General features: G+C 40.4%; 62 protein-coding genes and 1 other RNA gene (2 of these 63 only partly in view). 26 read left to right on the top strand and 37 right to left on the bottom strand.

Translation table 11 applies throughout. From position 1 onward, the window contains the following. From murD to rsmI, 11 genes are all read right to left on the bottom strand, one after another. On the bottom strand, positions 1-1,042 hold the 5' portion of the coding sequence (gene murD / locus HT99x_RS05150; protein ID WP_075067323.1) for a UDP-N-acetylmuramoyl-L-alanine--D-glutamate ligase. It extends 329 nt beyond the left edge of the window; 1,042 of the gene's 1,371 nt are visible here — the first part of the coding sequence; the start codon lies at positions 1,040-1,042; its stop codon lies off the left edge, out of view. Continuing rightward, a complete protein-coding gene (gene mraY, locus HT99x_RS05145; protein WP_075067322.1) occupies positions 1,042-2,124 on the bottom strand; it encodes a phospho-N-acetylmuramoyl-pentapeptide-transferase in 1,083 nt (360 codons plus the stop codon). Before mraY ends, murD begins: the two co-directional genes overlap by 1 nt. 2 nt (positions 2,125-2,126) lie before the next feature. After that, complete coding sequence (locus HT99x_RS05140) at positions 2,127-3,479, bottom strand: UDP-N-acetylmuramoyl-tripeptide--D-alanyl-D-alanine ligase (RefSeq protein ID WP_075067321.1); 1,353 nt, start codon at positions 3,477-3,479, stop codon at positions 2,127-2,129. Beyond that, positions 3,476-4,978: a UDP-N-acetylmuramoyl-L-alanyl-D-glutamate--2,6-diaminopimelate ligase gene (locus tag HT99x_RS05135; RefSeq protein ID WP_075067356.1), complete on the bottom strand. Its 1,503-nt coding sequence runs from the start codon at positions 4,976-4,978 to the stop codon at positions 3,476-3,478. Before HT99x_RS05135 ends, HT99x_RS05140 begins: the two co-directional genes overlap by 4 nt. Before the next feature lie 14 nt (positions 4,979-4,992). Continuing rightward, complete coding sequence (locus HT99x_RS05130; protein ID WP_075067320.1) at positions 4,993-6,669, bottom strand: penicillin-binding transpeptidase domain-containing protein; 1,677 nt, start codon at positions 6,667-6,669, stop codon at positions 4,993-4,995. Further along, entirely contained in the window at positions 6,666-6,953 is a 288-nt protein-coding gene (ftsL, locus tag HT99x_RS05125) for a cell division protein FtsL (RefSeq protein ID WP_083482971.1), read from the bottom strand. The genes HT99x_RS05130 and ftsL overlap by 4 nt, the downstream gene beginning before the upstream one ends. A gap of 17 nt (positions 6,954-6,970) precedes the next feature. Further along, positions 6,971-7,903, bottom strand: a complete 933-nt coding sequence (rsmH, locus tag HT99x_RS05120) for a 16S rRNA (cytosine(1402)-N(4))-methyltransferase RsmH (RefSeq protein WP_075067319.1) — start codon at positions 7,901-7,903, stop codon at positions 6,971-6,973. After that, positions 7,900-8,355: a division/cell wall cluster transcriptional repressor MraZ gene (gene mraZ, locus HT99x_RS05115; RefSeq protein ID WP_075067318.1), complete on the bottom strand. Its 456-nt coding sequence runs from the start codon at positions 8,353-8,355 to the stop codon at positions 7,900-7,902. Before mraZ ends, rsmH begins: the two co-directional genes overlap by 4 nt. Positions 8,356-8,558: 203 nt before the next feature. After that, positions 8,559-8,911, bottom strand: an RNA gene (gene rnpB, locus HT99x_RS05110) — RNase P RNA component class A. 64 nt (positions 8,912-8,975) lie between these two features. Continuing rightward, positions 8,976-9,782: a glycosyltransferase family 88 protein gene (locus HT99x_RS05105; RefSeq protein ID WP_075067317.1), complete on the bottom strand. Its 807-nt coding sequence runs from the start codon at positions 9,780-9,782 to the stop codon at positions 8,976-8,978. 115 nt (positions 9,783-9,897) lie between these two features. Beyond that, a complete protein-coding gene (gene rsmI / locus HT99x_RS05100; RefSeq protein ID WP_235528465.1) occupies positions 9,898-10,746 on the bottom strand; it encodes a 16S rRNA (cytidine(1402)-2'-O)-methyltransferase in 849 nt (282 codons plus the stop codon). A gap of 32 nt (positions 10,747-10,778) precedes the next feature. Here rsmI and HT99x_RS05095 point away from each other — a divergent pair, with 32 nt between their 5' ends. From HT99x_RS05095 to HT99x_RS05085, 3 genes are all read left to right on the top strand, one after another. Continuing rightward, positions 10,779-12,005 carry a penicillin-binding protein activator gene (locus HT99x_RS05095; RefSeq protein ID WP_158003414.1) on the top strand — a complete coding sequence of 409 codons (1,227 nt, stop codon included), beginning with the start codon at positions 10,779-10,781 and terminating at the stop codon, positions 12,003-12,005. Positions 12,006-12,513: 508 nt separating this feature from the next. After that, a complete protein-coding gene (locus HT99x_RS05090) occupies positions 12,514-12,807 on the top strand; it encodes a hypothetical protein (protein WP_075067315.1) in 294 nt (97 codons plus the stop codon). A 114-nt stretch (positions 12,808-12,921) separates the two neighbouring features. Beyond that, positions 12,922-13,122 carry a hypothetical protein gene (locus HT99x_RS05085; RefSeq protein ID WP_075067314.1) on the top strand — a complete coding sequence of 67 codons (201 nt, stop codon included), beginning with the start codon at positions 12,922-12,924 and terminating at the stop codon, positions 13,120-13,122. 11 nt (positions 13,123-13,133) lie between these two features. Here HT99x_RS05085 and HT99x_RS05080 read toward each other — a convergent pair whose 3' ends face one another. The 3 genes from HT99x_RS05080 to HT99x_RS05070 form a co-directional block, all read right to left on the bottom strand. Beyond that, on the bottom strand, positions 13,134-13,580 hold the full coding sequence (locus HT99x_RS05080; RefSeq protein WP_075067313.1) for a hypothetical protein: 447 nt from the start codon (positions 13,578-13,580) through the stop codon (positions 13,134-13,136). A 98-nt stretch (positions 13,581-13,678) separates the two neighbouring features. After that, the gene (locus HT99x_RS05075) at positions 13,679-14,389 is read right to left on the bottom strand and encodes an alpha/beta fold hydrolase (protein ID WP_158003413.1); all 711 of its coding nucleotides are present in this window, start codon (positions 14,387-14,389) and stop codon (positions 13,679-13,681) included. Then, positions 14,386-15,408 carry a GDSL-type esterase/lipase family protein gene (locus HT99x_RS05070; RefSeq protein ID WP_075067311.1) on the bottom strand — a complete coding sequence of 341 codons (1,023 nt, stop codon included), beginning with the start codon at positions 15,406-15,408 and terminating at the stop codon, positions 14,386-14,388. The genes HT99x_RS05075 and HT99x_RS05070 overlap by 4 nt, the downstream gene beginning before the upstream one ends. Between HT99x_RS05070 and HT99x_RS05065 the strand changes: the two genes are divergently transcribed. The 5 genes from HT99x_RS05065 to HT99x_RS05045 all read left to right on the top strand — a co-directional run bounded on the left by HT99x_RS05065 (position 15,409) and on the right by HT99x_RS05045 (position 20,169). Further along, entirely contained in the window at positions 15,409-15,780 is a 372-nt protein-coding gene (locus tag HT99x_RS05065; protein ID WP_075067310.1) for a YraN family protein, read from the top strand. It begins immediately after the preceding gene. Positions 15,781-15,829: 49 nt separating this feature from the next. Then, a complete protein-coding gene (locus tag HT99x_RS05060) occupies positions 15,830-16,429 on the top strand; it encodes a phosphoheptose isomerase (RefSeq protein ID WP_075067309.1) in 600 nt (199 codons plus the stop codon). Continuing rightward, positions 16,417-16,992, top strand: coding sequence for a BON domain-containing protein (locus tag HT99x_RS05055; RefSeq protein WP_075067308.1), 576 nt, complete (start codon positions 16,417-16,419; stop codon positions 16,990-16,992). Before HT99x_RS05060 ends, HT99x_RS05055 begins: the two co-directional genes overlap by 13 nt. Then, positions 16,993-18,378: an FAD-linked oxidase C-terminal domain-containing protein gene (locus HT99x_RS05050; RefSeq protein WP_075067307.1), complete on the top strand. Its 1,386-nt coding sequence runs from the start codon at positions 16,993-16,995 to the stop codon at positions 18,376-18,378. 81 nt (positions 18,379-18,459) lie between these two features. Further along, positions 18,460-20,169, top strand: a complete 1,710-nt coding sequence (locus tag HT99x_RS05045) for a hypothetical protein (protein WP_075067306.1) — start codon at positions 18,460-18,462, stop codon at positions 20,167-20,169. Here the strand turns inward: HT99x_RS05045 and HT99x_RS05040 are convergent. Both HT99x_RS05040 and HT99x_RS05035 read right to left on the bottom strand, forming a co-directional pair. Then, complete coding sequence (locus HT99x_RS05040) at positions 20,166-21,473, bottom strand: phosphodiester glycosidase family protein (RefSeq protein ID WP_075067305.1); 1,308 nt, start codon at positions 21,471-21,473, stop codon at positions 20,166-20,168. The two genes, HT99x_RS05045 and HT99x_RS05040, sit on opposite strands and share 4 nt — an antisense overlap. A gap of 70 nt (positions 21,474-21,543) precedes the next feature. After that, on the bottom strand, positions 21,544-22,818 hold the full coding sequence (locus tag HT99x_RS05035) for an acetyl-CoA C-acetyltransferase (RefSeq protein ID WP_075067304.1): 1,275 nt from the start codon (positions 22,816-22,818) through the stop codon (positions 21,544-21,546). A 186-nt stretch (positions 22,819-23,004) separates the two neighbouring features. Here HT99x_RS05035 and HT99x_RS05030 point away from each other — a divergent pair, with 186 nt between their 5' ends. Together HT99x_RS05030 and HT99x_RS05025 are read left to right on the top strand one after the other, a co-directional pair. Then, on the top strand, positions 23,005-23,280 hold the full coding sequence (locus HT99x_RS05030; RefSeq protein WP_075067303.1) for a hypothetical protein: 276 nt from the start codon (positions 23,005-23,007) through the stop codon (positions 23,278-23,280). 124 nt (positions 23,281-23,404) lie between these two features. Continuing rightward, on the top strand, positions 23,405-23,995 hold the full coding sequence (locus HT99x_RS05025) for a hypothetical protein (RefSeq protein WP_075067302.1): 591 nt from the start codon (positions 23,405-23,407) through the stop codon (positions 23,993-23,995). Positions 23,996-24,063: 68 nt separating this feature from the next. On the opposite strand, the gene HT99x_RS05020 is transcribed toward HT99x_RS05025, so the two are convergent. The 5 genes from HT99x_RS05020 to HT99x_RS05000 form a co-directional block, all read right to left on the bottom strand. Then, a complete protein-coding gene (locus tag HT99x_RS05020; protein WP_075067301.1) occupies positions 24,064-25,059 on the bottom strand; it encodes a hypothetical protein in 996 nt (331 codons plus the stop codon). 40 nt (positions 25,060-25,099) lie between these two features. After that, entirely contained in the window at positions 25,100-25,669 is a 570-nt protein-coding gene (locus tag HT99x_RS05015) for an AAA family ATPase (protein WP_075067300.1), read from the bottom strand. Between the two features lie 70 nt (positions 25,670-25,739). After that, positions 25,740-26,099 (bottom strand): hypothetical protein, encoded by a 360-nt coding sequence (locus HT99x_RS05010; protein ID WP_075067299.1) that lies wholly within the window; start codon positions 26,097-26,099, stop codon positions 25,740-25,742. 94 nt (positions 26,100-26,193) lie between these two features. After that, a complete protein-coding gene (locus HT99x_RS05005) occupies positions 26,194-27,528 on the bottom strand; it encodes an amino acid permease (RefSeq protein ID WP_075067298.1) in 1,335 nt (444 codons plus the stop codon). 234 nt (positions 27,529-27,762) lie between these two features. Further along, on the bottom strand, positions 27,763-28,035 hold the full coding sequence (locus HT99x_RS05000) for a hypothetical protein (RefSeq protein WP_075067297.1): 273 nt from the start codon (positions 28,033-28,035) through the stop codon (positions 27,763-27,765). Positions 28,036-28,138: 103 nt separating this feature from the next. Here HT99x_RS05000 and HT99x_RS04995 point away from each other — a divergent pair, with 103 nt between their 5' ends. The 6 genes from HT99x_RS04995 (at position 28,139) to HT99x_RS04970 (ending at position 34,912) form a co-directional block, all read left to right on the top strand. Continuing rightward, the gene (locus tag HT99x_RS04995) at positions 28,139-29,449 is read left to right on the top strand and encodes an FAD binding domain-containing protein (RefSeq protein ID WP_075067296.1); all 1,311 of its coding nucleotides are present in this window, start codon (positions 28,139-28,141) and stop codon (positions 29,447-29,449) included. Positions 29,450-29,652: 203 nt separating this feature from the next. Further along, entirely contained in the window at positions 29,653-30,246 is a 594-nt protein-coding gene (locus HT99x_RS04990) for a hypothetical protein (protein ID WP_075067295.1), read from the top strand. Positions 30,247-30,342: 96 nt separating this feature from the next. Continuing rightward, positions 30,343-30,891: a hypothetical protein gene (locus HT99x_RS04985; protein ID WP_075067294.1), complete on the top strand. Its 549-nt coding sequence runs from the start codon at positions 30,343-30,345 to the stop codon at positions 30,889-30,891. 112 nt (positions 30,892-31,003) lie between these two features. Next, positions 31,004-32,032, top strand: a complete 1,029-nt coding sequence (locus tag HT99x_RS04980; protein WP_259565573.1) for a hypothetical protein — start codon at positions 31,004-31,006, stop codon at positions 32,030-32,032. A gap of 233 nt (positions 32,033-32,265) precedes the next feature. Further along, a complete protein-coding gene (locus HT99x_RS04975; protein WP_075066755.1) occupies positions 32,266-33,021 on the top strand; it encodes a hypothetical protein in 756 nt (251 codons plus the stop codon). Positions 33,022-33,133: 112 nt separating this feature from the next. Next, positions 33,134-34,912, top strand: a complete 1,779-nt coding sequence (locus tag HT99x_RS04970; protein ID WP_075066756.1) for an ATP-binding cassette domain-containing protein — start codon at positions 33,134-33,136, stop codon at positions 34,910-34,912. A gap of 14 nt (positions 34,913-34,926) precedes the next feature. On the opposite strand, the gene HT99x_RS04965 is transcribed toward HT99x_RS04970, so the two are convergent. Together HT99x_RS04965 and HT99x_RS04960 are read right to left on the bottom strand one after the other, a co-directional pair. Next, positions 34,927-36,021, bottom strand: coding sequence for a patatin-like phospholipase family protein (locus HT99x_RS04965; RefSeq protein WP_075066757.1), 1,095 nt, complete (start codon positions 36,019-36,021; stop codon positions 34,927-34,929). Positions 36,022-36,034: 13 nt separating this feature from the next. Beyond that, positions 36,035-36,817, bottom strand: a complete 783-nt coding sequence (locus HT99x_RS04960; protein ID WP_075066758.1) for a 3-hydroxybutyrate dehydrogenase — start codon at positions 36,815-36,817, stop codon at positions 36,035-36,037. Between the two features lie 173 nt (positions 36,818-36,990). Between HT99x_RS04960 and HT99x_RS04955 the strand changes: the two genes are divergently transcribed. Continuing rightward, positions 36,991-37,836 carry an HDOD domain-containing protein gene (locus HT99x_RS04955; protein WP_075066759.1) on the top strand — a complete coding sequence of 282 codons (846 nt, stop codon included), beginning with the start codon at positions 36,991-36,993 and terminating at the stop codon, positions 37,834-37,836. 100 nt (positions 37,837-37,936) lie between these two features. Continuing rightward, the gene (locus tag HT99x_RS04950) at positions 37,937-38,248 is read left to right on the top strand and encodes a hypothetical protein (RefSeq protein ID WP_075066760.1); all 312 of its coding nucleotides are present in this window, start codon (positions 37,937-37,939) and stop codon (positions 38,246-38,248) included. A gap of 75 nt (positions 38,249-38,323) precedes the next feature. Here the strand turns inward: HT99x_RS04950 and phaC are convergent, their stop codons facing one another. Continuing rightward, complete coding sequence (phaC, locus tag HT99x_RS04945; RefSeq protein ID WP_075066761.1) at positions 38,324-40,102, bottom strand: class I poly(R)-hydroxyalkanoic acid synthase; 1,779 nt, start codon at positions 40,100-40,102, stop codon at positions 38,324-38,326. Between the two features lie 168 nt (positions 40,103-40,270). Between phaC and HT99x_RS04940 the strand changes: the two genes are divergently transcribed. Next, the gene (locus HT99x_RS04940; protein ID WP_075066762.1) at positions 40,271-40,519 is read left to right on the top strand and encodes a hypothetical protein; all 249 of its coding nucleotides are present in this window, start codon (positions 40,271-40,273) and stop codon (positions 40,517-40,519) included. Between the two features lie 16 nt (positions 40,520-40,535). Here the strand turns inward: HT99x_RS04940 and HT99x_RS04935 are convergent, their stop codons facing one another. The 5 genes from HT99x_RS04935 to petA are packed head-to-tail and all read right to left on the bottom strand — an operon-like array spanning position 40,536 to position 44,227. Beyond that, positions 40,536-40,949, bottom strand: coding sequence for a ClpXP protease specificity-enhancing factor (locus HT99x_RS04935; RefSeq protein ID WP_075066763.1), 414 nt, complete (start codon positions 40,947-40,949; stop codon positions 40,536-40,538). Positions 40,950-40,953: 4 nt separating this feature from the next. Beyond that, the gene (locus HT99x_RS04930; protein WP_075066764.1) at positions 40,954-41,586 is read right to left on the bottom strand and encodes a glutathione S-transferase N-terminal domain-containing protein; all 633 of its coding nucleotides are present in this window, start codon (positions 41,584-41,586) and stop codon (positions 40,954-40,956) included. Between the two features lie 26 nt (positions 41,587-41,612). Further along, positions 41,613-42,404, bottom strand: a complete 792-nt coding sequence (locus tag HT99x_RS04925) for a cytochrome c1 (RefSeq protein ID WP_075066765.1) — start codon at positions 42,402-42,404, stop codon at positions 41,613-41,615. Then, entirely contained in the window at positions 42,401-43,636 is a 1,236-nt protein-coding gene (locus HT99x_RS04920; RefSeq protein WP_075066766.1) for a cytochrome b, read from the bottom strand. Before HT99x_RS04920 ends, HT99x_RS04925 begins: the two co-directional genes overlap by 4 nt. Then, on the bottom strand, positions 43,637-44,227 hold the full coding sequence (gene petA / locus HT99x_RS04915) for a ubiquinol-cytochrome c reductase iron-sulfur subunit (RefSeq protein WP_075066767.1): 591 nt from the start codon (positions 44,225-44,227) through the stop codon (positions 43,637-43,639). A 223-nt stretch (positions 44,228-44,450) separates the two neighbouring features. On the opposite strand from petA, the gene HT99x_RS04910 reads away from it, so the two are divergent. The 4 genes from HT99x_RS04910 (at position 44,451) to HT99x_RS04895 (ending at position 48,378) form a co-directional block, all read left to right on the top strand. Next, positions 44,451-45,719, top strand: a complete 1,269-nt coding sequence (locus HT99x_RS04910) for a spore maturation protein (RefSeq protein WP_075066768.1) — start codon at positions 44,451-44,453, stop codon at positions 45,717-45,719. Between the two features lie 84 nt (positions 45,720-45,803). Next, positions 45,804-46,292: a hypothetical protein gene (locus tag HT99x_RS04905; RefSeq protein WP_075066769.1), complete on the top strand. Its 489-nt coding sequence runs from the start codon at positions 45,804-45,806 to the stop codon at positions 46,290-46,292. Positions 46,293-46,353: 61 nt separating this feature from the next. Beyond that, positions 46,354-46,998, top strand: coding sequence for a hypothetical protein (locus HT99x_RS04900; RefSeq protein WP_083482916.1), 645 nt, complete (start codon positions 46,354-46,356; stop codon positions 46,996-46,998). Between the two features lie 429 nt (positions 46,999-47,427). Further along, positions 47,428-48,378, top strand: coding sequence for a leucine-rich repeat domain-containing protein (locus HT99x_RS04895; RefSeq protein WP_075066770.1), 951 nt, complete (start codon positions 47,428-47,430; stop codon positions 48,376-48,378). Here the strand turns inward: HT99x_RS04895 and HT99x_RS04890 are convergent. Both HT99x_RS04890 and HT99x_RS04885 read right to left on the bottom strand, forming a co-directional pair. After that, a complete protein-coding gene (locus HT99x_RS04890) occupies positions 48,372-49,559 on the bottom strand; it encodes a HipA domain-containing protein (protein ID WP_075066771.1) in 1,188 nt (395 codons plus the stop codon). The genes HT99x_RS04895 and HT99x_RS04890 overlap by 7 nt on opposite strands. After that, the gene (locus HT99x_RS04885; RefSeq protein WP_200957135.1) at positions 49,546-49,797 is read right to left on the bottom strand and encodes a helix-turn-helix domain-containing protein; all 252 of its coding nucleotides are present in this window, start codon (positions 49,795-49,797) and stop codon (positions 49,546-49,548) included. The genes HT99x_RS04890 and HT99x_RS04885 overlap by 14 nt, the downstream gene beginning before the upstream one ends. A 261-nt stretch (positions 49,798-50,058) precedes the next feature. Between HT99x_RS04885 and HT99x_RS04880 the strand changes: the two genes are divergently transcribed. Then, positions 50,059-50,679: a riboflavin synthase subunit alpha gene (locus tag HT99x_RS04880; RefSeq protein WP_075066772.1), complete on the top strand. Its 621-nt coding sequence runs from the start codon at positions 50,059-50,061 to the stop codon at positions 50,677-50,679. A 195-nt stretch (positions 50,680-50,874) separates the two neighbouring features. Here the strand turns inward: HT99x_RS04880 and rpsI are convergent, their stop codons facing one another. The 3 genes from rpsI to HT99x_RS04865 all read right to left on the bottom strand — a co-directional run bounded on the left by rpsI (position 50,875) and on the right by HT99x_RS04865 (position 52,184). Then, positions 50,875-51,315, bottom strand: a complete 441-nt coding sequence (rpsI, locus tag HT99x_RS04875) for a 30S ribosomal protein S9 (RefSeq protein ID WP_075066773.1) — start codon at positions 51,313-51,315, stop codon at positions 50,875-50,877. Between the two features lie 17 nt (positions 51,316-51,332). Further along, positions 51,333-51,767 carry a 50S ribosomal protein L13 gene (gene rplM / locus HT99x_RS04870; protein WP_075066774.1) on the bottom strand — a complete coding sequence of 145 codons (435 nt, stop codon included), beginning with the start codon at positions 51,765-51,767 and terminating at the stop codon, positions 51,333-51,335. A gap of 81 nt (positions 51,768-51,848) precedes the next feature. After that, positions 51,849-52,184 carry an NAD(P)H-dependent oxidoreductase subunit E gene (locus tag HT99x_RS04865; RefSeq protein ID WP_235528447.1) on the bottom strand — a complete coding sequence of 112 codons (336 nt, stop codon included), beginning with the start codon at positions 52,182-52,184 and terminating at the stop codon, positions 51,849-51,851. Positions 52,185-52,259: 75 nt separating this feature from the next. Here HT99x_RS04865 and HT99x_RS04860 point away from each other — a divergent pair, with 75 nt between their 5' ends. Together HT99x_RS04860 and HT99x_RS04855 are read left to right on the top strand one after the other, a co-directional pair. Next, on the top strand, positions 52,260-53,528 hold the full coding sequence (locus HT99x_RS04860) for a heterodisulfide reductase-related iron-sulfur binding cluster (protein WP_075066776.1): 1,269 nt from the start codon (positions 52,260-52,262) through the stop codon (positions 53,526-53,528). Positions 53,529-53,606: 78 nt separating this feature from the next. Next, on the top strand, positions 53,607-54,083 hold the full coding sequence (locus tag HT99x_RS04855; protein WP_075066777.1) for an HU family DNA-binding protein: 477 nt from the start codon (positions 53,607-53,609) through the stop codon (positions 54,081-54,083). A gap of 43 nt (positions 54,084-54,126) precedes the next feature. Here HT99x_RS04855 and feoB read toward each other — a convergent pair whose 3' ends face one another. The 3 genes from feoB to HT99x_RS04840 all read right to left on the bottom strand — a co-directional run. Then, on the bottom strand, positions 54,127-56,439 hold the full coding sequence (gene feoB / locus HT99x_RS04850; protein WP_075066778.1) for a Fe(2+) transporter permease subunit FeoB: 2,313 nt from the start codon (positions 56,437-56,439) through the stop codon (positions 54,127-54,129). Further along, positions 56,369-56,668 carry a FeoA domain-containing protein gene (locus HT99x_RS04845; protein ID WP_083482918.1) on the bottom strand — a complete coding sequence of 100 codons (300 nt, stop codon included), beginning with the start codon at positions 56,666-56,668 and terminating at the stop codon, positions 56,369-56,371. The genes feoB and HT99x_RS04845 overlap by 71 nt, the downstream gene beginning before the upstream one ends. A 119-nt stretch (positions 56,669-56,787) precedes the next feature. Beyond that, positions 56,788-56,977: the 3' portion of a hypothetical protein gene (locus HT99x_RS04840; protein WP_075066780.1), read on the bottom strand. Its footprint extends 125 nt past the window's final position; only the last 190 of its 315 coding nucleotides appear in the window; its start codon lies beyond the right edge, outside the window; its stop codon occupies positions 56,788-56,790.

Genomic DNA, 56,977 nt, shown 5'->3' with positions numbered 1-56,977 from the left:
TACCTGTTAACTGCTTTCCAATCCCTTCTAACGCAGCTTGGCAAGCACCAATATTCGTTCCTTTGGAATCATTGACCCATTGTATCTCATTGACACAGGCAACGGATTGACAACGATGTGCCAAACCTGAAAAAGTTTGTAATGTTTGCAACATGCTATCCATTGGCAAACCCGCAGCACTGCCCAAAGCCAAAGCGCTTAATGCATTGGCAAAATTATGTTGTCCAAACATTTTCATTTTGGAAGTAGGCAACAATAAGGTTTCACCTTGCGCTAACCAACACGTTCCTTCTTGCCAGCATAGCCCCCATTCCTCTTTAGAAGGCACACTTAACGTAAAATAATGACGTTTTACGTCAGCTCCTAAAGTAGGACTCATTGATAAAAGATCTTGCTGATTGATAATGGCGTGTTGTGCTTCATGATAGATTCGATGTTTTGCTGCCGCATAATCTGCAAAGCTTGCATATCGGTCTAAATGATCTGGCGTAATATTCAATACGGTTGCCGCAATGGGTCGTAAGGAATACGTTGTTTCTAATTGAAAACTAGAAAGTTCCATGACAACAAGATCATAATCATTTTCCTGCGATAACACATCTAATACGGGTGTACCAATATTACCCACCACAGCGACTTTCCTGCCTGCTGCTTTGGCCATTTCACCGACTAATGTCGTTACCGTACTTTTGCCATTTGCACCGGTAATCGCAATAATCGGTGCTTGGTTATGGCGTGCAAAGAGTTCAATATCGCCAATGATATCAACCCCATGTGCTTTTGCGGTTGCAATAGCAGGCGTTGTCACAGCAACCCCTGGGCTAACCACTAAGCATTTGGCTTCATTCAATAATGTTTGCGGCCATGATTTGCCGGTATAAACGGCAACATCAGGATAAGTTTGACGAAACATTTCCAAATTCGGCGGATTCTCTCTTGAATCCATCACCACAAAAGGAAGCTGATGGCGGCTTAAAAAGCGCGCGCAGGAAAGTCCTGTGATACCAAGACCAATGACAATATGTTGTTCTGTCTTTTTCATTAACGTAATTTCAAGGTTGATAAGCCAATTAATACTAAAACAACGGTCATGATCCAAAAACGAACGATAACCTTCGGTTCAGGCCATCCTTTTAACTCAAAGTGATGGTGAATGGGCGCCATGCGGAAAATACGTTGGCCTGTTAATTTAAAAGAAGCGACTTGTAAAATAACAGATACCGTTTCCATAACAAAAACGCCTCCCATAATAAACAAGGCAACTTCTTGACGCACCACGACCGCAATAATTCCTAAAGCAGCGCCAAGTGCTAAAGAACCCACATCGCCCATAAAGACTTGTGCCGGATAGGCATTAAACCATAAAAAGCCTAAACCAGCTCCCATTAAAGCCGCACAAAAAACGCATAGCTCACCAACGCCATTCACATGAGGGATAGCAAGATAATTAGCAAATTCTGCATGTCCTGCTAAGTAGGCAAATATACCTAAGGCACCGCCAACCAAAACAGTGGGTAAAATAGCCAAACCATCTAAACCATCGGTCAAATTGACCGCATTACTTGCACCAACAATGACAAAATAAGAAAACACGACATAAAACAACCCTAACGGAATTAATGCATTTTTAAAAAAGGGTAATGCCAGCTGTGTTTCTGCCGGTGTGACGGCTGTGGCATAAAGATAGCCAACCGCAACTAACCCCACCAGGGATTGATAAAAGTACTTCCAGCGACCTGGCAAACCTTTGGTATTTTTACGAATGACTTTGCGATAATCATCAACCCACCCGATTAAACCAAAACTGAGCGTTACCAGAAGAACGACCCAGAAATAGCGATTGGTTAAATCACCCCATAAAAGGCAAGCGACACTGATAGCAATTAAAATCATAGCCCCACCCATTGTTGGGGTGCCTGCTTTACTATAGTGGGATTGCGGACCTTCCGTGCGAACCTGTTGCCCCATTTGATGCTGGCGTAACCAGTTAATCATGTGAGGACCAAACCATAAAGAAAACCCTAACGCAGTTAAGGCTGATAATATGGTGCGCAATGTCAAGTAATCAAAAACATGAAATATGCGATAATATTGTGATAAATAGTGTGTCAACCAAAGTAACATCGTTAATCCTCATGGTAGGCCAAAGCATGGGTGACGACTTCCATTCCCGAACTGCGTGATCCCTTTACTAAAACAATTGTTTGATCTGTTAATTGTCTTTTTAACTCATCGACTAATACATTTTTGTCAGAATAGCTTTTTGCACCTTTGCCAAAAGCCTTAACAGCATGCTGACTTAATTTACCAACCGCAAATAATGACTCAATGCCTTTTTGCTTAGCACTCTCGCCAATTTGTTCATGATAACGCTGCGCATCATCTCCTAATTCCGCCATATCTCCCATGACGAATAATTTTTTCCCTTGGCAACCTGCTAACACGTCTAAAGCAGCATGCATCGAACCGGGATTCGCATTGTAGCTGTCGTCGATAATCCAAGCGCCATTCATGCCTTTGAGACGTCTTAAACGACCAGGAACGCCTTGAAAGGTTTCAAGGCCTTTTACGATATTGGATAAGGAAATCCCCAGTGCCAATCCTGCTGCTGCACACGCTAGGGCATTCATTACCGTATGTTGGCCTGGAATACCAATCGTTACGGTTTGGTGCGCATTGCCAAGATATAAATCAAATCTCACTTCAAAAGGAAGCAATTCAATATTTTTAGCAAAAACATCTGCAGGGTTCTTTAATCCAAACGTAATCACTTTTCGGTCGCGAATAAGCTTGCGCCATTGATCACTAAATTTCTCATCAACATTTAAAACGGCAACACCCTCTTCAGGTAAAATTTCATAGATTTCACCTTTGGCTTTGGCAACGCCTTCTAAGGAACCAAAACCTAACAAATGGGCCGGCATAACATTGGTGATCAATGTCACATTTGGTTTTGCTATTTTCCCAAGATATTGAATTTCACCGGCCCCGCTTGCTCCCATTTCAATCACGGCATATTGATAGGTTTCATCTAAACGCAATAATGTTAAGGGTAAGCCAATGTGGTTATTAAAATTGCCTTTGGTTGCTAAGGTTTTTCCCTGCTGTTGGCAGATTGACTCCATCATGCCCTTAACGGTTGTTTTACCGCAGCTGCCTGTTATTCCAACCGTTGCAAGCGCAAAACGATCTCGCCAAAACGCACCTAAGGCACCCAAAGCTTGCGTGGTATCTTTTACAACCAAAAAGGTAACGCTTTTTTCTAACGCTGTTTGCGGTTCTTTGGCAGCAATAACTGCTTTTGCGCCTTGTTTTAACGCACTCTCAATAAAATCATGTCCATCAAAATTTTCGCCGTGAAGTGCTATAAACAATTCACCGCCAGTTATTTTACGGCTATCAATAGCGATGTTCGGCATATCCATGTCCGGCCCATAGTGCTTCGCAGATAATGCCTTAGCTATGACGGATAACTTCATGTATTTTCTTCTCCTAAAATTTCGCTGGCACATTTTGCATCACTAAAGGGGATCGTTTCATGACCAATAATCTGATAATTTTCATGCCCTTTGCCAGCAATTAAAATCGTATCGATCGCTAACGCGTGTTTAATCGCATACTCGATGGCACTCTTACGATCGATTTCTTGAACTGCATTTTCACGCTGCTGTGTCGTTAACCCTTGCCAAATATCATCGATAATCGCAAACGGTTCTTCCGTTCGGGGATTATCACTGGTCACCACCACACGATCAGCATATTGAGCCGCAATATGGCCCATTTTTGCTCGTTTATCTTTATCTCTATCGCCACCACAACCAAAAACACACCACAAGCGACGTTCACAATGATCTCTTGCCGCTTTGAGTGCTTTTTCTAACGCATCAGGCGTATGAGCATAATCAATAATGATTTGCGGTGTACGAATACCACCAATGCGTTGCATGCGCCCTGGTGGACACATGGCAAAGCTAAGCGCATGTAAAGATTCTTCTAATGTGAATCCTTGCAAGCAAAGCTCAGCCAAGACACCTAATAAATTACTCAGATTGAATTCTCCAAGCAACGAGGAACGCAATACGCCCTCGCCCCAAGGCGTATCTAGTTTTGCAATAATGCCTTTATGATTTTGTGTTAATGACTTCACACAAATGGTTAATGTATTTTTAAAAGCAATAGCATTCATTGTGTTTTGCAAGGTATAGCTTGCAACGGGAATTTGACGCGAAATCGCCCGTAGCATTTTATCCGCATAAGGCGAATCGGCATTGATAACTGCTCGAGTCAAACTGGGAAATTGAAATAGTTTTTGTTTGGCTTTCCCATAAGCTTCCATGGTGCCATGATAATCTAGGTGATCTTGCGTTAAGTTGGTAAATAAAGCACTTTTAATTTCTAAAGAATTGACGCGGTTTTGCATCAGCCCATGCGAGGAAACCTCCATCGCCACTGCTTTAGCACTTTTGTTTTTCAGTTCGTATAAATATTTTTGTAAAGAAATAGCATCCGGTGTCGTCAAGGCACAATCGGTGAGTTCAGGAATAAAACCATATCCCAATGTCCCCATCACAGCACAGGGTTTGCGCAAACGCGTTAAAGCCTGCGCTAACACATAAGTCGAGGTGGTTTTACCATTGGTACCTGTGACACCAATCACATCAAGTTCTTGACTTGGGTCAGCATAAAAACGTTTTGCTAATTTCCCAAGAAAACTTTCTAAATTTGTCACGGGGATAATAGGAATAGAATATGCTGTTTTAGGTAAGAAGGTCTCCAGCCCTTGCGCTTCGCATAAAATCGCACTAGCGCCTTGAGATATTGCTTCTGATAAATAAGCACGACCATCAAAATGCAGACCTTTGATAGCAATAAATAAATCACCGGGTTTTAAATGTCGAGTATTGAGTGTTAATCCACCAATCAATATGTTATCGTCATCGCACTTAACCCAGCCTTGTAACAATTCTGTTAATTTCATCTTGTTTGCCATCATTAACTTTGCACATAACTGTGTGGTGGAATTTGCAACATACGCAGTGCACCAAACATCACATTGGCGAATACCGGCGCTGCCACTTCACCACCATAATACCGCCCAGACTTTGGATCATCGACCATCACGACAATCGCTACTTTAGGATCCTCAACCGGCGCAAACCCTGCAAAAACAGCGACATGACTATCATCAGAGTAACCATGCTGACTTACCTTCCTTACTGTGCCGGTCTTACCAGCAACATGGTAGCCTGGCACCCGTGCGCGGTAACCTGTCCCCTCGGTAATGGAAGATTGTAACATTTTATTCACAGCTTGAGCGATATGTGGCTCAAATACCTGCTCTTCGCTGACTCGGCTTGGATCTATTTTGACAAACGAAACGGGGTGTTTACGTCCCCCATCAGCTAAGACCGCATACGCTTGAGCCAGCTGTAAAGGGGTGACTGAAATACCATAGCCAAAAGAAACGGTGGCTAAGACAAAAGGATTATGGGTTACTTTGGCAGAAAGATACCCTGAGCTTTCCCCCGGAAATCCACTGGTAGTACGCTGGCCAAAACCGACCTTGCGCAGCGTTTCATAAAGGGTTTGTGGTGGTAATTCTAAAGTCAGTTTAGCAATACCCACATTGCTTGATTTTTGAATCACATGACTTAAATCTAATACCCCATAATTTTTACCATCACGTACGACTTTACCGGATACTCTCATCCATCCCGGATTCGTGTCGACTTCGGTATAAGAATCATATTTGCCACTTGCTAAAATATTAGCAACACTAAAACTTTTCAAAACAGAGCCAGGTTCAAATTGATCGGTCACCGCACGATTACGAAAACGATGATCGACAGTTTGATAATGCATATTAGGGTTAAAAGAAGGCTGATTGGCCATCGCTAAAACTTCACCGGTTTTAACATCTAAAACCACGATAGAACCGCCTATTGCATCGTGCTTTTTTACCGCTGCCAGTAATTCACGATAAGCTAAATATTGAATACGGTTATCAATACTTAACACAACATCCTGGCCGCTAATGACTTGTTTTTTACCTGCAACGCTTTCAACTTTTTGACCCACCGCATCTTTTAAAACCCGATAATGTCCACTTTCGCCAGCTAACAGTTCGTTAAAACCCAGTTCTAAGCCTTGTGCACCGTTATGATCAACATCGGTGGTACCAATAATATGCGCAGAAACTTCACCGGTTGGATAAAAACGTTGGTATTCTGTTTGTAAATGAACACCAGGAATATTTAAAGCTTCAATTTTTTTGCCTAACATGGGAGAAATATGCCGCTTAAGATAGACAAACTGTTTATCTTTTTTTTGCACAATTTTTTGCGTGATATGGGCAGGATTCATCTCTAACAAGTGAGCCAATTTACCCCAATCAGGATGCTCGACATTGGCTTTAGTGGGAACAACCCAGACCGATTTGACAGGCGTACTAATCGCTAAAGGCTCACCACGACGATCGGTTATCAACCCGCGCTTGGCCATCAAAGGAACCGTCCGAATCGTGCGAGCATCTCCTTGGCTTTGCAAATAGTGTTTATCAATGATTTGTAACATGACCAAACGCCAAAGCAATAGTCCTATCCCTGCTAAACCAAGCAGCATTAAGGACCATTGACGTAAGCGATATTCATGGCCTGTTGTCAGTTTCATTCCTTGATCACCACGACTTCCCTGGGTTCAGGTAAGTGCATTTGTAGACGTTCTCTCGCTACATGTTCAACTCGAGCGTCAGCTGCCCATGTCCCTTGTTCTAGCAGGAGTTGACTCCATTCAACCTGCAAAGATTCTATGTCTTGTTGTAAATTTTGTAACTTTGTAAACAATTGACGACTTTGATGTTTGCAATACACAACACCGATTGCGGATGAAAACACCAGCGTACTGATAACGGCTATTGAGAGTTGTTTTATCCACTCTACCCGATTTTTTTGCATGAGCTGCTTTCCCTGCATTAACTCATTAAGGCTTTTTCGGCTACTCGTAACGTGGCACTACGGGCACGTTGATTACGTTCTAATTCCTCTTCTTGCGGTCGTTGTCTTTTGACGACCCACTTAAAAGGTGCTTGCAAATCTTTTTCAGGAATTGCAATGCCCTTTGGTAATTGAACTTTGGATATTCGACGAAAAAACTGCTTAATTTTTCGATCTTCTAATGAATGAAAACTAATAACGGCTAATCTACCTTGATAGGCAAGTAGCTCCTGACAATTATTTAATGCTTCATCAATCGCCTGCATTTCCTGATTAATAAAAATACGGATTGCTTGAAAAGTTTTGGTAGCAGGATGTTTTTGATGTTTTTTAACAAACACGCACTCTGCCACTAAACTTGCTAATTGTTTTGTGGTTTCAATAGGGGTTTGGGTGCGAGTCGTGCAAATCTTGTGCGCGATTTTTTTAGCAAATGACTCTTCACCATATTCATAAAGTACTTTAGTAATATCTTCAGCAGCTGCATGTTTTAACCATTCACTGGCTGAAATACCACGCGTTGGATCCATCCGCATATCAAGTGGGCCATCGCGCATAAAGCTAAAACCGCGTTCACCGACATCAAGCTGCGGTGAAGAAACCCCTAAATCGAGTAAAATACCATCAATTTTGCCAACAAGATTTTGCGCTTTTACAATGCGCCATAGTTCGCTAAAACACGCATGATGACACTCTAAACGTTCATCTTGGATATGTTCTTTCGCATGCGCAATGGCATCAGGATCTTTATCGAGTACTAACAACCGACCTTTTGGACCCAGCTGCGATAAAATAACTTGGCTATGGCCCCCTCGGCCAAAAGTACCATCGATATAAATCCCATCAGGTTTAATTTGTAAAGCGGTAATGACCTCGTCTAGCATGACGGGATAATGTGTGATTGCGGTCATAATGATATTGTTAACAGACTATTTGGCAAGGCTTGCTTGTCGTCTGCTCCTTGTATCCAACGGTCTCGCGAAACGTTCCACTCGTTCGCATCCCATAATTCAAATTTTCGGCCCTGTCCTATCAAAACAACCTCTTTTTGCAGTCTGGCATAGCTACGCAATGGAGGAGGGACAAGAAGCCGACCATGACTATCAATTTGTGATTCTGTTGCATGCCCAATTAATAACCGCTGCACGCGTCTTGCTGCTTTATCAAAACTCGGTAATGCTTCGATTTGTTTTTCGATTTGTTCCCAAGCTTGTATGGGATAAATGAGAAGGCAACATTCTTCAGTATCAATCGTGGTAACACATTGACCCTGTGATTCTATTTGGAGTAGATCTCGATAGCGAGCTGGGATAGCAATCCGCCCCTTATCATCAAGTGATAGTTCACTAACTCCCCTAAACATGGTGACATGAACTCCAAGCTAGCCCACTTTTACCCACAATGATCCACTTAAACACACTATAGGTGTGCCACGCAACATCTGTCAAGGAAAGTCTACACACTAACATTTTCCAAATGGTAATAGTTACATTTCAAACAAATTGAAAAACAAAGCGGCTATTTTGCCAAGAGCGCTAAGGATTAGCTAGAAATATTTGAGGGAAAATTGAGAGTCAGCCGATAAGCCGGGTTCTGTCGTGGACAACCATTCCTCTGGGATATGCGTCACCGCATACCTCAAGCAACCTACCCGGATCCAGTGCGGGTCGCACCCATGGATCCCTATTTGGTCTTGCTCCGAGTGGGGTTTGCCGTGCCGTACGATGTTACCACCGACGCGGTGCGCTCTTACCGCACCCTTTCACCCTTACCGAACATAAAAATATGTCAGGCGGTTTACTTTCTGTTGCACTTTCCGTGGGCTTTCACCCCCCAGGCGTTACCTGGCACTTTACCCTATGGAGCCCGGACTTTCCTCCAGACCGGCAAGCCGATCCAGCGATTGTCTAGCCAACTCTCAAGCCAGCAAGGATAGGGACTCTCCTTTAAATTAGCAAGCTAATTTTTTATCGCCCCTAATACTCATATGTCATCATGATAAATCAGCGGGAAATTGTCGGGAAGATTGATGTGATCGATTAAATTGCTTTTAATGGCGTGCGTGATGCAATGATGATGGTCGTTTGTGATCTCATGAACGATTTCTATCTTATCCTGCGGCTTCTGCCTCAAGAACCCTATTTTAGATAATGAAATCGATAAATCATTATTTTGCGAATAGGTATTGATCAATTGTTCTTGAAGTTGTCGCATGGTATTCGTGGCTTCAACACACAGAATATCAGGATTATCTTCATCAATAGCCATCATCAGCAGATTATTATTGACGTTTGGATCGGTTATAACCCCCATTTTTGATATATTTTCATGAGGCAATAAAATGGGTGCCAATACTTTCATTATTTTTGGTACATGCCTAAAATCGATGCTACTTTGAAAATTTGAAAAAATACCAAATTTTTCACTGACTGGTAATATGAGTGGTACACACTGCATTGCTGCAAAAAGATCTTTATTCGAACCATGACAAAACAGTGACAACTCTTTTTGAATATATTCGTAGAGTTTTACATCAAAGCGATGTTCCAGCATTTGACGAATATCGGTATCGAAATTAATGGAGTTTATATTATTTTGTTGACAAAAGAAGGTTAGTTCGCGATTCGCTTTGTTAGATAAACAAACTGAACTATAAATGAATGTAAAATCAGCTGCCTCATGTAATTGTCGTATTCCAACTAAACGATATTGATTTTCAATATCTAAAAAAATATGAGATTCTTGGCTAAACCATACTCTTAGATATTTCTGTGTGTTTATATGCCACATATTTTCTCATTAAATGATTTATTTATGTGTCATCATATTGAATTTAATCTTTTTTTGTCACCTATTTTCCCCTAACGAAGGATAAATGGGTGACATAAGCAGATACCTTGCACGGCTATTTTTTTCCCTGGATCTCAAGTGCTAACTCATAAAGAGCATTTTTTGGATGCCCTGTGAGCTTTACAGCCAATTGTACCGCTTGTTTCATCGGAAGTTCCGCCATAAGAATTTGTAAGATTCGGATCTGCTCAGCAACTTCCGATAAAGATTCGGGTTTTTCTGCGGGGGGCGCAATCATTAGAACAAACTCCCCTTTTAACGGGATCTCACCTTGCCGTACGCGCGCTAAAATATTTTCTAATGAGCTTGAATAGATCGTTTCAAATTTTTTGGTGATTTCTTTTGCAAGGCAAGCAGAGCGCTCTCTGCCAATCTCATCACAGCATTCTTCTAGTAGTTCTAACACACGATGAGGCGCTTCATAAAAAATCACGGTGGCAGGAAAATCTTTTAATTGTGCTAAACGCTTGCGACGCCCAGATTTTGCAGGTAAAAAGCCTTCAAATAAAAATTTTGCACTGGCTAACCCGGAGGCACTTAGGGCAGCAATGGCAGCACATGCCCCAGGAATCGGTACCACCTGAATACCCGCTTCATGCGCCTTTTGCACTAAATGATAGCCTGGATCGCTGATTAACGGTGTGCCTGCATCACTAATTAAGGCGCCATCCTCACCGGACATTAGTTTCTCAATTAAGGCTAAAGAACGCTCTCGTTCATTATGTTCGTGATAGGATACTAATGGCGTTGCAATCCCTAAATGTTGTAATAAGCCTAAACTATGACGGGTATCCTCCGCAGCAATCCAAGTCACTTGACTTAATACATCTTGTGCTCTTTGACTTAAATCAGTAAGGTTGCCAATTGGGGTAGCAACGACGTAAAGTTTACCCATCTTTTGCATCAGGAATGTCCTTAGGGGAAATGTTAAATACTATGAGAAAAACAAATCATCTTCAGCGCGCATTGCTGGTATTAATTATAAGTTTTCTAACTTGTTTCAATGCCTATGGATTTGGCTTCTTCAATAAGCATACTGATAAAGAAGACGTTGTTGAACAACGAGAAACCAACCGCAGAGAATACGCACCCCGTGAGCGTTTATCACATGAAATACGCCAAATTGCTATTTTGCTGCCCTTAACTGGCCAACATGCAGAAGCGGGAGTTGCAATTCGTGAAGGTTTCCTCGCAGGTTACTATGCCAATCCAATGCAACATAAACCAAATATTCGGGTTTATGATACCACTCGTGGCGATGTTCAACGAGTTTATGAAACAGCGATTCAAGAAGGTGCTGATTTCATCGTGGGCCCACTCTCTAAAGAAGATGTGTTACGAATAGGCCGCATGGGAAGACAACTACAAGTCCCTGTGCTCGCTTTAAATAACCATCCTGAGTTATATCAAGCACCCGCTAATTTTGTGATGTATACACTTGCCCCAGAAACCGAAGCAGAACAAATTGCTGAACGTGCTTGGGAAAAAGGGTATCGCAGCGCTAGCATTGTGGTACCCGATAATGCTTGGGGAAAACGTACGGCAGGTGCATTTAATGCCCGTTGGCAACAACTTGGCGGAAAGATTATTCGTAGTGTCTTTGCCAATCCTAGTCAAGATCAGGCAGCAGCCGTAAGACGATTATTAGGAATTGATGAGAGCCAAAAACGCGCCAATGACATCAAGAATTTGCTCAAGGAAAAAGTAGAATTCAAAGCACGTCGCCAAGATGTGGATGTGATTGTGATGGCAGCTCCCCCTGCGCAAGCGCGCCAATTAAAACCTTTATTTGATTTTTACTATGCAGAAGATGTGCCTGTGTTAGCCACTTCCAGCATCTATAGTGGTAGCCAAAATCCAAGAAGCGATCGCGATGTTAATGGTGTGGTGTTCTGTGATATGCCTTGGTTATTAGACGCTAATAAAGGCGCAAGCTTGCGTCAATTATTAAACCGTGATGGCGAAGAACACTCTGATCAATACGGTCGTCTTTTTGCAATGGGTTACGATGCTTATAACCTCACCAATCAAATTCGTGTTTTACAAGGCCGAGGCAACTATGCAGGCGCAACCGGCAATTTACATCTTGGTAATAATAACCAAATAGTCCGCAATCTTTCTTGGGCTAAAATGGTTGATGGCATTGCAACACAGATTAATTAGTTTCTTCTCCCTCATCTGATCTTTGGCCACCTTCTCCCGTAAAACGGGAGAAGGGATGCGGTGCCCCAGAGTAAGTTCAGTTAAAATCCAAACTATTTCTCAGGCTAGGCGTCAAGTTCACGAACAGTAGGCGTGTAACCTATTAAATATTCGAGCTAGTTTAGCTTTAGACGAGGCGCCAAACCTTCGAGTAACAGGAATGTACATAAGGTACATGACTGTTACGAGATAGGCGTAAGCTAACTTTAAAATTCTTTAATCATTTGTTCTCAGGCTAGGCGTCAAGTTCACGAACAGCAGGAGTGTGCATTTAGCACATGACTGCTGAGAGTGAATGAAGACAACAACGCCTGAGGACAAATGGGAAAGAATTTTTTGTTGCACTACCATTCGTGCTATTCATCTGATAAATTCGCCCCTCAGTCGATAAACGCTACCCTTTTTTACAAATATTCTTATGATGGGATCCATGCATTATCGATTGCCATTATCAGCTTAGGTTTTATTAATGTCATATAAAGTAACAACGAGTTCAAATTTTACGGGATTAACCATCGCCGAAGATCGCTTTGCTGCTTTTGAAACTATTCGTGACGCTAATGATCCTTTAATGCGAGATCGTCGTGCACCCGGTAAGCCGCTTTGCGACAGCGATTATTTTGCCGCTCTTCCTGCTGAAAACCATCAATTGCTCCATCAAAAACGTTTACATGCAATTATCGAACAAACAAAGCGTTTAGAAGCACAAGAGCAGATAGCCGCAGAACAACATCGTAAACAAGCTGCAAAATTAAGTTTCTAATCGTCCCTATCCCTATTTTCCTGCATTTGCACCTTTTATTACCGATATTTTTTTGGACACTTTTCTAACTCAGGTGTTAGACTATTAACTTAGGCTAACCGATGCGGAGGGGAAATGAGCCGAATTAGCTCATGGGTAGGAAATGTAACCTTCTGGTTTCAAACCAAAAGAAATCAGCAAAAGGACATGAGCAAGCAAAACAATAGCGATGATCAGCCTACAACCGATCCCTTAACTCGCAGTATTCTCGAAATTATGAATAAACCGAAAGATCCTCAACCGAAAGCCCCTCCTCCCAGCAAGCCTAAACCCTGAAAGAAGTTCCACTAATCTAATTTAACTGTAAATGAAATGCCATAACCGCGAGATTTTGCAACATCCGGTGATCGAGGTTGTAACTCTGGCTGTAATGATAGGACTTCCCAATCCGCTTGTTCGAGAGGTCCAGCTTTAAAGCTGTTTAAACCAACTCGAAAATCCTGCGAAAATTCATAGGCGACAAATCCACGTAACCGCTCTTTGTACGCTTGTAATGAAAGAATCGCTGGATCTTTAAACGGTTGCTCAATGAAGGGTTCTGCATATAAATATTGAAAGATCGGATGGCTTAACTTGGCTGCCTCTGAAGTATGCCAATGTGCAAAAGGCATGCTTTTGAAATCAAGTATTCTTTCGCGTAAAGATTGATGTTTAGCGAAACAAGATAAAGGCGCCGTGACAAAACATCCTGTTAAAATCACGGCCGTCATCGGCCAACTTCTCACAATAGCCATGTTCGGTCCTTGAACTAGAGCTTTGTAAACTAATTAACTTATAAGATAGAATTGGCTGTCTGTAAAGGAAGTTTAGTGCAGTATTCTGGTTTGTCAGCTTAGGTGAGCTTCAGAAGCAATTCAACTAAACCTTCAGGATCAGAATAAAAAGGAGAATGATCGCAAGCTAACGTAAAGGCATTGCAGGGAGAATGCTTCAGCATTCTTTGCTGAGAAGATAAGAGAACGGCTTTATCTTCCTCGCACAAAATATAAACCCGTGGCACTTGACCATAACGTTCACGGGTAATACATACAGGCGTGACATAAGGCAGATAAGGCTCAACACAAAATCTTCCTTCAAGACGTGAAAAAACGCCCTCTGGACAGGTGTTGTAAGCAAAATGTTCCATCATTTCTAGAGGAAAATAAATCGCGTTCTCTTGCGGCACACTACGAATATTGGCCGTGATTTTATTCAATTTTTGCAAGCGGGCCAGCGACAATAAAGATTCACCATTTTGTGGCATAAAACCTGCGATATAAACTGAAGCCCTTATTTTTTCCGGAAAATATTCAGCTACCTGTGAGATCACCATACCTGCCATACTGTGGCCAACTAAAATAGCGGGTTCATCTAATGTTTTTAAGCGGTTCGCAATACAATCTACATAGCTCCGTAAAGTAATACCCTCTAACGGTGTCTTATCTTCTCCGTGTCCTGGTAAATCAGGCGCTAATACCTGGTGCCCAGCAAGTTCCAATAATGGCTTCACCTTCTCCCAGCACCAGGCGCCATGCCATGAGCCGTGTATCAAAAGGAAGATCACGATAAAACCTTTTGTAATTGTTCGGCGATAGTATTAGCAGCTAATGCTGCGCCTTTCGCCGTGTAATGATAAGAATCGTAAAGGTAATCGGTTTCTTTGGGGATTGCTGTGGCTAAATCAATCACCTTCACTTGTTCTTGTTTGCCCACCTCGCGAATGATCTCATTAAAACGATGATAAAGTGCATCATTTTCCACTCGGTTTGCTTGAGTCATTAATATGGGTTGAATATCTCGAATTCGGCAAATCGCAATAAACGTTCGTAAATTTCTACTAAACTCTGCCATTAAATCAGATTCAGTGGCTTCATGGTGATTTTCTGGAAATTCATAACGCGTTAATAATGTCTTTTTACTTTGTACATGACTTTTTAATGAATTCTCATACCAATAAGTGCCTTGAGATCGCAAAATAACCAAGTCGTTAATGTTGTGCATAAAAACCACTATTTGTGGTTTCATCGGTAACACTTTATTCATCAAAATATTGAGAGAATGCATCGACTCATTCGCCGAAACTCCACCGTTATAAGTGTTTACTTTTTTCGCTAACGATTTTTCTAATTGGCGTCCCACTAAATAAGGGAAACGTTCCTGTTCTTGCATATATAAACATTCGGTGGTTGAGCCACCCAAAAAGACAATTTTAATATCTGGATTGGTGTGGATCTCTGAAGGACCAATAAAACCATGTCGATCGGTTGATATTTTATAATACTTACGTTCTACCGTATTGGGCGCAATATGACTGATATAATTGCGACTGGGTCGTTCATAACGAGCCGTCTCTGGCGAATGTTCACGCAGTTTAATAAAACGACCTACATTATTTTCAACGACTCTACCAACAAAATATTGATGTAAAATAGTTTTCAAATTTTTGCTTTCAAACTCAGTATATTGATTATTGAAAAGCTTTAAGCTACTCAAGCCATATAGCAACATTGATAGCAAAAACAAAGCTATCATCAATGTTTTTTTCGGATGTTTTTCAAAAACAGATACGGTATTCTCTGACATATGAATTTTAGCGCTACTCAAATAACGGGCAATCAGGCCGAAGAGCTTGCCAAAGATTACTTACAGAGGCAAGGCTTGCGGTTAATTAAACGCCAATATCGCACCCCGCTTGGTGAAATCGATCTCATTATGCAAGACCAACACACCCTGGTTTTTGTTGAGGTGCGTTTTCGTGAAACAGACGAGTTTGGTACGCCTGAAGAAACCATTACCCCCGCCAAACAACGCCGTCTCATTCGCACAGCCTTACTTTATCAACAAACTCACCCCTTCACAGATGATTTACTGGCACGTTTTGATGTGATTGCGATACTAGGTAACCAACCAAATCTCAAAATCACCTGGATCCCGGATGCGTTTGGAGTACAATGATTTTGTCTATTACTGTCAGAAAGCTACTTAATTAGCTATAAAACTCATTATGATTAAAGAAGAACGAATTCGAAAACTTTTTCACGATAGCATCGATACAAAATTAGCAGCCTTAGATGTCATGCCGCCGGTTATTTTACAAGCCGCAGAATGCATGGTTGAAGCACTGAAAAATAACCGTAAGATACTTTCATGCGGCAACGGTGGCTCAGCTGCTGACGCACAACACTTTTCATCTGAATTACTTAATCGCTTTGAAAAGGAACGAATGAGTCTGCCAGCGTTTGCACTCACTACTGATGCATCTACTGTCACCTCTATTGCCAATGATTATAGCTATGATGAAATCTTTTCCAGACAGATCAAAGGGCTGGGACAAGAAGGTGATATTTTATTAGCTATCAGTACCAGTGGTCGTTCTGCCAATATTATCAATGCGATTTACGCAGCGCATAGTAAAGGCATGAAAGTCATTGCTTTCACTGGCAAAGAAGGAGGCGATGTCGCTCGTATTTTAAAAGCTGACGATATCGAATTAAGAGTACCAGGCCAATCAACAGCCAGGATCCAAGAAGTACATTTGCTATTGATTCATTGTCTTTGTGATTATATCGATCAAGAGTTTGGACCCTTATCATGCATAAAATAAAACTACTCTGTATCCCAATCGTGTTGGGTTTACTTCAAGGTTGTGCAGCCGTGGTTGCAGGAGGCGCCGCTTCCAGCGTCATGATGGCCCAAGATAGACGCACACCAGGTACTATCGTTGAAGATAAAAGTATTCAACTTAAATGCACGCGCGCCATCCATGATGTCACGGAAGAAGATCCCAATGTGCATGTTGCTGCTGTGAGCTATAACAATCGCGTGTTATTGGTTGGGCAAGTGCCTACCCGGAAAATGCGTAGTGACATAGAAGACGCAGTGAAACGTGTTGCTAAAGTGAAACAATTACATAACGAAATTCAGCTCAATTCGCCAACACCTTTATTAACTCGTTCCAAAGATAGCTGGATCACGACTAAGATCAAAGGTGAAATGGCTGTCACGCAAGATTTTAACCCAACCCGCGTTAAGGTCGTTACTGAAGATGGTATCGTCTATTTACTAGGGCTTATCAAAAAAGAAGAAGAATTTGTTGCGGTTGATATCGCAAGACATGTCAAAGGGGTTAAAAAAGTTGTTAAAATATTTGAATATGAAAAGGCTTAGATGGAACTGACTGCGCAATTTCAACAGCAATTAAATGCCCTTTTTGCTGCTAATCAATTTTACACGCAGCCCAGCGACTGCTGGGTTTATGGATATGACAATAGCCGCAAGCATGCTCTTCCTAATGCGGTTGTTTTTGCGCACAGCCAAGAAGACATTATTAATATCGTTAAACTCTGCTATGAACATGGTGTGCCGCTGACCGCAAGGGGTCGAGCCAGTGGCACCACGGGTGCGGCAATCCCACTAAAAGGCGGTGTTGTGCTCTCTTTAGAACGCATGCAAACGATTTTGCAAGCGGATGCCACTAACCGCTCCATGATAGTTGAGCCGGGTGTTTTAAATGCCACGGTGCAAGCCAAAGCCAAAGAGATTGGTTTTTTTTGGCCCCCTGATCCCACCAGCTCACCCTATTGCTCTATCGGGGGTAATTTAGCTTGTAATGCTTCCGGCCCACGTAGCCTTAAATACGGCTCTACTCGTGATAATGTGCTTGGATTAACGGCGATTACGGGTACAGGAGAGGTGATTGAATGTGGTGTTCATACCACCAAAGGCGTTGTAGGCTATGATTTTACGCGGCTCTTAATCGGCCAAGAAGGAACACTGGCCATTATTTCTCAAGCCATTTTAAAATTAACCCCTCTACCTGAAGCCAAACGGACACTTCGCGCTTTTTATCGCGATAATGTCAGTGCTGCACAAGCCGTTGCGCAAATCATGTCGCAATCAATTACGCCTTGTGGCTGTGAATTTATTGATGGTAATGCCATTCAGATGATCCGCAAACATGCCAACGCGGATTTGCCTGAATCCGCTGGCAGTATGCTAATGATTGAAGTCGATGGTTCAAGTGGCGCCATGGCGCACGATGTCGAATTAATGAAAAAGGCGGCAGCCCATCCCGGTCTCATTGATTTAGCCATTGCGCATAATAACGAAGAAGCGGAAAAATTATGGGCTATTCGCAAATCGCTCTCGCAAGCACTACGTAGTTTATCCCCGCATAAAATCAACGAAGATGTGGTAGTTCCTGTGTCACAAATCCCAACTTTACTTGCTTACACCGAGGAACTTGCCGCTACTTTTGATATCACAATTGTTAATTTCGGTCATGCCGGTAATGGTAATTTGCATGTCAATTTATTGGTTGATCCACATGATCCTGTGCAAGGTCCTAAAGCCAAAGCATGCCTTAATTTATTATTTGATAAAGTGGTTGCATTACAAGGCAGCTTATCGGGTGAGCATGGCGTGGGCGTTGAAAAGCGTGATTATGTGAATAAAGAGCTTTCACCTGCAAGTATTGCTTTAATGAAAAAAATTAAAGCCCAATTTGACCCTAAAATGATTCTAAACCCTGATAAACTATTTCCGCTGACTTAATTCATTTAAACTTCGCATCTTGCAGTGTCATAGGTATAATAGCAGCATTATTTTTAATGTATTAGCTAACTTAGGTGTGCCATGGCTCTTGAACAAGCATTTTCCCAAATGACATTGAAAACAGATGATAGCTTGGAAGAAACCATTGAACTTATCACACCCTCAATCAGTAAACCACTCGCTTTCTATTTCGGTCGTTCAATAGGCGCCGCCAATAAACAATGGGGACAGCTTTCTTTTAAGATCCCCCCCAATATGTCCATGGCCTTTACCTCCTTATTTCAAACGTTTGGACTCTATGTAAGTGGTACACTTCCCAAAGAGCTTTTGCCCGCCAAAAGAGAACATTTGTGTCATTTACTTGTTCACATTATCGCACGTTTAGAAGATGACGAAACTTTATTCTCTACCATCTTAAACGATCCAGCACAGCAGCAATGCTTTGGTGATTTGTGTTTATTACATACTATTTTTACTTATGAGAGCATCGCCGCTCTTTATAGTCATGCGCCTCTTGCCTCGAATTTAACGGTTAAAGAAAGAAGCGCATTGATTAAAGCATTAGATATTACCCGAGCGGGATTTAAACGTGCGGATCGCTATCAATTGCCACTCTCTGATGAAGCTTTAAATATTGAACTCACCGCCTTCAAACAAAAATTGCTTAATCAATTTTACAGATTAGAAAGTTGCTACCATCCTAATGCTTTTGATTTCAAAGAAATGCAATTTCATATTGAACGTAAAAATAACTTATCACGCCAACGACAAGGCAAGTTCCATGCTGAATTAATTTTTAATCAGCAAACCCATACACAACGTAAAATTGATCAGACGGTTTTACAAAGTTTGCTAAAAAAAATACAGTCTATTCATAACGCACTGCAACCCCGAACACAATTTATTGTAGATATCTTAGGGCAAGGTCATGCCATGGTGCTGGATGTCAGTAAAAATGTAGAGACCCAATGCCTTGAAATAATCTGTGCAGAGCCTGCTTGCTTAGCTTACCAAGCACAATTTTTAGAAAATCTCTTGCTTGAATTAAACAAAGCACAAATATCAACAGCAGTGATTGCCATTCAAACCAACTTACTGAAAGATTATAATAGTTGTTACACCTTTTCACTTGCCTTAAGTGGTGAAATCAGCAAATTAACCTTTGCAGAGCTTGCAAAAAAGGACCCCGTTGCTCAACCTTGTTTCTTACGAAATCGAGATCAAGTTGTTTTGCCGCCTATTGAAGGCGTTACTTGGCGAGACGTCACCGCCCTTGGTGAGAAAGCCGTGATGATGGGACAGTCGTTTACTGAAATGAAGGGTAATTTGCTTAAGCTGAATTCCGGTCAAACCAAAAAAGTTGACACGTTAATCGCTGACTTAAAAATGCTTTATGCGTTACCCCCAACAGCATTTGCATCGCCCGATAATCAAGAACAACAATATTCTTATATCCATGCGAGAAGACATTCCTTACGCCAAAGAGCCAGTGATGATCTTTATTCCGATCTCAATGTCGAAGCCGTATTGGCTAAAATGAAAACCACTTTACCTGGTCAAGCTTTACGTCGATTTGCCTCAGGCTTTGGCTCAAAACGTCAGATGGCATTTCTCATGGAAAAATATCCCGTTGTGTTAGATGAAATCAGTGAAACAACGGGACGCACTGCATTACATTTTGCGTATGCTAATCATAAATTAAGCAGAGCCCACCTGCTCGAGCAAGCGGGCGCCTCTTTAGCAATAGAAGACAAACAACAGCAAAAACCTCGCGATTTATTAAAATACTAAAACTCGAGTTTTTTCTTAACACCACACAGTCTTCGTTTATTACTATCTGAGTTCGAATCATTCTCACTTGGTGGGATTGGCATACCCGGGCCATTATCAACTTGTTGTGTAGCGATAATCGCATAAGGCACTAAAGACTCTCGACCAGGCTTTTTAATAAAAAGAGGGCTCTTCATTTTCTCTTGTTCAAAAATGCCTTGGCAGGATGAATAACCGCCATCTAAATTCAAAGCAACTTTTGCTCCCAGTAATTTCATTAATAATGCCATCTGATCCAACCTCATCCCATCTCGACGCGAAGGATCTTCTTCTCCTTTGACTGTGACCATCAATAATTCATTTTCATTGTTAAAACCAATTGCTGAACGTGGATTAACTTGGTCAGCATGATAGAACGTCCCCGGTGGCACAGAACCAGGATGCCCACCGAACCGGTCATAAATTGTCTTAAATTGAAAATCCGCTCGCTTCAAGTCTTCTCCAGTAAAGCGAAGTTCATTATCTTCAACTAATAATGGCCCTGAGCTTAAAAGATATTTTGCCTCTTCTAAATAGGATTTGAAGGATGATGGTTGATATTGCGTTAACGACGTAATATCAGCCGTTCCAGCATGAGTGATCCGAAATAAGCCATAGTACTGTTTTACGGCAAAAGGTGTTTGTGTTTGAAGGTGTAATCGCGTATCAATTTCAGGAAATTGCTCATAATGTTCAAATGAACCTGTCAGTGCTTGTGGATCATGGGTAAAAAAAGCATTGGTATTATCAAAATCTTTACGAATAATATCAGCATGTTTTCCCAAACTCACAGTATGAGTAAAACGATGCAAACCAACCGGATGATTTGTTCTTAATTCATAAAATCCGTTAATCGCATAAAATCCACCATTAATAAGAGCACCATAATTAGCACCTTCTTGTTTGAGGTAGCGCATCATTGCATCAGGCGTTCCTTGATTAGAAGCTAGTGCTAATATAACCTTAGTTAGATCTATACGAGTTACCATAATCTCATGTGGCTTTTCTCTATCAAGCGGTAAGGCTTCATCACCAAACCGCTCACTCAATTTTGCAGTGACAATGCGTGTTGTCTCAATTCCCTCGCCAACTCGAATGACTTTATTTTCTTGAAGACATTCTCGAGCCCGTAGATAAAATGAGTCAGCATCCTGTGATGAAGAAACATCATGCAATGAAGAAGCATTATGTGATAAGAGAACATCCTTTGATAAGGGAGGTTCATTTAATGAGGGAACTTCATTTAATGAAGGTGTATCGCTTGATGTTGTAGTACCACTGATCATTCATTTTCTCAATGCATTAAAAAAAAAAGCATAGTAACTAAACTATGCTTTTTAATCAATTTAACTTGAATTAAACCGTTTCCAGGATGGCAGCTACACCCATGCCCCCCGCTGTGCAAATAGAAATAAGTCCGCGCCCTTTGCCATGTTGATGAAGTATTTTGGCTAAAGTTGCCACAATTCTTGCACCGGTTGCCGCAAAGGGATGTCCTAATGCAATGCTACTTCCATTGACATTAATCTTATTTTGTTCGATGGGGCCTAAAGCTTTATCAAGCTTCAATATTTTCTTACAATATTCATCTGACTCCCATGCTTTTAGGGTACAAAGCACTTGTCCTGCAAAAGCTTCATGAATTTCATAAAAATCAAAATCCTGCAAGGTAAGTTGATTACGTTTTAATAACTGACTGACAGCGATAGTCGGTGCCATTAATAAGCCATCACCACCCACAAAATCAATCGCTGCGGCTTGGGCATCAACAAACCGTGCCAATAAAGGATGATTGTTTTGCTTAGCATCCTCTTCAGAGGTTAAGAAAACGGCGGCAGCGCCATCAGTCAATGGACTACTATTACCTGCTGTTAGCGTCCCTTTTCCTGTAAAATCAAAAGCGGGTTTCAACTTGGCTAATTTTTCTAGGGTTGTATCACTTCGTAGCAGCGTATCTCGCTTTAATCCTTGATATTCAAATATTAAATCCTCATAAAAACCTTTTTCATAGGCTGCAACCCCATTTTGGTGGCTACGCAAAGAAAGCGCATCTTGCGCCTCCCGTGAAATGTGCCATTCTTTAACCATCTTTTCACAATGCTCCCCCATCGAAAGATGGGTACGAGGTTCAACCACCGCAGGAAAATCAGGCTTTAAATCACTAGGGCGTAAGCGTCCAATAATTTTCAGTTTACTCAAAAAATCTTTTGCGGAGTGTAAAGCAAGTAATTTTTGAGCGAATTGATGATTGACCATCAGCGGCAAATCGCTATTGGTATCAACCCCACCCGCAATCGCATTATCAATCTGATAATTGGCAATTTTAAGACAAAGTTGCAAAGTGGTTTCAAGACTGGTTCCACAAGCACGCTGCAACGTATAGCCTGGTGTATAAGGAGAAAGTGTGGTGCCAAGAACACATTCTCTAGCAAGATTCCAATTCTTTGAGCTATTCATGACCGCACCAAGCCCAACATCTCCCACCATCACTCCATCCAGTTTCACTCTTTGAATGAGTGATTGTAATGTTTGCGTCATTAATGTTTGCGTCGTAATACCATGATAATGAGTCATGGATTTTACAAAGGGTGTACGGCTTCCCCCTGAAATATAAACAGGTCTTGTTTTCATGTTCGATAATCCTCCTGCCAAAAAGCATAGTCCGGCTTCCACTTTCTATATATGCATAAAAAATCAGCAAATATGATATTTAGAATTTGAGGTTATAAAGTGACTGTATTAAATTAAATATATTATTTAAAATGTAATTCATTTTCTATCTAGAAACCCAACAAATTACAGTGTGGAAGTCAATTTATGCAAGAGTTGTCACTCGATCTATGTCATTTTATTGGTGGTGGATTCCCTGAAACGATCGATTGTGATGGTAAAGTCCTGACAAAAGAAGATATCAGTTTTATAGCAACCGTTGGTATTATCATTGGGGGTTTCACGGGCTTAATTAAACTTTCTAGTTACCCCCTGCTGGGTGGTGCTCTAGGCGCCATGATAGGTGGTATGCTGTTCCCTATTTCTGCGCATTACATAGGAAAAGTCATGGTGGCGACTTATGAAAAGATTGGCATCATGTAGGGTTGCAAGTGCACCGGGTATATTTATGGAGTTCTGTCAATTTTAACACATATGCTACAGACGATTTAGAACTATCTTTAAAGTATGTCACATTTTCTAGAATACCCGGGCAAGGGAGACTATCATGGCCAGTACTTCTCACACTAAACAAAACCCTTTTTCAGCTTACGTATACGATTTTGATGAGCTGTTAAAAAAGCTGCAACAAGCCTCCAATGACTCTGAAGTCTCTCAATTGCTTCATGAAATCAATAAAGTATTAGCCGATTATTTTAAATCGATGATGGCCCTTTGCGAAGAACAACATCAACATTTATTTGAACTTGCTGAAGAAAATCGAGACAAATATAGCGAAAAAGCCAAAAAGGCTTTTGATCATGTTCAAACTGATCTCGCAAAATATATTAAGCAAGCTCGAGAATTAAACCAAGCTTATTGGGATAAGGCTAAAGAACCTCTCAAATTAAATCCACATGATTTTATGCAAACGACTTTCGTTGATTTTCAAAAAAATGTGACCGATCAAGTCAATGCCTGGCAAGAAATGAGCCAAACCCATAGTAAAGAGTGGATTGAAGAATTAGAAAATATTCAATCCAAAGCCAGTGACTTGTTTAATGTTGCAGAGAAAAATCACCAAGCACTTTTAGCGCAATATCACGAACTTGAAACTCGCTTAAAAGCCGTTTTAAACAAAAGAAACGCCAATAAATAATCCCCCTATTATTGTGAAGACACTTCAAGATGCAAAGCATTTTGAAGTGTCCCTTTAAATGAGAACCGTTAAGGCGTACGGCGAAATCCAACATCCTGCTCAGAATTTGATGAAGCAGAATACGATGAGCAAGCTTCTCCCCCTCCACTCGCATTCGAATAAGATAACACAAGCTTCGCCAAAGGAAATCGCAGCCGATAAGAACCCCAACTATGTAAAATATCGAATGGATCTTTAGGGTCTTCTTTGATAGTCGTGTGCGAAATAGTCTGTATACGCTTTTGTTGAACACTCATAATCATTGCTTCAATATGGCTCACAATTTCCAAACGTTTTTTCTGCAGTACCTCTTGCACAAAGAGGGGATCATCTAATCTTTTAAATAATGCTGCTTTTTCTGTGCCTTCACGGATAGCAGGGCAAAATTCATGAAAACTCACGGTCCGTATTCCATAACGTTGCGCATCGAAGATAACATCTGGCGTATCATCTAACACAAGGCAATGCTCAGGTAAGATTCCATGATGCTGGGCAATACTCAGAATATGAGGCCCTTTATCTTCTTTGTAGACAACAATAATCGGTGAAAAAGGACAGTCACCCATATAGCCACGCTGTTCAACTTTATTCAGGTTTTCGTAGTGATAACCATTTCCCTGTTTAATCAAACAATATTCTTGATTTTTTTCATCATGAGCGTAAATGCCTGAATGACCTGGTTCTAATAATTCTCTAAAGGCGATAACAGCATGCTCAACAATATCATCATAGTGTGTTTTATTGGTGACAATTCCGAAAACTAATTGAATGCCAGATGCTTTAGCGATTTCGACTTGCGTTTTATAGAAATGTAACCAATTCTTCGCTTTTTCTTTGGTAAAGAGGATTTTTTCTTCCAATGTTAATTCATGATCTAATATAAGCCCACATTGCAAAGCAATGGCATCATCACTTGCATTCAATTCACCCAACATCACAATGCCATCTTTTTCCGTATTGTAGTGTGTGTAGTCTAAATCGAGAATGATAAGTAATTTATTGGGGATGGGGCCACGAACTGCCATAGATAAGCCTCTTTTTAGAAATATGTTAGTTAAATATCATTTATTTTGGACTAACATTATTCGTTATTTCGAACATAAAGGCAATTCTCTGTTCAACGGAAACCTTGGGTAGCTCAATTAGAATATAATCGCAGTCTTGATAACCTTTTTTAATAGCTTCATAGGTATCAATCGCTTCCTGAAAATCTTGTTTTCGTTCTGAATCTTGCTGATAAATATCAATCCAAGGCGGCGCAATAAAAACGGTAGGGTTATAACGCAATTTTTGAGTGGCTTGCCAATAATGACTAGGGACTGGGTGCTTGATTAAATAAGAATAGCCAATGAGATCGGGGATCCCTCTATCAAAAAAAATGGGTTTATTCTGTTCATGGATTTTTTGATAATCTGCAATTGAAGCCATTAGCATACGTTCACGAAAAGCTAATCGATCGGCGGTATGTAATGCATTACCCCCCGTTGCAAGTTCTTCGAGTATGATCTGGCGCCCCACTTCTGCAACCGTTTGATAGCCACGTTGAGCGAATGCATCAATGAGTGTGCTTTTACCAGCCCCAGGTCCCCCGGTGATGATATAGCAATTATTTCTCAATTGTAAGTTGTATGACATGATTTGAAATATTGAGGAGAGATGATACCTGCCAATAATATTATTAGCAGGTATCTATCGTTAGAAGCCCTTAGGCCATTGCAACTGAAGCAGCTGCTTTCTTGCTAGGACGGCCTCTTTTTTTAGCAACGCCTGCTTTAACAGGAGCTTTTTTAGCAACTGCTTTTTTAGCTTTAGCAGGAGCTTTCTTTGCTTTAGCAACTTTTGCTTTAGCAGGTTTAGCAACTTTTGCTTTAGCCGCTTTTGGCTTAGCAGCTTTTGCTACTTTGGGTTTTGCTACTTTAGCTACTTTTGCTTTTGCTACTTTGGTTTTCGCTTTTTTAGCAACGGCTTTTTTAGCAACTTTTGCTTTAGGCGCAGCTTTAGCTTTTTTAGCCGCTGGTTTCTTAGTAGCCTTCACAACCTTAACTTTCTTTTTAGCAGTAGCCATCTTTTCTCCCTTTTATAAAGTTTAACAAGTCAAAACTTTTTGCATCCTATAATAAAAATAAAACAAAGTCCAAATCTATATGCATATAAATCGTTTAAGGTGCGTCGCTCGCTAAGGTCGACGGTGCTGGTTGGAATAAATTTTCAGCCAATGCGACTTTTAATTTCTTGCGTCGGATAAGGTAAATAGGAAGGCCACTAAAAACAAATAAGCTGCAAATTACCAGCGTTTTTAATGGCGTAGAAGCCATAATCCATAGGCAAAAAGCGAGTGAAAAGAAACCACAATACCATTGCCAATCTCGGACACTGCGTTTTTGTTGCCAAATCATTTTTAAAAACGACATACAACAAATCACGTACACAAAAAGGAAGGAAGTGACCGATAAGTCAATTATTGTGTTGACTTTCTGAGCAAGATTATCACTGTGGGTAAAGTAAATTAATGGCAATGTTCCAATGCAACTAAAGATAAGCGCAAAGACAGGCGCCCCATGCTTATTTGTTTTGGCAAAAAAGCGAGGCATGAGCCTATCTTTGGTAATCCCTAAAGCAATTTGTCCGCTAGCCAAGGTCCAAGCATTCACTGCAGAAATACAAACAAAGCATGCAATCAACGAAATCAAGACATGCCAATGGCCACCAAAAATGACCTTCGCCGCATCAGCATAAGGGGATTCTGAATTCGCCAGGATTGCCCCTGGGATCACACCCATAATGCCAATGCTACTAATAAAATAAACAACCGCAACCAATAACGTCCCTAACACCATTGCTTTGGGGAAAATGCGAGCCGGATCTTTCACATCCCCCGCGGTCGTGGTAGCGGATTCAAAACCAATGAACCCCCATAGGGTTAATAACATGACATTATTTAAAGCACTCCCCATTTCATCAGGGGCAATGTTAACTGGGGTAATATTACCTTTCTCAAAGAAGAAAAGCGCAATGACCGGCACCATGAGTAAAGGTATGATTTTAAAGGCAATCACTAAAAGGTTAGTCTTACCAGCCCGATAGACGCCTTTAAGATTGACCGCAGTGACGGCAATAATAATGAAGAACTCCAAGCACATCTCAAACGCCATCGATTGCTCCCCTATCAAGGGAGTTAAGTAAGCGACTGCTGAGGTAATGATAGCGGTGGTACTAATCCAAGAAATAATCCAGTAAGTCCATCCGGTGAAGAAGGCTGCTGAAGGCCCGAACGCTTCATGAACATAAGCGTGTGGCCCCCCTGTTCGAGGATAGCGAATACACAGCAAAGCAAACATGAGAGCGAGGATCATTGCACCGATGCTAGATAGTACCCACCCTTTTAAACCTAAAGTGCCATAAGGTGCTAAGTTGGCAGGCAATAAAAGTCCTGAACCAAATTGACTGACAGTAACCAATTGAAAAACGGACCAAAAACCAATTTTTCGGGACATTCAGCGTTCCTCAGGTAACAGTAGCCAGATAGTGAATAGAGACAGTGGGTATACTCTTTGCGTTTGAATTTTGGTACGGGAGAGAAGCCCTAAGAGTACACATTTAATACCCACTCAACATAAATTCAAAGCGGAAAGTTTATAAAGAAACTTATAACACAGATTTTAGAGTTGGCAAATAAAAAATTCCGTCAATCGATAAATGGTGGATTAGCTGTTTATTGATGGAAAAATTCAACGATCGAAGCGTTTGCTCAGCGCATTTTTGATGTTTTCTCTTTCACTTATCGGGTCGATTTTAATAAAGAGATCGGTTACCCCATTACCCGAATAAGCATTGATTTTAATCCCGCCTTCGACATCCTGTTTGAAACGAATAAAACCCGGTGGAAAGCGGTGTCGACAGCTTTCAGAAATACCGATAATGACTTTCGATACACCCGGTACGCCTTTTAGCCATTCCAAATTCTTTTTCACATGACTATCCAGGCTTTGATGCCTACCCATACTACCCCTAATATTAGCCTTTTAACTTAAAAATCAATTCCCTATGCAAGATAAGGATATTGTTTCACAATACCTGCCACGATGTCACAAGGAGACGTTATCGATGCAATCAGGTCCATTGAAAGAACAACATATCGGAATTATCGGCGGCTCAATTGCTGGCTTAGCGGTAGGCGCTTCGCTCTTGCAACTTGGTGCTAAGGTAACAATCTTAGAACGCTCAGAACATCCACTTGAGGGACGTGGAGCTGGCATTGTCTTACCCGAACCTTTAATCCAACAATGCATTGCTGCTAACCTGTTTGATAAAGATATTTCCAGGTTAAGCGTTAGCCACCGCTCTTTTATCACCCAAAGCCATCAAAGCATCTGGGATCAACCAATAGCCGTCATGTGTCTTAACTGGTCTGATATCTATTCACAGTTACGCAAAAGAATCCCTGACAGCCATTACCACCAAGGGAAAATGGTAGAAACCTTATCGCAAACAGAAAAAGTATACCACCTGCAAACGCAAGATGGCTCTTCGTATAGCTTTGACTTTTTGATTGGGGCAGATGGGATTCATTCTGGTGTACGTAATGCTTTCTTTTCAGAAACAACATACCACTATGCAGGTTACATTGCTTGGCGAGGCGTCATCCCTCTCAATGAAGTTAAATCCAACGAACTCTTTAGCGAACACATTCCTTACTTTGTCTATCCTAATGGCCACCTTCTTTTATATATTATTCCGGGTCAACAAACAGATGCTCCCTTATTGAACTGGGTGATGTATGAAATATGTTCGCAAGCCGATTTGGAAAATAAATTAATCGATACCGATGGTAATAAACATGAGGTTTCAATCCCACCCGGTGGTCTTAATAAAGAAACGCAAAAACATCTTCATCTATTTGCAACAACACATTTACCCTCAGACATCGCGCAAATCATCTGTCATACAGAAAAACCTTTTTTACAAGCCGTGTATGATTTAAAAGCCCCGAAGGTGCTTCAAGATCAAACATGTCTAATTGGTGATGCAGCCTTAATTTTACGACCTCATTCTGCTTCAGGTGTCGTTAAAGCATTGATGGATAGCCTTAGTTTAGTAAAAGCCTTTGAAACAAATGATTTTGAGGCATGGCAGCAGCAGCAACAATTAAAAGCAGAACAATTGTTTTTCATTTCACAAAATATGGGACAGGGTTTAGTAGCACAAACACCACCCTGGTCGGAAATGACGCCTACTTTAATGGAAGAATGGTGGAACAATATTATGGCTGGAAAAACCTGGCATTATACGCCATCGACGCTTAATCAAAAATTGACTGTTCAGTATGATCAAACGATTGAAGAGCAAAAGAAAGTATCCCCTACTAACGAAACAAAAAACGAAACAAAGAAGATTGCCAAAACTACTTTGTCATAAATAAGTTGATTGATAACAAGCGCAATGGTTTTTAAATTGCGCTTGCCTGCCTCAGTATTTCACCCAATATATTCGAACATTTCTGAAAATATCAGATAAATAATCAATGTAGCTCAACTCAGCTATTTTCCATCACCTGTTGACAGTAAATTCCAGAAGATTTAGTTTAGCTGCGTTGTTTATTGTTGTAAGGAAACACGCTCATGTCACGCTTTAAAAATTCTATCACAGCCGCTCTCACAGGAACCGGCGTCAGCCTTTTACTTAATTTACCTCCTGAAGTCGCAGGCCCCGTTATTGCCGGTAGCTTTGTCACTACATTCATTTTGCCAACGGCTTTTGATATGACCGTTAATGCGGGTGTTGGCACAGTCAATTGGGTAAAAGACCAAGGACTGCCTGCCGTTACTTCTAGTACAAAATTCCTTTTCGGGAAAACGGTTGATGGAACAAAATTCCTTTTCGGAAAAACCAAAGAAGCGCTTTATAATGTCAGCCCTACCAATCCTGAACAAAATACGTTAATGGGTGCAAGTATGGGCCTTAGTCTGAGCACGAGCATTGCTAAAGCAGCAGGATTAGAAGATCACCCTTATTATCCTCATGCCGTTGCTGGCTCAACTGTTACAGGTAGCTTTCTGGGTTTTATATTTCCTAATCATCGAATCAGCAGTATGCTAGAGAGCGCATCTAAAGCATTTAAACCAAAAGTTCCTACTAAACTCTCGACTGCTGAGAACAGTGGCGAAGAAAATAAAGATAAAGATAAGAAAGAGAAGAAGAAACCAACACAATAAGACTAACATCAACCCTCTTCTGTCTATTCATGAAGGCACTTTATCTTTAGATTCAGTGCCTCATGACATTTTATTTTTTCATGATGGAGTTTAGTCATGTCACAGTTTAAAAATGCAACCATTGTTGCATTAGCATCTACCGGAACCAGTTTTTTATTTGAATTATCACCGCTTACTGCAGTAGGTACAACTGTCGCAAGCTTTGCATTCACTTTAGCAGCGCCACAACTGGCTGAAGGCGCAAAAGCACTCTCGCATAAAGCCAAAGATTTGTTTAATCGTAAACGTCCTGATGCAGAGAAGGCAGCCGCAACCGCTAAAAAAACGATTAAAGAAACCCTAAACACGGCAATAGAGAGTATTGATCAGTACAGTTCGGTCAATGCCAAATCGAATGCAATGCTCGGCGTAAGTGGCGCTCTTGCCTTCACTGCGATTGTCGGTAAAACAACTGGATTAAATCAGCATCCTCAGTATCCATACATCGTTGCAGGATCGACTGCTGCCGGCGGATTTCTTGGCTATTTTTTCCTCCATCAGAAAGTAGCAGATGCATTAGGCATCTTAAGTAATCAGATAGCAAATGTTAGCAACGCAATTGAAGGTGAACCCGCTGGCAAACGCCCCCCCATCAAACGAATTTAATTTCTGAGGACATCCATTTTAGATTGGTTAAATTAACAGGACATCCACTTTAGGTTGACCTGCTAATTGCAGTTAATTTATTGTTGGCGCTTCAGTCTTTCTTTGGTGAATTATGACAGCGGCCCGTGCTACCAAAATCGATTTAAGCGCCACACCTTACTACCATTGCATGACGCGATGTGTACGTCGTACTTTCTTGTGTGGTATCGATTCCCAGTCCGGCCAAGATTATTCTCACCGCAAAGCCTGGATTGTCGGTAGAATCAAACAACTCACTGAAGTCTTTGCCATTCGCATCTGTGCTTATGCGGTCATGAGCAATCACTATCATCTTGTACTGTGGGTCAACGATAACGACGCTAATCAATGGACTGACGAGGAAGTCTTCCTGCGATGGCAACAACTCTTCCCTAACGACGCTAATCAAGTAGAAGTCTTGGGCTATTCAAAATTAGAAATCAAACAAAAAATAGCCCTCTGGCGGCAGCGACTTGCCAGCATTAGTTGGTTCATGCGCTGTCTCAATGAAACTATCGCTCGATTATCTAATAAAGAAGAAGCCGTCACCGGACGGTTTTGGGAAGGCAGATTTAAATCGCAAGCCTTGCTTGATGAAGGCGCTTTGCTTGCCGCTATGGCTTATGTCGATTTAAATCCTATTCGCGCTAAAGTCGTTAATACCCCTGAACAAGCCGAGTTCACTTCTATCTACGAACGCATACAAATGGTGGCCAAGCAGTTAAAGAAAAAAACGATTACAACCACCTCTTCTTTCAATCTCGCCTCTTTCGTCAAACAAGCTAATAGTCTTAAGCAGCCTTTAAGCTTAATGCCCTTTGCCAATGAGAAAGCCAATAACAAAACACCTTACATCGATTTCAAATTAGCTGATTATTTTCAGCTCATCGATGAAACCGGCAGAATCTTACGTGATGGTAAACGAGGTGCAATACCCGACAATCTTGCCCCTATCCTGGATAGATTGCAGCTATCTGCCAACGGATGGATGAATATGGTTCTCGACCTTGAGAAAAATTTCTTTCATGCCGTCGGCAACTCAATCATACTCGTCGACTTCGGTTCGCAGCATCGGGAACGTAAACCAAAAGGCTACCATGCCGCTAAAAAGTGTTATTTATAGTTAATCATTCTGTCACAACGCTCAAAATGGCGCTTCATTGATATAATCTTATTTATTTTCCAAATTTTTCCCTCTTAACTTTACTAAATGTGAACAAGCAAGAAGCAATTAAATAAATTTTATGTTGATTCATCATAATATGGATGTCCCTTAATATTTTATCAATGTGGATGTCCTCAAAAATTTCGGATAAGATAGGGGCAATAGAAAAATAGATAGCTTAATGAGTTAATATGAAACTAGATTCACTTCAAGTATTGCATCTGCGATCTTTTAATAAAAAAGGCGAAGAAACGAATCCTTTAATCGATTTCAAAGAAACCGTTAAGCCTTTCGCCCCGATGACTTGTGCTCGACATGTTTATATTTTCACAGAAACTGCTGGCTATGATATTGACTCTCTCTACAATTACTTAAAAGAGCATTCAGAAAAATGTGAATGGTTTACAGGTAAAGAGGCTTATAGTTTTCTTTTACGTTGGGCAGTCGGTGCAGAAAGTTACAAATTAGATAGCAATGATCATTTTGTACTAGGTTCTATTCGAGATTCATGGAATTACTCTCATATACACCTCCCCTCTGGTTCTACATTATTTTATTTCATGCCAATCTTATTCAAAGATGCCAAAAATATTCGACATTTGATCCAAACAAGTGAGCTTGGCGAGAAAAATACGAAAGAAATTCTACTGCACATGTGTGAAAACTGTGCTGACTCAAGAGGGCTAGAACAAGAACCTGCTTATGATGAGTTGTTAAAACAAAACCAACACTATATCGAAGCAGCTCAAGAGCAATTCATTAACGAAAAATTAAAAAAAGCCACTAAAACGATGGAAGCATTAAACGCAAGAGCGCCAGAAATATTGCTACCCAGTAGCCCTTCTCCAATGCTTAAATTTAGAGCTAACTTAGGAGCCGCTTTGATCAAAAGGCAACTACAAGCTCCAACTGAGTTTAGCAAAGGACGCTCCATCGAACCGTTCTGAGTGTGTTTCCTTCCTGACAAACAACAGATATTGGTTAACAGTATAAGTTAAACAATAGTCTTACTCGCATTTTGATGTTAATGTACACGTTTTATTTTTCTGTACATAACCGATGGCATTTGCGTTTGTAACTCGTTTAAAAGATTCTATTAATAAGGTTAACTCTCAAGTATCTGATGTAGCTCGGCTACTGAAACCTTATTTTCTATTTAGAAGAGCGAATACAAAAAATCTTCTCTTGCTGGCAAGTATTATTTCACTTTGTCTCATCCGAGCGATGCTCATCGTATTACTCAGCGATGTGGGAACAACATGGTTTTCACTCTTTAATGCTGAGGGTTTGATTCTCAACAATATTATTGCGCCAACACTATTATTATTTGGTATTTATTTACCTTTAGATGCATTATGCGACTCCCTCATTACTTACTGCTCAAGAACTTTAAGTAATCAAGTCGCAAAGCAAATGAACAACGATTACATTAATAAGTTTTATACCAGTAAAATATTTCATGGCATTAAACTACCCAATAAAGACAAACATTATTCTAATAAAATATATACCGAAGTCTTATCAAAGAATATTAAACAATTCACTGGCAGCATTATAGAACCTGTCACGACAATCATGACTGCTTTTGTCGGCGCTGGTGTCTCGCTCATACAGCTTTTCTACCTATCGCCCGGTCTACAGATTGCAACGGGTTTCACCTTACCCTTCTATCTCCCGTTAATGGCTTTAGCCTATGGCCTTTTTTCGGTTTATGTTTTACATAAATTTACCGGGCCAATACACTCACTAAGTCGTAAAGAAAGCAAATTACTACAAAGAAAACAGTCACATCTTTATTATAGTGATAATCATTCAGAATCTATTGCGCTACTCAAAGGTGGCAAGTTTGAATCACAATATTTACAGAAAATATCTAGTAGTCGATATGATACTAAACAGAAAAAATTGAAATATAAATTTGGTCGTGAATTTATTAAAAAATTGAGCGATCTTATCGCGTATCCTTTAGGTGCCTTAGTATGCATTCCTGGATTAATTGCCGGATTGACAACTTCGATTATCGATCGCAATCATTTTTTCGCCATCTCTACTCATTTCACCAAAATTTTATCTTTTTTCAATAGCTTCGCAGAACACCATGATAAATGGATTTCATTTGTTAATGCACAAGCTAATATCAAAATGTTTGATCAGCGCTCTGAAGAATGGTGTAAGCGATACAAAAAACTAAAAGAAAATTTTACCCCTAATAACAAACTGGGTTTCAAAGGCAGTATCCAAGTTAATAACAATCAGATACTAGAAGATCAAAAAATTTCTATTAAACCTGGAAAAACTTATTTGCTGTCAGCACCATCCGGTGCAGGGAAATCGACCTTGCTAAAAACATTTGCAGGAATTAATCCTAGCTTTACAGGTAAAATCAAACTCCCTAAGAAAACCGTTTTTGTTACTCAGTCGACGTATCTTCTAAAGAACACTTCTAGTTTGCTCGACAACATTGTTTATCCTAAATCACGCGATCAATATCCGGCCGTATTATTAGCAAAAATTCCACATTGGCTTGAAGAACTTAAAATCAAAAAATCGATCATTCGTGATCTGGGGGTTGCCAAGAAAAATTGGGATCAATTGCTAAGCCCAGGTGAAAAGCAAAGAATTGCCATTGTGCGTGCATTATTACAGCAACCAGAGTGTCTCATTATGGATGAGCCCACCTCTGCTATTGGCCCTAATTATGCAAGGCTAGTAAAAAGCCTTGTTCGCAAAGAACTCCCTAATGCAACTATCCTATATACCGATCATAATCCTACAGAAGGCTACCCTGATGAAAAAATAATTGAGCTTTCACCACCCCGGGTCAAAATGCATAAATAATACAACGTTTCTCATCAATGCCTAATATCATGCAATCGAAAACCACTATCATCCGGAATGATTCTTAATGTTAGTGGCTCTTCAAGTAATTTCTTGACATCTTCACGCCCTTTCTCTTGACGCTGCTTGATTGAATGTTGAGAAAATTCAAAGTCTTTTGTCCATAAATCAGCATCAGAATCAACATACTGAAAACGAATAATATTCAATGCACAGGGATGACCTAAACTCACTTGGTCATAACAATCCTTATCAGCATGTTCTTCAGAAATAGTACGAATAATATGGCGCAGCTTATGCATTTCAAAAAAATATTTTAAGATTTCTTGATACTGGCTTACAAACTCAAGATCTTTTTTACGTTTCAATACATCCATCATGGTTCTGGGTTGATCGGCTGTTCTAGAAAAGAGATCAACCATAAAACATAATAATTTTTTCGGTACTTTTTCTTCAAAAATGATTTTCAGTGGCGTATTTGAGCTAATTCCGCCATCCCAATAATGACGTTCACCAATTTTAATCGCAGGAAATCCAGGAGGCAGCGCACTCGCTGCCATAATATGCTCTGGACCCAGTTTTTGTTCTGTATTATCAAAATGAACTAAAATGCCATCTTCAACACATACAGAGCTGAGTGTCAATCGTACTTTCGCTTGATTGATAAGATCAAAATCAACAAATTCTTCTAAAGTTGCTTTTAACTCACTTGTATCATAAAAACTTAAATTATCAGGTGAACTCATCTCTTGTAAAAAGGGATTAGCCATTCGTAATTTAAAAAAACCTTGTTGTCCAAACAAAAGTGCACTCTCTGAAGAAAGTAAGTTCTGCCAGCGATGCCATTTATCTTGAAACAATAACGGATTACCAAAAGAAGGCGTTGCAATTTTATTCCAGAAAGCTTTTAGTTTTTCAACTCTTTTATCAGGCTCATTCCCGGCGATAATAGCCGCATTGATACCACCAATCGAGGTACCAATTAACCAATCCGGTGGATAATGATTATTGATAAGGTTCTCACAAACCCCAACCTGATATGCACCTAATGCTCCCCCACCCTGTAGCAAATAAATGATACAATCATACGGATGAGGTTTTATCATCATCTCCTCGATCCTTTTATTGCATAAACCAACCATGGCTCACTAATAAGGATTGACCTGTTAGTGCATTGCTATCAAATGATGCAAAAAGTAAAGCAATCTGTGCGACATCTTCTACGGTTGTAAATTCACCATCAATGGTATCTTTTAGCATTACTTTTTTAACCACATCTTCTTCACTAATTCCTAAATCTTTTGCTTGCTCTGGAATTTGCTTAGCTACCAGCGGGGTTCTTACAAATCCTGGGCAAATGACATTGGCTCTCACACCATGTTTAATACCTTCTTTTGCAACGGTTTTACATAATCCCACTAAACCATGTTTTGCCGTGACATAGGGTGCTTTTAAAACCGAAGCCTCTTTAGAATGCACAGAGCCCATGTAAATAATGCTGCCACCTTTCCCGCGTTGGTACATATAACGCAAACAAGCCTTGGTGGTTAAAAAAGCACCATCTAAATGAATAGCCAGCATTCTTTTCCAATCAGCCAATTGTAATTCATCAATGGGTGAAATATGTTGAATACCCGCATTACTAACGAGAATATCGATATAATCATAAGCTTGAATAACTTTATCGATACCCGTATTGACTTGTTGTTCATTAGTGACATCCATGGCAACCGCCATCGCTTCAAGCCCGCTATCACGAAATGCTTTTGCTGTTGCTTCAGCTTGATTCATATCTAAATCGGCAATAACAACCTTGGCACCTTCGGTTGCGTAGGTATGCGCTATCGCTTTACCTATCCCACTTGCTGAGCCTGTGACAATCGCTACTTTATCTTTTAAACGCATGAATGACTCCTAACCTCTATTTTTATACAGTACCAAGGGAGATCGTTATATTATTATCGGCACTTTACACTTTTTTTTGAGTTCTTATTCTAAAATTGTTTTTAAGAAAAATGCTTTTGTGCCGACATACTTTTTTATAATATGAATTTTTCCACAAGGAATAATGGTATATCATGCAAGGAAATGAACAACACAATGCATCATACCAAAAAATTTTTCAGAGCATTAAAGATAATAAAATTCAACTGCCTTCTCAACCCAGTATTTTTGTCACTTTACAGAAACTGAGTAACGATCCTGATGTGACAACGAATAAACTCTGCCAAGTAATAGGCCAAGATCCCGCACTGACAGTGCGCATCTTAAGTATTGCTAATAGCCCTATCATGCGCGGCTCGGTTTCAATTGCGAGCCTTGAAGCCGCGATTAATCGTTTGGGTGTTCGCTTTGTTACCTATGTTTCAATGGGATTAGCACTCAAGCAATTATTTATTGCCCAACATAAACCCATCGAGGAGCGTGTACAGCTTGTTTGGGATCAAAGTAGCAAAGTGGCTGCCAGTGCTTATGTATTAGCGAAAGCCTTACGCTTATTTCCGCCTGAAGAAGTGATGTTAGCAGGATTAGTCCACGAGATTGGCAAACTGCCTATTTTAACGTTTGCTGATCAATCTGCTGAATATTTTAATAATTTACCTTTGCTTGATGCGACCATTAACAATCTTCACCCGCCATTGGGTAAAGCGATTTTAAAATTATGGAAATTTCCTGATGAAATTGCTTGCGTCCCCGAAAATGTTGCCAATCCAAATCATAAAACAACCAAACCCATGATCTCGGATATTATTCAAGTCGCAAAGCAACATATTCTTAATTATGCAAGGCCAGATAATCTGCCTGAATCGAATGAGCCTAAAAGTCCTTCCTACTATCGATTAGAAATCGATCAGCTGCTAGACAGTATCGCAGTTAAAAATATGAAAAAAGAATTAACATCATATCACCAGCTTTTTACTTGATATTTTAGTTATCCTACCTATTTGATGAAGAGACTAGCAATAACCAAGTGCGCATTATAAAATGCGCACAGTTTCAACGCGCTAAAAAATAGGTAAAAATATGGCATTAGACGGTTTTAAACACTACAAAGCTCAACAAGCTAGATCAACCATAGAAACTCAAACTTTTCAATTTAGGGTTGAACCCTTATTTTGCCAAGGTTGCGAAAGTAGAATTGGTAGAGTATTTACGCAGAACAGTATTTTTCCTATTAGTTCGCAAGTCACCGAATTTGGAAATAAAGATGGCGATAAAACAGGAACATTAGAAGTCACTGTAACAAACGATGTATCAGAAGATAGAATTATTGAAGCCTTAACTAAGGCAGGTATGAAATTAAAAGATAATCCTAGCACTAGATTAGGTTATTAAATCATTTCATCACCACTTCCCGCGGCTTGTCCGCGGGATCCAGGTTACAAACTTCACCTCCAAAGATGATATTGATTAGCGTTTTTTATAAATAGAGACTTTGACATTTTCCCCCGGCGCATCAGAAAAATGCTTAGCTGGCTTTCGAGCAGATATTTTTTTACCAGATAAATGACTTAACCATGACTGCCAATGCTCCCACCAAGAACCTTCTTGCTTAATTGCTTCCTGTAACCAAACTGCAGGAGACATAAAATCACTGATTGCTTTTTCATTTACATAATATCCATACTTATGTGCCTGGGGCGGATTCACAATACCTGCAATATGACCCGAACCTCCTAACACAAAAGTCACATTATCAGTAAATTGCTTGGCACCCGAAAAACAAGCTAACCAAGGGGCAATATGATCTTGCTCGGTTGCTAGAAAATAACAGGGCACATGAATATTTTTGAGTAATAAGGGCGTATTGTTCCAAACTAATTGATTGTTGAAGAACTTATTTTTCAAATAAAGATTTTCAAGATATTCACACATCATTTTGGCAGGTAAATGCGTTGAATCTTGATTCCAATACAGTAAATCAAACGAATGTAGATGTTGTGCCAATAAATAATTATTAATAATATACGGCCAATACAGTTCATTGGCTCTTAATAAATTAAATATGCCCATGAGCGAGCGGCCATCAAAATAACCTTTCTTTGTAAGACTATTTTTTATTAATGCGAATTGTTGTTCATCAACATAAAGTCCTAAATCACCCGGCTCTTTAAAGTCAATTAACGTTGCTAAAAAAGTAGCGCTATGAATACGTTTATCTTGCTTTGCGGCGAGATAAGCCATGGTCATGCAAAGCAGTGTTCCACCAATACAAAATCCTAAAGCATTCAGTTTCTCTAATTTTGTTATTTTCATTATTTCCTCTGTCGCAGGAATAATGCCTTCTAACATGTAATCCGCAAAACCTGTATCTGCATAGGTTTCATCTATAGCTGCCCAAGAAATAATGAATACGGTATAGCCTTGCTCAGCAATCCATTTTACAAAAGAATTATCTTGCCTTAGATCAAGCACATAATATTTGTTAATCCAAGGTGGAATCACCAATAACGGTATTTCATAAACTTCTGGTGTTGCAGGGGAATATTGAATTAATTCAATAAGACGATTTTTAAATACCACTTTACCAGGTGTTGCGGCGATATCCTTTCCTATGCTATAGGCTTCTTTTTCAACCATCATGGGGTTCAAATAGCCTTCCCCTCGCTGTAAATCTGCGATGAATCGCTTCCAGCCAGAAAAAAGATTTTCTCCTTTTTGATCAAGCGTTTTAAAAAAGACGTCAGGATTGGTTAGCCAATAATTACTCGGTGACAACGCATTGAGAAATTGTTTTGCAAAAAAATGTATTTGTTCGTGCTTCTTGTGATCATCTCTGTCATTGCTTTCAATATAAGCAATGACATGTTTAACGTAGAGCAGATAAGATTGTTGATAGACATAAAAAATAATATTATCGTGCCACTGATTCGATCTAAATCGTTTATCATGAGAAGCTACTTCGATAAAGGGAGGAATTGCTTTATTGACCATCTTTTCGTAACAATGATGAATCAGTTGGTAATATTCTAAAGATAACCCAGCATAAGCATTGAAGAATCTTTCGGGTGTGCGACGAACAATTTCAGCTCGCCAACTCTGGATCTTATCATTAATTAATGAAAATTCAGCGAAGTTATCATAGAAGATTTGTTGGTTTTGCCACAATATTTGCATACTCTGAAAAAAAGATTGAGACATCTCCAGAGAATCTGCAAATAGTTTTACATATCCCTCATCAATTTTCATGATGCTTCTTCAAAGATCTAAAACCTGTTATCGGCATTTGATCTTTAAATAGTACTGGCTTATAAACCACTTTGACTTTTGCTTGAATCTACACCTATTTTAATTTGGGAAGAAAAGCGTGTATTGATATCATGTTCAACAAAGCACATTAATTAATAAGGAAAAAAAATGCGTGAACTCAGTCAAAGAGAACTTCAATTAATCCGAGGCGGATTAGATACCGGCGGGTATAACATTAGCTTTGTTGTCAGCAATACGGTATTAGGCGGGATCCTCGGTTTACCCGTTGCATTAGTCATGGGCAAAGAGATCTACATTGCTTACTCAGCAGGATTATTTTGTGTTTATGGACTTTCTATGTTGACGGCAAAATCGATTGATGCGCTATTATTTGAGAAACAGCCCCTATTAACTTAAGAGGCTGTTAAACAAATTACTTAACAACAGTCAATTTAGGACGACCACCACCACGTTTACCTTTACCGCCGGCACCTGATGAAGTACTTCCTTCGTCAGGTCCTTGAGGAAAATCATCTTCTTCATCATCTTTAAACACCATACCGCGGCCATTTTCTTTTGCATAGATGGCAGTTACCGCTCGCATTGGTATATAAAGATCGTAAGGTACCCCAGCAAATCGTGCGTTAAATCCCACATGATCATTAGCTAGTGATAAAGAACGCACAGCATCGGGAGAAATGTTCAAAACAATTCGCCCATTCTCCACATATTCTCGTGGCACTTCAGTTCCTGGATGCTCAGCATTTACAACGATATAAGGCGTTGCATGATTATCGACAATCCATTCATAAAATGCGCGTAATAAGTAAGGACGACTTGAGACCATTTGCTTATTCCCCTAAGGCTCGCTCAGAATCAGTTAAGCTTACCTGGAACGCTTCTCTGTCAAATAGACGCTTAGCATATTCCTGAACCGATTTTGCTTCTGGTGGCAACATAATTTGCATTGCCTTTAAACGCCATAACATTGGCGCAATAGCACAATCGACCAATGAAAATTCTTCACTGAGAAAATAAGGCATTTCTTTGAACATTGGCGAAACAGAAACAATACTTTCTCTTAGCGCTTTTCTGGTTTCTTCTAACACCGCTGGATCTTGATTTTTTTGCAGTATTTTATTCATCAATACATACCAGTCACGATTAACGCGATGTAACATCAAACGGCTACGCGCTCTCGCAACAGGATAGACTGGCATCAAGGGAGGATGGGGAAATCTCTCATCCAAATATTCCATGATGATTTCTGATTCATACAATACTAGATCGCGATCGACCAAGGTGGGAACCGTGTTGTATGGGTTGATCTCAACTAGAGCATCAACCTGTGATTCTACGTCAATTTCATAAAGGTCAAATGTGACGCCTTTTTCTGCTAACACAATTCTAGCTCGATGACTGTAAGGGTCGGTTGAGCCTGAATACAGTGTCATGACTGAGCGCTTATTTGCCACAACTGCCATGAGTCTGCTCCCAAATCAAAACAACTTTAATGAATGTCTTTCCAATATTCACGCTTCAGTAAATATGCGAACAATGTAAAAACGACTAAAAACAATAATACCCAACCACCTAAGCGTTCACGTTGTAACTTATGAGGTTCACCGACATATTCTAAAAAATTCACTAAATCTGTTACAGCTTGGTTGAATTCTTTTTCATTCATGCTGCCAGGTTTGGTGAGTTCCAGACGTTCAATGACCTTCTGCTCAAAAGGCTGCCCTTTATCATCCATCAGAGTGATGGTTTTAAAGACGGCCGTCTGTGTTCCTTGTAGTCCTTGCAGAATATTCGGCATCCCTACATCAGGGAAAACAACATTATTTACGCCCCAAGGCTTTTTGGGATCTTCATAAAAAGAACGCAAGTAGGTATAAAGCCAATCTTTACCACGTGATCTTGCGACTAGCGAGAGATCAGGTGGCGCTACGCCAAACCATTCTTGCGCTTCTTTCTTCGGCGTTGCCACTAATATAGGGTCGTTAATTTTATCGCTGGTAAAGTTAAGGTTCGCTTGAACCAACTTTTCCAAGACATTTCCTTTTTTATCAACAATGCCTATATCTTTGGCCAATTCTTTATAACGAACATATTGTAGTGAGTGACACCCACCACAATAGTTAACATAAAGGTTAGCACCACGTTGCAATGACGCTTTGTTACAAAGTTCATTGTTAACCTTGTCCAAATGCGCACCTTCGGTTGAGCCTAAGGCTAACCGCCATGGTGAAACAATTAATAAGCTGGCAATTAAAATTCCATAAATCTTATTTGCTTTCATCGCGCAGTAACCCTCTCGGGGACAGGTTTAGTTTTATCCAATTTTGTATAAATGGGCATTAATATGAAAAAGGCAAAGTATAATATTGAGAATACTTGCGCTGCTATCATGCGTGTTGGGCTGGGTGGCTTTAATCCTAAATACCCTAAAGAAATAAAGCTCACAACAAATAACGCTAGCATGAGTTTGTACAACCAACCTCGGTAGCGTATTGATCTAACAACACTGCGATCTAGCCATGGTAATAAGCATGGAATTAATACTGCAGCAAACATAGCAATCACCCCACTCAGTTTATGCGGGATAGCACGCAAAATGGCATAGTACGGTGTCATATACCAAACCGGCGCAATATGCTCAGGCGTTTTCATAGGATTGGCAGGTTCAAAGTTTGGCGCTTCTAAGAAAAAGCCACCAAAATCAGGCGCAAAGAACACAACCGCCGTAAAGATGATGAGGAATACCCCAGCACCAAATGTATCTTTCACCGTATAGTAAGGATGAAAACGAATACCATCCAGTGGGATACCTTTGTCATCTTTCTTCGCTTTGATTTCAACACCATCTGGGTTGTTAGAACCCACTTCATGTAAAGCAATGATGTGCATCCATACTAATAGTAGGAATACCATTGGCACCGCGATCACATGCAAGGAAAAGAATCGATTCAATGTTGCATCGGAAACGTTATAGTCACCTCGCATCCATTCAACCAGACCTGGCCCAACGCCTGGGATAGCTTCAAAAAGAGAGGTAATTACTTTTGCACCCCAGAATGACATTTGCCCCCAAGGTAACAAATAGCCCATAAAGGCTTCGGCCATTAAGCAAATATAAATTGCCATACCAATGAGCCAAACGAGCTCACGAGGCTTTTTATATGAACCATAAATAATGCCGCGGAACATATGAAGATAAACAACGATAAAGAAGAAAGAAGCACCCGTAGAATGTAAATAGCGAAGCAGCCACCCTTTGGGCACATCTCGCATAATATATTCAACTGAGCCAAATGCATCGACCGCAGAAGGCTTATAAAACATAGCTAGCCAAATACCTGTTAGTAATTGATTCACTAATACCAGTAGCGACAATGCACCGAAGAAGTACCAAAAATTAAAATTTTTAGGGGCGTAGTATTTACCAGCATGGTCATTCCACATTTTTGTGGCAGGAAACCGTGCATCAATCCATCCCATTAAACCAGAGCCCGAATTTGTTTCCGTTTTCATCTATGCTGCCTTTTTATCTTCACCAACAACAATGACGGTATCGCCTTCATAAAAATAAGGCGGCACAACGAGGTTCAGCGGTGCGGGTACGCCTTTGAAGACACGGCCCGCCATATCAAAACGCGAACCATGGCAAGGGCAAAAGAATCCACCCGGCCAGCTGGGATCTAAACTGCCCACTTCTGGTTTGTACATAGGCACACAACCAAGGTGTGTACATATACCGACAAGCACAAGATAGTTAGGTTTAATTGAGCGATACTCGTTTTGTGCATACTTAGGCTGCTGGCTATCTTCGTGTGATTCAGGATCACGCAATTGACCATCCAACCCCTTTAGCTTCTCAAGCATTTGCTCTGTACGATGAACCACCCATATAGGCTGTCCTCGCCATTCAACAGTTAATTGGGCACCTGGCTCAAGCTTGCTCACATCGATTTTCACCGGTGCGCCCATGGCTTGTGCCTTAGCACTTGGAAACCAAGAACATATAAAGGGTGAAGCGGCGTAGGCAACACCTACCCCTCCGATCACAGTAGTTGCGGCTGTTAAAAACCGCCGTCGACCGGTATCTACCTTGTCATCACTCATTCACTCGTCCCCCCGGACGGATATCGGTTATCGTTTAGTAATAAGAGTTGGCGGCAAATACTACCACAAATTGTGTGGGCGCTGCATGCCAAAATAACGTTCGATAGTGTACACGATTATGGAAGGTGCTAACACAGATGATGTAGAGGAAATGATAAGTTGACCTGCCAGCTAAATAAAGACTTTTTCGTTTCGCAGATCACTACGATATAATCCAAAAACTATGAATTGGGTTTTCTTTCTTCTCATTGCAACTGCCTATGGCGCAAGCGTCTGGCAACAATGGCACTGGCAAGTAAGCCAAGTGATGCCTGATTCTCCTATGCATGTTGTGACTCAACAATTACTGCATGCTGCAAACGATGCCGTTACTTTAGCCATCGGATTAATTGGTGTTTTGTGCTTATTCTTAGGGCTGATGCGTATTCTGGAAGATGGTGGTGTTTTAGCCGTCTTTGCTAAATTAATTTATCCGCTTTTAAAACCGCTCTTCCCTGAAATTCCTCCTAACCACCCTGCTTTTGGCGCCATGATCATGAATCTCTCTGCCAATATGTTAGGCATGGGAAACGCTGCAACACCGTTTGGCCTAAAAGCCATGCAAGAATTAGAAAAACTCAATCCGCATCCTGGGGTTGCAACCAATGCGATGGTGTTATTTTTAGCGATGAATACGGCAAGCATTACCTTAATACCCACAAAAATAATTGCTTTACGTGCCAGTAGTGGGTCACATGATGCTGCTGGGATTATTACGACTACTTTAATCGCAACGATTTGCTCCACTATCGTCGCTATCATCAGCGCCAAATTATTACAACGTATGGTAGGCACACCAAAGCCAACGGTGACCATCACAATGGATGAAACGACGTCTGAAAAAATGAGCACCTACCCAACTTGGGTAAGCTTTTTAGCGCTCTGCGGATTTATCAGTTTAATTCCCATCACGTTAATTTGGGGACGTCAATTTTCACCTTGGATTATTCCTACTTTGATCGTTACCATCATTAGCTACGGGATGCTTAAAGGTCTTGATATTTATGCAAGCTTTATTGAAGGAGCAAAAGGGGGTTTTGAACTTGCTGTCAAAATTATTCCGTATATTGTTGCCATGTTATTTGCGATTGCCATGCTAAGAGCAAGTGGTGCTTTAGGCATTATCACACAAGCCATTGCACCTTATACAACACCATTAGGAATACCAGCAGAAGCTTTGCCCATGGTTTTTATGCGTCCTCTCTCAGGCTCTGGGAGTCTTGGTATTTTAACCGATATTCTCAATAATCCAGCAATCGGGCCTGATAGCTACACCGGCTATTTAGTGAGCACCATGATGGGTTCAACCGAAACTACTTTTTATGTACTTGCGGTTTATTTTGGCGCAGCCCAAATACGTCGCATTCGACATGCCCTCGCAACAGGCTTAATTGTTGAATTAGCCGGCATGATAGCCAGTGTGATTGCCGTCAAAGTATTATTGTTCTCCTAATTCCACTCAATCTCCCCTCTTGTGTCTATTTGTTCAATCTGTTAGTTTGTTATCTATATAAGAATAAAAAAGTCGAGGTAGGTCATGCAACGCCTGCTATTAACTGTGTTTTTAATGAGTCTTTTCCCGGGGGCGATATATGCTGATATCACCGTATACGCTTGTCAAAAAAATGGTCAAACCATCCTGGAAGGCACTTTGAGTCCTGATTGTGACTCGGTAAAAACTTATCACTATTCAAGCACAAACAAACCTGATCAAAAGCAATCAACATCAGATTTACGACCGGGAGAAATGCAACAATTATCCGTCATGGAAAATGGACCTTATTCTGCCCAAGTGCAAACAAAGCGTTATGAAAATATTGATGAGCGAGTCGGCTGGTCACTTGCCAACAGTTATGTTGATTCAGGTCAGGATAAATGCTCCTTTTTCCGCTCATTACTCGATAATGCATTATTTTATGTTGCAGTGAAGAATGAACAGGATGTTGAAATTGGTCCTTACAAAAGCGCAGAGCTCGTAAACCAAATTAATTATGCGCAAACACAAGTGAATTACTATTGCCGGTGATCTATGAACGATCTATAGTGATTTTTTCAGCTATCCACTTTCTATTACTTGGGAGCTAACTATGTCATTCGTTAACAAATCTATTTCTGTACTCTTTACTTTATGTATCTTCTTATTTACTTCCTTAGCACAAGCCGGTGCTTCTGAGGCAGAAATTGTAAAACTGCGTACAGACTGGGCAAAAGCAAAATATGAAACACCTAAAGCACAGCAACTTGCTGCCTTTGAAAAAGTCATTAGCGAAGCTGATGATCTCAATAAAAAATATCCTGATGATGCTCATGTCATGTTATGGTATGCAACTTCTTTAAGCTCTTTTGCCCAACTGAAAGGTGGCATGGGTGTGTTACCTCGTGTCAAAAAAGCACGCGCTTTATTAGAAGATGCCTTAACCAAACAACCCAGAATTGAAAATGGCTTTGGTTATGGGGTTATCGGTGCAATGTATGCAAGGGTACCTGGTTTTCCTGTTGCCTTTGGCGATAAAAAGAAAGCGCGCGCCTTCTTACAAGCCGCTGTTAAGATCGATCCTAAAGGAAGTGATTCTAACTACTATTATGGCGATTTCTTAGCTGATATGGGTGAAACCGCTGAAGCTCGCAAACATTTAGAAATTGCGAAAAGTGCCCCTATCCGCAAAGGCTATGAAATTCAAGATAAAGGCCGTAAAGCAGAAATTGATGCATCGTTAGCAAAATTAAAATAATCAGATACCCAAACACTTCTCCTCATTCCTATTTACTGCACTTTCAGTGTAGTAAGTAGGAAATCACTCTTTATCCCATTTTCCACTTTTAAATATAAGCATTGAACTGAAAGATTCATTAAAAAATATTTTACTTATTAATATAGGATTTTTTCTTAGATTGAGTTGGCATAAATGTGTGCTTACATTTAACATTTGCGGATTGTTACTTATTTTTAAAATTTCTATTCGAACATCTTCTTATTATTACCCCATTTATATGCTTTATTTTTACATTTATCAGAAAGTTTTTACATTTTAGTTATTTAATATTAAAGTAACGAAAAATACAGAGTCTTCTCCAAAGAGGACTGGCAGCAAGCGGTTTGCTGCTTAGTTTTGCTTGCAAAACGGGCTCTTCAATTGATCATTCAATTTGGAGAGCTTGCGATGAAGCATAGTCCCCATACGCAATCTTTGCCGTCTGCAAAAAGACGCAGAATTAAACCTAAATCTTTAGAAGAATTACTCTTTGATGTTAATCAGGGTCAATATGATGAGTTTCGTACTTATCTTACCTTGCAAAAAATGTTTCATTTAGATCTGTTCAATATTCAGCTTATTGAAGCATTACATCTTAGTCGGGCATTAATTGGCACTCCCATCTCACGCCTTAGTCTTTATCAGATTGACTTTGGCAATGATAAAATCGTTGAAAAATTAAATCTACTTTTAACCAACAATCGAATTACTATGCTTATTCTGAATGATAGTCATCTTGACGCTATTGGTATTGAAAAACTAAGCCTTACTTTAAAAAATTCTAATGTGGCAACGCTGGAATTATTTTGCAACGATATCCATACTGATAATGTTGAAAAACTAGGTTTCGCCTTAAAAAATACTCATGTAACGACATTAACGCTATTTCACAATAACATTGGCCCGATTGAGGCTGAAAAATTAGTCTACGCCATAAAAAACACATCCGTTACAACACTTGATTTCAGTGACAATCTCATCGGCAATAATGGCGTTGAAAAATTAGGATTAGCCCTTAAAGATTCTCTAATCACAACGCTTGATCTGAGTGACAACGATATCGGCCCAGAAGGTGTTGAGAAATTAGCTAAAACATTAAAAAACACTCAAATAACAACGCTTAAATTGAATGGTAATAACATTGGTTCTGCAGGCGCAGAGAAATTAAGCTTAGCTTTAAAAGACACTCCAGTCATGATACTCGAACTCGGTAGTTGCAGCATTGGTATTGATGGTGTTGAAAAACTAGTCAATGCCTTAAAAGGTACTCAAGTTGCAAAAGTTGAGCTCAGTCATAATCATTTTGACTTAGATATTCTGGTGGAATTAGGATTACATGCAACTTCTATCCTTCACTGATATCGTTCACATCGATGTTTGAGCGATTTTATTATTTTATCAATTTCTTTAACATTATATTTCAAAAGATAAAGTTCTTCTCTCAATTTTGGTGCTTGCATCAATAATATACTAATTATCTCTTGAAACAGCTGTTTAAAAAGACAAAATGAGAACTTTATTTCGCGACAAAAAATTTTCCAATCTTCCATGTTGATCGATTCAAAAGTGTAATTGTTACCTATTTTCATTGCCATCATTTGTGTGTCATCCGTCGTCGCGATAACATGATATAATGGTGCCAACATCGGCTTTGCTGTTGCATAGTAGACGAGTGACATATTTTTTGCATGCGCTTGCGTATTGCCAAGCAAATAATTAAAAATAACCCTTTTAACGAGTTGCAATTTATCAATTGCTGGCACAATCGTTTTTGACAAAATAACAAAACATTCTTTTAAGCTCGGGCCATTATCCCATTCATATTTATGAGAAGAAAAATAGCCTAATGCTTGTGAAAAATCTTCTTGATGAAAATACTGCACATGATTAAAATGAATTATTCTACGGTCATAACGCTCAACTAATAATCCTAGTGCTTTTGTTAACGGATACAGTTTTGGTAAAACACATTGAATGTCTAGCGTCATCGCTAAGCGTAAACAAAAATATTGATTCATTATTTTATCAGAATCAGTTATTTTCAATAAATGTGTTGCAGGATGTCCTGTTTCTATTAAGGCAATCTTTCCATCTATAAGACAAACATCCATTTTTTTATCACTTTCTGAGTGCAACGTTATATTATGACTTTGCTGCAGTTTAATATTCTCATTACCTGGGTATATTTGCGCATGAATAAGACGGTTTTGTAGCTCATAATGTTTCTCGTTAATTCCCCAAAAAGAAATTGCGCCTATGCATTCCTTACCATAGGTTTTTAATAAACCAAATGTATCTTTAGGATGAGTACCCATTTTTTGACATAATGTTTCTAAAGCGACAATATTGTCAGGCAATATCCCTCGAAAATATTTGCGGCAATTTTTATCATCAAAGGTTTTATCTTTGAGTGGCAATGATAGTGAAAGGGCAAATTTAGCATCGATGCAATAGCTAAAGGTCATCTTGTTATTGCGATCACATTCTAGATACCCTATTAGATGATCGTAAAGATATACAGCTAATTTATTTAATAACATGCAACACCGCTTCTGGTATGACAGGCGTTATTGCTTCAAGACGGATCCCAAGCATTGCTAATACGCTAAGTGAAAGCCCCAATTCGCAACTTTGTTTACCTTTTTCTAGATCCTGGATAAACCTCACCCCACAACCACAAACAGCTGCCAATTCTTTTTGCGTCAGGTGATATTTTTTTCTGTTTATTTTAACTAAATTGCCAAATTGTTTAGCAGAGAGGACGACTTTTATCATCATTAACTCGAAACGATAGATCGGGATCATTATGATAAAGGTAGACCAGAAAACAAAAAAATGATCCCAAACGAGAATATTTTAAAATGACTCTAGTGCGTATGCACTCCCCTCCCTGGATCTACCCATAGGGCTATGGCATGATGATTTGAATTTAGGCAAGGCGGCAACTGAGTAAGCTCTGGGAGTGCAGGGCGAGCGAAGGAAGCCAACGCGGCAGGGCCTACCTCTTGAGGGTATAGATTTAAAGTGGGAAGAGTCATTATGTTTTCAGGTATTGTTAAAGCTATGGTTGCCATAGTGAATGTTTCACATAGCAAGGAATTAACTCGATATCAGCTTCAGTTACCCGCTGACATGCTTATCGGCCTTGAAACAGGCGCGAGTCTCGCCGTTAATGGCGTATGTCAAACAGTCGTGTCTATCGAAAATCAAACGGTCTCTTTTGATGCCATTCAAGAGTCACTCAAACTGACAACTATCCCTTCTTTTACGGTAGGGCAAATGGTTAATGTCGAGCGCTCTCTGAAAATGGGAGATGAAATTGGCGGCCATTTGTTATCAGGGCATATATTGGGTACTGCACGAATTAGCAACATACAATCCCCTAGCCCTGAACAACGGATTTTTGAAATCAGCTGCAACCCTACATGGATGAAATATATTTTGCACAAAGGTTACGTTGCACTCAATGGTGTCAGCCTAACGGTGGGTGAGGTCTATTCTGAGCGTGGTGCCTTCCTGATTAATCTGATCCCAGAAACCCTCAGACTCACGACCTTCGGTAGCGCCCAAGAAGGTGATTTGATTAATTTAGAAATCGACAGCCAAACGCAAGCGATTGTCGAAACGGTAGAGCGGGTTTTAGCGGCGAAAAATTTATAAAATTCCTGTCATTAATGAAATGTTAAATTAAGATAAAAATCCCCCGCTCACCTCCATCTTCGCTGCGCTACGCCGGACAAGCGTGAGCTGCCCCCTTTTATTCAAAGGGGGCAGCTCGCTTAAAAAGCGAGCGGGGGATTTTAAGGCAAAAAAAAGGGCGGTATAACCGCCCTTTTTTTCGAATATCGATATCGCTTAACGCTTGGAGTACTGTTCCACTTTACGCGCTTTACGGAAGCCAACCTTTTTACGTTCAACTTCTCTGGAGTCACGGGTAACATAACCCGCTTTACGTAAAATTTGACGGAAAGACTGCGTACCACCGGAAGTTCCTTCACTTCCAGTTGCATCTTCTTCATCATATTGAATCAAAGCACGAGTAATACCATGACGAATTGCGCCAGCTTGACCCATGGGACCGCTACCACCAACATTTACGGTAACATCAAATCGATTAGTCACACCTAAGATTTCTAATGGCTGTCTAACAATCATATGAGCCGCTTTACGACCACCGAAGTATTCTTCTAAGGTTTTGTCGTTAATGATGATATTGCCTGTGCCTTTTTTCAAATAAACACGAGCTCGACACGTTTTGCGTCGGCCAGTTCCATAATTTTGTTGTGCTGTTGCCATGCTCTACTCGATGTTGATTAACAATTAATGATATGTTCTTTAGGTTGTTGCGCTTGGTGCGGATGCTCGCTACCAGCATAAATCCACAACTTTTTAGCCATCTTTCTGCCTAACGGGCCTTTAGGCAACATATTTTTAACAGCTAATTGAATAATGCGCTCTGGATGTGTCTCACGCAATTTTTCTAAGGTAATTGACTTAATTCCGCCTGGAAATCCTGTATGACGGTGATAAGTTTTGGTCATTTCTTTCTTACCCGTTGCTTTGACTTCGGCAGCATTAATAATAATAACTGCGTCGCCTGTATCAACGTGGGGGGTAAAAATAGTCTTATTTTTACCGCGTAAAATAGAAGCCACGCATGAAGCAAGGCGGCCAATCGGTATATTTTTAGCATCGATGATTAGCCAATCACGCTTAATATCATCTTCTTTCGCGGTATAGGTTCTCATGCAACCTGTAACTCCCTGGAGGAAAACGTCTTAGTTAAAGTTGGCGAATTATACAAAACCAGTCATCTAGTGACAATGACTTTATGTAGATTCACTTGAAAAAGAAGTCCCAGGCAACTGCAAATGGGACACAATTTGGTCATTTAGGAGGTGTTTTTCAATAATTTCATCAATATCATTGTAAGTTTTATAACTATACCAAACACCATCAGGATAGATGACTAAGATAGGTCCTTCATCGCACCGCCCTAAACAACCACTTGTGCAAACCCGAAAACGCCCGGCACCATGCAACCCCAATTTCTTCAATTTTTTCTTAGCATACTCTCTTAGAGCTTCAGCATCCGCCATCGCGCAGCATTTCTTACCACTGGAACGTTGGTTGGTGCAGAAAAAGGCATGTTTCTGATAATACAAAGCAGTTACCTCAATTTTGAGCTCAGTATAACAGCCTCAACTTGACGGCGCGATTAAAAACTGCGAAAACGGAGCATGAACATAAAAGCTCAAGTCAATCGTTTAGCCAGCCAGTGCGTCAAATGCGCACTTTGTTTGCCTCATTGCCCAACCTATGAGCTAACAGAAGATGAAAACGAATCTCCACGTGGCAGAATCGCCTTATTCCAAGCCTATGCAAATGAGCAATTGCCGCTTGATGAACACGGAAAAAAGCACCTTGATCAGTGCTTAGGTTGCCGCGCATGCGAACGAGTCTGCCCTGCTCACGTTGAATATGGTCATCTTCTTACTTTGGGCAGGACAATGCTTAATGCATCTGCTGAAGCTAAGCATCTCACTCCGACGCCATTCGGCACACGCTTTTTAGCTTGGGTAGTGAAACATCCTCGCTGGCAACGAACGCTGCAATATCTACTTTGGTTGACAGAAAAATCTGGATTACGCACTCTGGGATCGCGATTAAAGCTCCCCTCTTTATTGGGTTTGTCTACACTTGATAGATTATTACCCACTATTCCTAAGCCATTAACCTGGCAATCTAGTTATGAAGCCATTGGCCCCAAACAAGGCAGTATTTTCTTATTTACCGGCTGTATGAGCAATTGGTGTGAGCAAGAAACCATTGCCGCCAGTATCTATGTATTACGGCATCTTGGCTATGAAGTACATCTGCCACCAAATCAAACCTGCTGTAGCGCGATGGCTTTACATGCTGGAGACCTTGATGGCGCGCTCTCGCTTGCCAAAGAAAACCTACAAGTCTTCTTACCCCATCTACCGCAAATGGATGCCATTGTGACAATCGCAACAGGTTGCAATGCGGTTCTCAGTGAATATGACATCAATTTTAGTTCGATTACTTCTAATGAAGATTTTGCGACTTTTTCGCATAAAGTGATTGATATCGTCAATTTTGTTCAAGCAGCAAAATGGCCTGACACGGTTGTTCCAAAATCTTTACCCGGAACGGTTTTACTGCATACGCCTTGTACTTTACGGAATGTCATTAAAACGCCTTTTGCGCCCTTGCAAATGCTCACACGCATTCCAGAATTAGTTTGCCAAGCAATTAAATCGCCATATTGTTGTGGTGCCGCAGGCACTTATATGCTTGAACATGCTGATATAGCAAAACCGCTGTTAAAACACTTACTTTCCGAGCTAGATGACATTCAAGCAAATTATATTGCAACATCTAACGTCGGATGTGCTTTGCATATTCAACAACAAATGAGAGAATCGAATTCGGCTATTCGTGTTATCCATCCGATAACATTGTTAGCACGAGCGCTAGGTTTTTAAAAAACAGACGCTAGCATTTACCAAAAAGTATGCTATCGTTATAGCGTTAAATTGTAGGTATGTGACTAAGGAGAGAACATGGCTGCACGCAAAAAATCAGCTAAAACCAAAAAAGCTTCTGTTAAGAAGGCCCCTGTAGCAAAAAAACGTAAAGCTGCTCCCAAAGCTGCTAAACGTGCTGTAAAACGCGCTACTGCTAAAAAAGCAGCAACGCATTCTGCAAAAGCGGGTGGTCCCATTTCAGTCGGTCGTAAACCCTTCACAAAATCGGAATTCGTTTCTACCATCTCTGCACAAACAGGGATTGCTAGAAAAGAAGTCGTTTCTGTGCTTGAAACGATTGCTAAAATTATCGATGCGCATTTGCAAAAGCAAGGTCCAGAAATTTTCTCTTGGCCAGGTATGTTAAAGATCAAAGTGGTTAAAAAGCCTGCTACGAAGGCTCGCCAAGGCGTGAATCCTTTCACCGGCGAAACCATGATGTTCAAAGCAAAACCAGCTAGCCGTCGCGTAAAAGTGCTTCCTTTGAAGCAACTTAAAGAAATGGCGAGCTAAGCAATATTGCTTTAAAAAAAGGTGGGGCTTCCCACCTTTTTTTTTATCTCGTCATAACAATTCGGGTGGGAACTGCACGCCAAAAGAGTCCTTGACCATAAAAACGGATCCCAAACCACGCCCCCATTCCAATACAAAATAAGACTATCATCCAAGTAATGGATTGCCATGGATGCAAGGCGATGGTCACAGCCTGATAGTAAAAAACCGCAATTGCATAAGCCAAACCGGTTGTCCAAAATACAGAGAATAAAGTCCAACCTCTTTGTACTTCACGTAACATGGCTGCCGTTGCTGAAATACAAGGGAAATAAAGTAGAACAAATAACAAATAAGCAAAGGCATTGGCTTTGCCATTAAACCGTTTTACCATCTCACCATATGCATGATGATGCATTTGTGCTTCTGGCGATTTGGCTTTAATCGGGTTTTGCCACGCATCACCTAATGCTAATAGATTCTGCCCAATGCTCATAAACGCTAAATGTAGATGCTCGCTCAGATGAAAATCTTCTGGGGCTTCTTCTTCAGCATTAATATAAAGCGAATTTAAAGTACCGATGACAACTTCTTTTGCTAAAACGCCGGTTAACAATCCTACTGCAGCTGGCCAATTATCTTCTTCAATCCCAAGCGGAGCGAATAAGGGTACAATTTGCTTTCCGACGGTTGCTAAAATAGAAGTCTGCTTTGCAGGTTCATTTAACCATCTGCCTTGATGATCAATATGGCTTAAAGCACCTAGAATAATGCAAACGGGCAAAATCAATTTACCTGCATTCAATACAAAACGTTTTAAGCGATGCCAACTCAATTTCTGAAGCGCGCGCCACTGTGGCCATTGATAAGCAGGCATTTCTAATACTAAAGGAGCAACCTCTCCTTTGAGTAAGGTTTTTTTCAAGAGTAATCCGGTTAGAATCGCCATGCTAATCCCAATGAGATAGAGCAAGAAAACAATATTTTGCCCGCCCTCTGGAAAAAATGCGGCAACAAAAACCGTAAAAATAGCGAGTCTTGCACCACAAGACATAAATGGGCTCATCATCACAGCTAAAATGCGATCACGTCGATTATCTAGCGTCCGCATTCCCATAATGGCAGGCACATTACACCCAAAGCCAATAATCATTGGTACGAAAGATTTACCGGGTAATCCCAATGTTCGCATTAATCTATCCATGACAAACGCAGCTCTTGCCATGTATCCACTATCTTCTAAGAAGGCAAGCGCAAAAAACATGGCACCAATTACGGGAATAAATGTCACAATGGTGCTAATACCTTTGCCAATCCCGGCAACTAATAAGGCCATCAACCAATGGGGTGCTCCCATGGCATTTAAAACATGCGCAGCGCCTTCAACGAATATGGCATCTGAGGTTATTTCAAAGAAATCCTGAAAAGCTCCCCCAATGTTAATCGCAAAAAAGAATAATCCATACATTACTGCCAAAAAGCAGGGTAATCCCCATAAACGATGACACAGTGTTTTATCTAAAAATCGCGTCAGTTTATGCGAGACAGGCTGCGGATTTTTAGCTTTAACTTGCGTTGCTTTATCTAACAAAATTTCAATAAAGTCATATCGCGCTTTGGCAATCAGTACATCCGCAGTATGTCCTGTTGCCATGACGGCTTGCTCTTTTGCGAAGGTGATTTGCTCCATGCCTAATGCATCTGCTGGGATTTTTTCACCTTCTAACCAACGTAATATTTGATAACGTGGTGGTGGTTGAAGTTGCGCACGCTGATATTCTTCAACAATTGCGCTTAAGGCCTTCTCAATGAATGCGGGATAATTCACTTTAGCGTGTGCTAAAAGACAATGGGGTTTAATCAATGCGGATTTTAGTGCTTGTATCCCTTGCTCAGAACGAGCAACTAATGGGATCACCTGACAGCCTAAATGTGCTGATAAGGTGTCAATGCAAATGGTTTTGTTACCCGCAAGATCCATGCGGTTTAACGCGATAACGACCGGTTTATTTTGTTCTAAACACTGTAAGGTAAGATATAAATTGCGTTCAAGGCAATGAGCATCAACCACATTCAGTATAAAAGAATATTCCCCGTTTAATAAAAACTCACTGGTAATATTCTCGTCCTCAGGTCCTTCTCCATCAAAACGGGTTAAGGTATAGGTTCCTGGTAAATCAATGATTTCAGCAAAACGTTCTTGAATGTTACAGAGTCCGGTTTTTCGCTCAACGGTTACACCAGACCAATTACCGACACGCTGTGAAGAACCTGTCAGGGTATTAAAAAGGGTTGTTTTTCCGCAATTAGGATTTCCGACAAGCGCAATGGTTGCCTGCGGTTTGATGGGTAGCGACGCACTCTTGTGACGAACCATGGATAGCCTCAACTTCTATCTGTTGGCATTCTCTTTTACGTAAACTCAGCGTATAACCACGTAATTTGACCTGGATGGGATCGCCTAACGGCGCTACACGAATAATGGTTATGATAACACCAGGCGTTAAGCCCATGGCCAATAATTTATGCCTAAATCCGGCCGATTGCTGATGAAATCTTAACACTCGCACAGGTTGGCCCATGGGAACCGTGTTCAAAGTTAGCAATTTGATTACCTTCGAGCGGTATCAGAGAAAGAATGGTTTAATATTAATGATAATTATTTGCATTTACAAGTCGAGAATGAAATCTCCCTTAGCTGAAAACAGCTAAGGGAGATAAGCGCCTACACTGACTCTACAGGAGAGAAAGAGGTAACAGCAGGTGTTGTTTTTGTAGTAACAGCCGAATAAGTTGACTGTGCTATGTAGCTAGCACCATTTGCAACGCCGGAGAAGAGATAACCAACGGCACTACCAAAAGCACCTAATACCGCTGCTGTGCCCATGATAAATGGCATAAAAGGTGACCAAAAG

The organism is Candidatus Berkiella aquae, assembly GCF_001431295.2.
GTDB classification, from domain to species: Bacteria; Pseudomonadota; Gammaproteobacteria; order Berkiellales; family Berkiellaceae; genus Berkiella; species Berkiella aquae.
This window is presented reverse-complemented; position numbering and strand designations above follow the sequence as displayed.

Excerpts from the sequence above, each read along its gene's own strand:
- mraY (WP_075067322.1), bottom strand. The coding sequence starts at position 2,124 with ATGTTACTTTGGTTGACACACTATTTATCACAATATTATCGCATATTT.
- HT99x_RS05140 (WP_075067321.1), bottom strand. The coding sequence starts at position 3,479 with ATGAAGTTATCCGTCATAGCTAAGGCATTATCTGCGAAGCACTATGGG.
- HT99x_RS05135 (WP_075067356.1), bottom strand. The coding sequence starts at position 4,978 with ATGAAATTAACAGAATTGTTACAAGGCTGGGTTAAGTGCGATGACGAT.
- HT99x_RS05130 (WP_075067320.1), bottom strand. The coding sequence starts at position 6,669 with ATGAAACTGACAACAGGCCATGAATATCGCTTACGTCAATGGTCCTTA.
- ftsL (WP_083482971.1), bottom strand. The coding sequence starts at position 6,953 with ATGCAAAAAAATCGGGTAGAGTGGATAAAACAACTCTCAATAGCCGTT.
- rsmH (WP_075067319.1), bottom strand. The coding sequence starts at position 7,903 with ATGACCGCAATCACACATTATCCCGTCATGCTAGACGAGGTCATTACC.
- mraZ (WP_075067318.1), bottom strand. The coding sequence starts at position 8,355 with ATGTTTAGGGGAGTTAGTGAACTATCACTTGATGATAAGGGGCGGATT.
- HT99x_RS05105 (WP_075067317.1), bottom strand. The coding sequence starts at position 9,782 with ATGTGGCATATAAACACACAGAAATATCTAAGAGTATGGTTTAGCCAA.
- rsmI (WP_235528465.1), bottom strand. The coding sequence starts at position 10,746 with ATGCAAAAGATGGGTAAACTTTACGTCGTTGCTACCCCAATTGGCAAC.
- HT99x_RS05095 (WP_158003414.1), top strand. The coding sequence starts at position 10,779 with ATGAGAAAAACAAATCATCTTCAGCGCGCATTGCTGGTATTAATTATA.
- HT99x_RS05090 (WP_075067315.1), top strand. The coding sequence starts at position 12,514 with ATGTCATATAAAGTAACAACGAGTTCAAATTTTACGGGATTAACCATC.
- HT99x_RS05085 (WP_075067314.1), top strand. The coding sequence starts at position 12,922 with ATGAGCCGAATTAGCTCATGGGTAGGAAATGTAACCTTCTGGTTTCAA.
- HT99x_RS05080 (WP_075067313.1), bottom strand. The coding sequence starts at position 13,580 with ATGGCTATTGTGAGAAGTTGGCCGATGACGGCCGTGATTTTAACAGGA.
- HT99x_RS05070 (WP_075067311.1), bottom strand. The coding sequence starts at position 15,408 with ATGTCAGAGAATACCGTATCTGTTTTTGAAAAACATCCGAAAAAAACA.
- HT99x_RS05065 (WP_075067310.1), top strand. The coding sequence starts at position 15,409 with ATGAATTTTAGCGCTACTCAAATAACGGGCAATCAGGCCGAAGAGCTT.
- HT99x_RS05060 (WP_075067309.1), top strand. The coding sequence starts at position 15,830 with ATGATTAAAGAAGAACGAATTCGAAAACTTTTTCACGATAGCATCGAT.
- HT99x_RS05055 (WP_075067308.1), top strand. The coding sequence starts at position 16,417 with ATGCATAAAATAAAACTACTCTGTATCCCAATCGTGTTGGGTTTACTT.
- HT99x_RS05050 (WP_075067307.1), top strand. The coding sequence starts at position 16,993 with ATGGAACTGACTGCGCAATTTCAACAGCAATTAAATGCCCTTTTTGCT.
- HT99x_RS05045 (WP_075067306.1), top strand. The coding sequence starts at position 18,460 with ATGGCTCTTGAACAAGCATTTTCCCAAATGACATTGAAAACAGATGAT.
- HT99x_RS05040 (WP_075067305.1), bottom strand. The coding sequence starts at position 21,473 with ATGATCAGTGGTACTACAACATCAAGCGATACACCTTCATTAAATGAA.
- HT99x_RS05035 (WP_075067304.1), bottom strand. The coding sequence starts at position 22,818 with ATGAAAACAAGACCTGTTTATATTTCAGGGGGAAGCCGTACACCCTTT.
- HT99x_RS05030 (WP_075067303.1), top strand. The coding sequence starts at position 23,005 with ATGCAAGAGTTGTCACTCGATCTATGTCATTTTATTGGTGGTGGATTC.
- HT99x_RS05025 (WP_075067302.1), top strand. The coding sequence starts at position 23,405 with ATGGCCAGTACTTCTCACACTAAACAAAACCCTTTTTCAGCTTACGTA.
- HT99x_RS05020 (WP_075067301.1), bottom strand. The coding sequence starts at position 25,059 with ATGGCAGTTCGTGGCCCCATCCCCAATAAATTACTTATCATTCTCGAT.
- HT99x_RS05015 (WP_075067300.1), bottom strand. The coding sequence starts at position 25,669 with ATGTCATACAACTTACAATTGAGAAATAATTGCTATATCATCACCGGG.
- HT99x_RS05010 (WP_075067299.1), bottom strand. The coding sequence starts at position 26,099 with ATGGCTACTGCTAAAAAGAAAGTTAAGGTTGTGAAGGCTACTAAGAAA.
- HT99x_RS05005 (WP_075067298.1), bottom strand. The coding sequence starts at position 27,528 with ATGTCCCGAAAAATTGGTTTTTGGTCCGTTTTTCAATTGGTTACTGTC.
- HT99x_RS05000 (WP_075067297.1), bottom strand. The coding sequence starts at position 28,035 with ATGGGTAGGCATCAAAGCCTGGATAGTCATGTGAAAAAGAATTTGGAA.
- HT99x_RS04995 (WP_075067296.1), top strand. The coding sequence starts at position 28,139 with ATGCAATCAGGTCCATTGAAAGAACAACATATCGGAATTATCGGCGGC.
- HT99x_RS04990 (WP_075067295.1), top strand. The coding sequence starts at position 29,653 with ATGTCACGCTTTAAAAATTCTATCACAGCCGCTCTCACAGGAACCGGC.
- HT99x_RS04985 (WP_075067294.1), top strand. The coding sequence starts at position 30,343 with ATGTCACAGTTTAAAAATGCAACCATTGTTGCATTAGCATCTACCGGA.
- HT99x_RS04980 (WP_259565573.1), top strand. The coding sequence starts at position 31,004 with ATGACAGCGGCCCGTGCTACCAAAATCGATTTAAGCGCCACACCTTAC.
- HT99x_RS04975 (WP_075066755.1), top strand. The coding sequence starts at position 32,266 with ATGAAACTAGATTCACTTCAAGTATTGCATCTGCGATCTTTTAATAAA.
- HT99x_RS04970 (WP_075066756.1), top strand. The coding sequence starts at position 33,134 with ATGGCATTTGCGTTTGTAACTCGTTTAAAAGATTCTATTAATAAGGTT.
- HT99x_RS04965 (WP_075066757.1), bottom strand. The coding sequence starts at position 36,021 with ATGATGATAAAACCTCATCCGTATGATTGTATCATTTATTTGCTACAG.
- HT99x_RS04960 (WP_075066758.1), bottom strand. The coding sequence starts at position 36,817 with ATGCGTTTAAAAGATAAAGTAGCGATTGTCACAGGCTCAGCAAGTGGG.
- HT99x_RS04955 (WP_075066759.1), top strand. The coding sequence starts at position 36,991 with ATGCAAGGAAATGAACAACACAATGCATCATACCAAAAAATTTTTCAG.
- HT99x_RS04950 (WP_075066760.1), top strand. The coding sequence starts at position 37,937 with ATGGCATTAGACGGTTTTAAACACTACAAAGCTCAACAAGCTAGATCA.
- phaC (WP_075066761.1), bottom strand. The coding sequence starts at position 40,102 with ATGAAAATTGATGAGGGATATGTAAAACTATTTGCAGATTCTCTGGAG.
- HT99x_RS04940 (WP_075066762.1), top strand. The coding sequence starts at position 40,271 with ATGCGTGAACTCAGTCAAAGAGAACTTCAATTAATCCGAGGCGGATTA.
- HT99x_RS04935 (WP_075066763.1), bottom strand. The coding sequence starts at position 40,949 with ATGGTCTCAAGTCGTCCTTACTTATTACGCGCATTTTATGAATGGATT.
- HT99x_RS04930 (WP_075066764.1), bottom strand. The coding sequence starts at position 41,586 with ATGGCAGTTGTGGCAAATAAGCGCTCAGTCATGACACTGTATTCAGGC.
- HT99x_RS04925 (WP_075066765.1), bottom strand. The coding sequence starts at position 42,404 with ATGAAAGCAAATAAGATTTATGGAATTTTAATTGCCAGCTTATTAATT.
- HT99x_RS04920 (WP_075066766.1), bottom strand. The coding sequence starts at position 43,636 with ATGAAAACGGAAACAAATTCGGGCTCTGGTTTAATGGGATGGATTGAT.
- petA (WP_075066767.1), bottom strand. The coding sequence starts at position 44,227 with ATGAGTGATGACAAGGTAGATACCGGTCGACGGCGGTTTTTAACAGCC.
- HT99x_RS04910 (WP_075066768.1), top strand. The coding sequence starts at position 44,451 with ATGAATTGGGTTTTCTTTCTTCTCATTGCAACTGCCTATGGCGCAAGC.
- HT99x_RS04905 (WP_075066769.1), top strand. The coding sequence starts at position 45,804 with ATGCAACGCCTGCTATTAACTGTGTTTTTAATGAGTCTTTTCCCGGGG.
- HT99x_RS04900 (WP_083482916.1), top strand. The coding sequence starts at position 46,354 with ATGTCATTCGTTAACAAATCTATTTCTGTACTCTTTACTTTATGTATC.
- HT99x_RS04895 (WP_075066770.1), top strand. The coding sequence starts at position 47,428 with ATGAAGCATAGTCCCCATACGCAATCTTTGCCGTCTGCAAAAAGACGC.
- HT99x_RS04890 (WP_075066771.1), bottom strand. The coding sequence starts at position 49,559 with ATGTTATTAAATAAATTAGCTGTATATCTTTACGATCATCTAATAGGG.
- HT99x_RS04885 (WP_200957135.1), bottom strand. The coding sequence starts at position 49,797 with ATGATGATAAAAGTCGTCCTCTCTGCTAAACAATTTGGCAATTTAGTT.
- HT99x_RS04880 (WP_075066772.1), top strand. The coding sequence starts at position 50,059 with ATGTTTTCAGGTATTGTTAAAGCTATGGTTGCCATAGTGAATGTTTCA.
- rpsI (WP_075066773.1), bottom strand. The coding sequence starts at position 51,315 with ATGGCAACAGCACAACAAAATTATGGAACTGGCCGACGCAAAACGTGT.
- rplM (WP_075066774.1), bottom strand. The coding sequence starts at position 51,767 with ATGAGAACCTATACCGCGAAAGAAGATGATATTAAGCGTGATTGGCTA.
- HT99x_RS04860 (WP_075066776.1), top strand. The coding sequence starts at position 52,260 with ATGAACATAAAAGCTCAAGTCAATCGTTTAGCCAGCCAGTGCGTCAAA.
- HT99x_RS04855 (WP_075066777.1), top strand. The coding sequence starts at position 53,607 with ATGGCTGCACGCAAAAAATCAGCTAAAACCAAAAAAGCTTCTGTTAAG.
- feoB (WP_075066778.1), bottom strand. The coding sequence starts at position 56,439 with ATGGTTCGTCACAAGAGTGCGTCGCTACCCATCAAACCGCAGGCAACC.